Annotated in this window: 55 protein-coding genes (2 of these 55 cut by a window edge); 32 read left to right on the top strand and 23 right to left on the bottom strand. The window is 67.4% G+C overall.

Going from position 1 to position 55,254, the window contains the following annotated elements; translation table 11 throughout:
• Positions 1-1,715, bottom strand: partial view of a formate dehydrogenase subunit alpha gene (gene fdhF, locus NKJ07_RS12220; RefSeq protein WP_318567096.1) — the 5' portion only. 403 nt of this gene lie to the left of the window's left edge; the window shows 1,715 of its 2,118 coding nt (coding positions 1-1,715); the start codon lies at positions 1,713-1,715; its stop codon lies beyond the left edge, outside the window.
• Positions 1,716-1,899: 184 nt separating this feature from the next.
• Between fdhF and NKJ07_RS12215 the strand changes: the two genes are divergently transcribed.
• Together NKJ07_RS12215 and NKJ07_RS12210 are read left to right on the top strand one after the other, a co-directional pair.
• Positions 1,900-2,460 carry a hypothetical protein gene (locus tag NKJ07_RS12215; protein ID WP_318567095.1) on the top strand — a complete coding sequence of 187 codons (561 nt, stop codon included), beginning with the start codon at positions 1,900-1,902 and terminating at the stop codon, positions 2,458-2,460.
• A gap of 116 nt (positions 2,461-2,576) precedes the next feature.
• A complete protein-coding gene (locus NKJ07_RS12210; protein WP_318567094.1) occupies positions 2,577-3,893 on the top strand; it encodes a methyl-accepting chemotaxis protein in 1,317 nt (438 codons plus the stop codon).
• 65 nt (positions 3,894-3,958) lie between these two features.
• Here NKJ07_RS12210 and NKJ07_RS12205 read toward each other — a convergent pair whose 3' ends face one another.
• Entirely contained in the window at positions 3,959-4,798 is an 840-nt protein-coding gene (locus NKJ07_RS12205; protein WP_318567093.1) for a TrmB family transcriptional regulator, read from the bottom strand.
• Positions 4,799-5,091: 293 nt separating this feature from the next.
• The gene (locus NKJ07_RS12200) at positions 5,092-5,589 is read right to left on the bottom strand and encodes an Lrp/AsnC family transcriptional regulator (protein ID WP_318567092.1); all 498 of its coding nucleotides are present in this window, start codon (positions 5,587-5,589) and stop codon (positions 5,092-5,094) included.
• A gap of 600 nt (positions 5,590-6,189) precedes the next feature.
• On the opposite strand from NKJ07_RS12200, the gene NKJ07_RS12195 reads away from it, so the two are divergent.
• The 6 genes from NKJ07_RS12195 to NKJ07_RS12170 all read left to right on the top strand — a co-directional run bounded on the left by NKJ07_RS12195 (position 6,190) and on the right by NKJ07_RS12170 (position 9,847).
• On the top strand, positions 6,190-6,963 hold the full coding sequence (locus tag NKJ07_RS12195) for a nucleotide-binding protein (protein WP_318567091.1): 774 nt from the start codon (positions 6,190-6,192) through the stop codon (positions 6,961-6,963).
• Positions 6,960-7,556 carry a DUF8054 family protein gene (locus NKJ07_RS12190; RefSeq protein ID WP_318567090.1) on the top strand — a complete coding sequence of 199 codons (597 nt, stop codon included), beginning with the start codon at positions 6,960-6,962 and terminating at the stop codon, positions 7,554-7,556. Before NKJ07_RS12195 ends, NKJ07_RS12190 begins: the two co-directional genes overlap by 4 nt.
• Before the next feature lie 49 nt (positions 7,557-7,605).
• Positions 7,606-8,319 carry a DUF8116 family protein gene (locus NKJ07_RS12185; RefSeq protein WP_318567089.1) on the top strand — a complete coding sequence of 238 codons (714 nt, stop codon included), beginning with the start codon at positions 7,606-7,608 and terminating at the stop codon, positions 8,317-8,319.
• A gap of 102 nt (positions 8,320-8,421) precedes the next feature.
• A complete protein-coding gene (locus NKJ07_RS12180) occupies positions 8,422-8,997 on the top strand; it encodes a hypothetical protein (RefSeq protein WP_318567088.1) in 576 nt (191 codons plus the stop codon).
• A 133-nt stretch (positions 8,998-9,130) separates the two neighbouring features.
• Positions 9,131-9,676, top strand: coding sequence for a hypothetical protein (locus tag NKJ07_RS12175; RefSeq protein ID WP_318567087.1), 546 nt, complete (start codon positions 9,131-9,133; stop codon positions 9,674-9,676).
• A gap of 48 nt (positions 9,677-9,724) precedes the next feature.
• A complete protein-coding gene (locus NKJ07_RS12170; RefSeq protein WP_318567086.1) occupies positions 9,725-9,847 on the top strand; it encodes a hypothetical protein in 123 nt (40 codons plus the stop codon).
• A gap of 24 nt (positions 9,848-9,871) precedes the next feature.
• Here the strand turns inward: NKJ07_RS12170 and NKJ07_RS12165 are convergent, their stop codons facing one another.
• The 3 genes from NKJ07_RS12165 to NKJ07_RS12155 all read right to left on the bottom strand — a co-directional run bounded on the left by NKJ07_RS12165 (position 9,872) and on the right by NKJ07_RS12155 (position 11,719).
• The gene (locus tag NKJ07_RS12165) at positions 9,872-10,258 is read right to left on the bottom strand and encodes a CBS domain-containing protein (RefSeq protein WP_318567085.1); all 387 of its coding nucleotides are present in this window, start codon (positions 10,256-10,258) and stop codon (positions 9,872-9,874) included.
• Between the two features lie 99 nt (positions 10,259-10,357).
• Positions 10,358-10,534 carry a hypothetical protein gene (locus NKJ07_RS12160; RefSeq protein ID WP_318567084.1) on the bottom strand — a complete coding sequence of 59 codons (177 nt, stop codon included), beginning with the start codon at positions 10,532-10,534 and terminating at the stop codon, positions 10,358-10,360.
• A gap of 63 nt (positions 10,535-10,597) precedes the next feature.
• Positions 10,598-11,719: a site-2 protease family protein gene (locus tag NKJ07_RS12155; protein WP_318567083.1), complete on the bottom strand. Its 1,122-nt coding sequence runs from the start codon at positions 11,717-11,719 to the stop codon at positions 10,598-10,600.
• A 143-nt stretch (positions 11,720-11,862) separates the two neighbouring features.
• Here NKJ07_RS12155 and NKJ07_RS12150 point away from each other — a divergent pair, with 143 nt between their 5' ends.
• Positions 11,863-12,579: a sporulation protein gene (locus NKJ07_RS12150; protein ID WP_318567082.1), complete on the top strand. Its 717-nt coding sequence runs from the start codon at positions 11,863-11,865 to the stop codon at positions 12,577-12,579.
• Here the strand turns inward: NKJ07_RS12150 and NKJ07_RS12145 are convergent.
• Positions 12,572-13,273, bottom strand: a complete 702-nt coding sequence (locus tag NKJ07_RS12145; protein ID WP_318567081.1) for a universal stress protein — start codon at positions 13,271-13,273, stop codon at positions 12,572-12,574. The two genes, NKJ07_RS12150 and NKJ07_RS12145, sit on opposite strands and share 8 nt — an antisense overlap.
• The gene (locus NKJ07_RS12140; protein ID WP_318567080.1) at positions 13,273-14,697 is read right to left on the bottom strand and encodes an APC family permease; all 1,425 of its coding nucleotides are present in this window, start codon (positions 14,695-14,697) and stop codon (positions 13,273-13,275) included. Before NKJ07_RS12140 ends, NKJ07_RS12145 begins: the two co-directional genes overlap by 1 nt.
• A gap of 248 nt (positions 14,698-14,945) precedes the next feature.
• On the opposite strand from NKJ07_RS12140, the gene NKJ07_RS12135 reads away from it, so the two are divergent.
• The 5 genes from NKJ07_RS12135 to NKJ07_RS12115 all read left to right on the top strand — a co-directional run bounded on the left by NKJ07_RS12135 (position 14,946) and on the right by NKJ07_RS12115 (position 19,646).
• The gene (locus tag NKJ07_RS12135; RefSeq protein ID WP_318567079.1) at positions 14,946-15,320 is read left to right on the top strand and encodes an SHOCT domain-containing protein; all 375 of its coding nucleotides are present in this window, start codon (positions 14,946-14,948) and stop codon (positions 15,318-15,320) included.
• 64 nt (positions 15,321-15,384) lie between these two features.
• Positions 15,385-15,903: a DUF6789 family protein gene (locus tag NKJ07_RS12130; protein ID WP_318567078.1), complete on the top strand. Its 519-nt coding sequence runs from the start codon at positions 15,385-15,387 to the stop codon at positions 15,901-15,903.
• A gap of 196 nt (positions 15,904-16,099) precedes the next feature.
• Positions 16,100-16,801 (top strand): cytochrome c oxidase subunit II, encoded by a 702-nt coding sequence (gene coxB / locus NKJ07_RS12125; RefSeq protein ID WP_425504653.1) that lies wholly within the window; start codon positions 16,100-16,102, stop codon positions 16,799-16,801.
• Positions 16,798-19,374, top strand: a complete 2,577-nt coding sequence (locus tag NKJ07_RS12120) for a cbb3-type cytochrome c oxidase subunit I (RefSeq protein ID WP_318567076.1) — start codon at positions 16,798-16,800, stop codon at positions 19,372-19,374. Before coxB ends, NKJ07_RS12120 begins: the two co-directional genes overlap by 4 nt.
• Before the next feature lie 11 nt (positions 19,375-19,385).
• A complete protein-coding gene (locus tag NKJ07_RS12115) occupies positions 19,386-19,646 on the top strand; it encodes a cytochrome C oxidase subunit IV family protein (RefSeq protein ID WP_318567075.1) in 261 nt (86 codons plus the stop codon).
• Positions 19,647-19,714: 68 nt separating this feature from the next.
• On the opposite strand, the gene NKJ07_RS12110 is transcribed toward NKJ07_RS12115, so the two are convergent.
• Complete coding sequence (locus NKJ07_RS12110) at positions 19,715-19,912, bottom strand: HVO_2142 family zinc finger protein (RefSeq protein WP_318567074.1); 198 nt, start codon at positions 19,910-19,912, stop codon at positions 19,715-19,717.
• 79 nt (positions 19,913-19,991) lie between these two features.
• On the bottom strand, positions 19,992-20,141 hold the full coding sequence (locus tag NKJ07_RS12105) for an HVO_2142 family zinc finger protein (RefSeq protein ID WP_318567073.1): 150 nt from the start codon (positions 20,139-20,141) through the stop codon (positions 19,992-19,994).
• 176 nt (positions 20,142-20,317) lie between these two features.
• On the opposite strand from NKJ07_RS12105, the gene NKJ07_RS12100 reads away from it, so the two are divergent.
• Positions 20,318-20,578: a hypothetical protein gene (locus NKJ07_RS12100; RefSeq protein WP_318567072.1), complete on the top strand. Its 261-nt coding sequence runs from the start codon at positions 20,318-20,320 to the stop codon at positions 20,576-20,578.
• Between the two features lie 79 nt (positions 20,579-20,657).
• Here NKJ07_RS12100 and NKJ07_RS12095 read toward each other — a convergent pair whose 3' ends face one another.
• Positions 20,658-21,902, bottom strand: a complete 1,245-nt coding sequence (locus tag NKJ07_RS12095) for an RNA-guided endonuclease InsQ/TnpB family protein (RefSeq protein WP_318567071.1) — start codon at positions 21,900-21,902, stop codon at positions 20,658-20,660.
• A 320-nt stretch (positions 21,903-22,222) separates the two neighbouring features.
• On the opposite strand from NKJ07_RS12095, the gene NKJ07_RS12090 reads away from it, so the two are divergent.
• Positions 22,223-22,579, top strand: coding sequence for a four-helix bundle copper-binding protein (locus NKJ07_RS12090; protein WP_318567070.1), 357 nt, complete (start codon positions 22,223-22,225; stop codon positions 22,577-22,579).
• Positions 22,580-22,887: 308 nt separating this feature from the next.
• Here the strand turns inward: NKJ07_RS12090 and NKJ07_RS12085 are convergent, their stop codons facing one another.
• Entirely contained in the window at positions 22,888-23,136 is a 249-nt protein-coding gene (locus tag NKJ07_RS12085) for a PRC-barrel domain containing protein (protein ID WP_318567069.1), read from the bottom strand.
• Between the two features lie 142 nt (positions 23,137-23,278).
• Here NKJ07_RS12085 and NKJ07_RS12080 point away from each other — a divergent pair, with 142 nt between their 5' ends.
• Positions 23,279-23,944 carry a helix-turn-helix domain-containing protein gene (locus NKJ07_RS12080; protein WP_318567068.1) on the top strand — a complete coding sequence of 222 codons (666 nt, stop codon included), beginning with the start codon at positions 23,279-23,281 and terminating at the stop codon, positions 23,942-23,944.
• 52 nt (positions 23,945-23,996) lie between these two features.
• Entirely contained in the window at positions 23,997-24,302 is a 306-nt protein-coding gene (locus NKJ07_RS12075; protein WP_318567067.1) for a hypothetical protein, read from the top strand.
• Positions 24,303-24,325: 23 nt separating this feature from the next.
• Here NKJ07_RS12075 and NKJ07_RS12070 read toward each other — a convergent pair whose 3' ends face one another.
• From NKJ07_RS12070 to NKJ07_RS12055, 4 genes are read right to left on the bottom strand one after another with little or no spacing between them, the layout of a single operon-like run.
• Positions 24,326-24,631: a DUF7410 domain-containing protein gene (locus NKJ07_RS12070; protein ID WP_318567066.1), complete on the bottom strand. Its 306-nt coding sequence runs from the start codon at positions 24,629-24,631 to the stop codon at positions 24,326-24,328.
• Between the two features lie 2 nt (positions 24,632-24,633).
• Positions 24,634-26,220, bottom strand: a complete 1,587-nt coding sequence (locus NKJ07_RS12065; protein ID WP_318567065.1) for a hypothetical protein — start codon at positions 26,218-26,220, stop codon at positions 24,634-24,636.
• A gap of 18 nt (positions 26,221-26,238) precedes the next feature.
• Complete coding sequence (locus NKJ07_RS12060) at positions 26,239-26,937, bottom strand: DUF7546 family protein (RefSeq protein ID WP_318567064.1); 699 nt, start codon at positions 26,935-26,937, stop codon at positions 26,239-26,241.
• A gap of 10 nt (positions 26,938-26,947) precedes the next feature.
• Positions 26,948-27,394, bottom strand: coding sequence for a hypothetical protein (locus NKJ07_RS12055; protein WP_318567063.1), 447 nt, complete (start codon positions 27,392-27,394; stop codon positions 26,948-26,950).
• Positions 27,395-27,464: 70 nt separating this feature from the next.
• Here NKJ07_RS12055 and NKJ07_RS12050 point away from each other — a divergent pair, with 70 nt between their 5' ends.
• Positions 27,465-27,584 (top strand): hypothetical protein, encoded by a 120-nt coding sequence (locus NKJ07_RS12050; protein ID WP_318567062.1) that lies wholly within the window; start codon positions 27,465-27,467, stop codon positions 27,582-27,584.
• A gap of 41 nt (positions 27,585-27,625) precedes the next feature.
• Here NKJ07_RS12050 and NKJ07_RS12045 read toward each other — a convergent pair whose 3' ends face one another.
• Positions 27,626-29,872, bottom strand: a complete 2,247-nt coding sequence (locus NKJ07_RS12045) for an alkaline phosphatase D family protein (protein WP_318567061.1) — start codon at positions 29,870-29,872, stop codon at positions 27,626-27,628.
• A gap of 343 nt (positions 29,873-30,215) precedes the next feature.
• Here NKJ07_RS12045 and NKJ07_RS12040 point away from each other — a divergent pair, with 343 nt between their 5' ends.
• From NKJ07_RS12040 to NKJ07_RS12025, 4 genes are all read left to right on the top strand, one after another.
• Positions 30,216-31,043, top strand: coding sequence for a sulfite exporter TauE/SafE family protein (locus tag NKJ07_RS12040; protein WP_318567060.1), 828 nt, complete (start codon positions 30,216-30,218; stop codon positions 31,041-31,043).
• Between the two features lie 255 nt (positions 31,044-31,298).
• Positions 31,299-32,393 carry a metal ABC transporter substrate-binding protein gene (locus NKJ07_RS12035; RefSeq protein WP_318567059.1) on the top strand — a complete coding sequence of 365 codons (1,095 nt, stop codon included), beginning with the start codon at positions 31,299-31,301 and terminating at the stop codon, positions 32,391-32,393.
• The gene (locus NKJ07_RS12030) at positions 32,363-33,166 is read left to right on the top strand and encodes a metal ABC transporter ATP-binding protein (protein WP_425504651.1); all 804 of its coding nucleotides are present in this window, start codon (positions 32,363-32,365) and stop codon (positions 33,164-33,166) included. The genes NKJ07_RS12035 and NKJ07_RS12030 overlap by 31 nt, the downstream gene beginning before the upstream one ends.
• Positions 33,163-34,173 carry a metal ABC transporter permease gene (locus tag NKJ07_RS12025; RefSeq protein ID WP_318567058.1) on the top strand — a complete coding sequence of 337 codons (1,011 nt, stop codon included), beginning with the start codon at positions 33,163-33,165 and terminating at the stop codon, positions 34,171-34,173. The genes NKJ07_RS12030 and NKJ07_RS12025 overlap by 4 nt, the downstream gene beginning before the upstream one ends.
• A 15-nt stretch (positions 34,174-34,188) precedes the next feature.
• On the opposite strand, the gene NKJ07_RS12020 is transcribed toward NKJ07_RS12025, so the two are convergent.
• Positions 34,189-36,360 carry a PAS domain-containing protein gene (locus NKJ07_RS12020; RefSeq protein WP_318567057.1) on the bottom strand — a complete coding sequence of 724 codons (2,172 nt, stop codon included), beginning with the start codon at positions 36,358-36,360 and terminating at the stop codon, positions 34,189-34,191.
• A gap of 406 nt (positions 36,361-36,766) precedes the next feature.
• Between NKJ07_RS12020 and NKJ07_RS12015 the strand changes: the two genes are divergently transcribed.
• The 4 genes from NKJ07_RS12015 to tcuA all read left to right on the top strand — a co-directional run bounded on the left by NKJ07_RS12015 (position 36,767) and on the right by tcuA (position 41,127).
• Positions 36,767-37,384 (top strand): Era-like GTP-binding protein, encoded by a 618-nt coding sequence (locus NKJ07_RS12015; protein WP_318567056.1) that lies wholly within the window; start codon positions 36,767-36,769, stop codon positions 37,382-37,384.
• Positions 37,385-37,512: 128 nt separating this feature from the next.
• Positions 37,513-37,737: a hypothetical protein gene (locus NKJ07_RS12010; protein ID WP_318567055.1), complete on the top strand. Its 225-nt coding sequence runs from the start codon at positions 37,513-37,515 to the stop codon at positions 37,735-37,737.
• A gap of 813 nt (positions 37,738-38,550) precedes the next feature.
• Positions 38,551-39,567 (top strand): YeiH family protein, encoded by a 1,017-nt coding sequence (locus NKJ07_RS12005; protein ID WP_318570452.1) that lies wholly within the window; start codon positions 38,551-38,553, stop codon positions 39,565-39,567.
• A 150-nt stretch (positions 39,568-39,717) separates the two neighbouring features.
• Entirely contained in the window at positions 39,718-41,127 is a 1,410-nt protein-coding gene (gene tcuA, locus NKJ07_RS12000; RefSeq protein WP_318567054.1) for an FAD-dependent tricarballylate dehydrogenase TcuA, read from the top strand.
• Between the two features lie 14 nt (positions 41,128-41,141).
• Here tcuA and NKJ07_RS11995 read toward each other — a convergent pair whose 3' ends face one another.
• Both NKJ07_RS11995 and NKJ07_RS11990 read right to left on the bottom strand, forming a co-directional pair.
• Complete coding sequence (locus NKJ07_RS11995; protein ID WP_318567053.1) at positions 41,142-41,768, bottom strand: MBL fold metallo-hydrolase; 627 nt, start codon at positions 41,766-41,768, stop codon at positions 41,142-41,144.
• A gap of 132 nt (positions 41,769-41,900) precedes the next feature.
• Positions 41,901-43,553 (bottom strand): aldehyde ferredoxin oxidoreductase family protein, encoded by a 1,653-nt coding sequence (locus tag NKJ07_RS11990; RefSeq protein WP_318567052.1) that lies wholly within the window; start codon positions 43,551-43,553, stop codon positions 41,901-41,903.
• A gap of 965 nt (positions 43,554-44,518) precedes the next feature.
• On the opposite strand from NKJ07_RS11990, the gene NKJ07_RS11985 reads away from it, so the two are divergent.
• Together NKJ07_RS11985 and NKJ07_RS11980 are read left to right on the top strand one after the other, a co-directional pair.
• Positions 44,519-45,289 carry an IclR family transcriptional regulator gene (locus NKJ07_RS11985; protein ID WP_318567051.1) on the top strand — a complete coding sequence of 257 codons (771 nt, stop codon included), beginning with the start codon at positions 44,519-44,521 and terminating at the stop codon, positions 45,287-45,289.
• A gap of 116 nt (positions 45,290-45,405) precedes the next feature.
• Positions 45,406-46,944: an amidase gene (locus tag NKJ07_RS11980; RefSeq protein ID WP_318567050.1), complete on the top strand. Its 1,539-nt coding sequence runs from the start codon at positions 45,406-45,408 to the stop codon at positions 46,942-46,944.
• Between the two features lie 23 nt (positions 46,945-46,967).
• Here the strand turns inward: NKJ07_RS11980 and NKJ07_RS11975 are convergent, their stop codons facing one another.
• The gene (locus NKJ07_RS11975) at positions 46,968-48,317 is read right to left on the bottom strand and encodes an MmgE/PrpD family protein (protein WP_318567049.1); all 1,350 of its coding nucleotides are present in this window, start codon (positions 48,315-48,317) and stop codon (positions 46,968-46,970) included.
• A 143-nt stretch (positions 48,318-48,460) separates the two neighbouring features.
• Between NKJ07_RS11975 and NKJ07_RS11970 the strand changes: the two genes are divergently transcribed.
• Positions 48,461-49,849, top strand: coding sequence for an MmgE/PrpD family protein (locus tag NKJ07_RS11970; protein ID WP_318567048.1), 1,389 nt, complete (start codon positions 48,461-48,463; stop codon positions 49,847-49,849).
• Between the two features lie 148 nt (positions 49,850-49,997).
• Here NKJ07_RS11970 and NKJ07_RS11965 read toward each other — a convergent pair whose 3' ends face one another.
• The gene (locus tag NKJ07_RS11965) at positions 49,998-51,350 is read right to left on the bottom strand and encodes an MmgE/PrpD family protein (protein ID WP_318567047.1); all 1,353 of its coding nucleotides are present in this window, start codon (positions 51,348-51,350) and stop codon (positions 49,998-50,000) included.
• A 235-nt stretch (positions 51,351-51,585) separates the two neighbouring features.
• Between NKJ07_RS11965 and NKJ07_RS11960 the strand changes: the two genes are divergently transcribed.
• On the top strand, positions 51,586-52,968 hold the full coding sequence (locus NKJ07_RS11960) for an MmgE/PrpD family protein (protein ID WP_318567046.1): 1,383 nt from the start codon (positions 51,586-51,588) through the stop codon (positions 52,966-52,968).
• 160 nt (positions 52,969-53,128) lie between these two features.
• A complete protein-coding gene (locus NKJ07_RS11955) occupies positions 53,129-53,926 on the top strand; it encodes an SDR family oxidoreductase (protein WP_318567045.1) in 798 nt (265 codons plus the stop codon).
• A 107-nt stretch (positions 53,927-54,033) separates the two neighbouring features.
• Here the strand turns inward: NKJ07_RS11955 and NKJ07_RS11950 are convergent, their stop codons facing one another.
• Positions 54,034-55,254, bottom strand: the 3' portion of a protein-coding gene (locus tag NKJ07_RS11950; protein WP_318567044.1) for a type 2 periplasmic-binding domain-containing protein. The gene runs 42 nt beyond the window's last position; 1,221 of the gene's 1,263 nt are visible here — the last part of the coding sequence; its start codon lies beyond the right edge, outside the window; the stop codon is at positions 54,034-54,036.

Genomic DNA, 55,254 nt, shown 5'->3' with positions numbered 1-55,254 from the left:
TCCTTCGGCGGCTGGTGGCGCACACCCTCGATCTGTCCGCGGCCGCTCTCGGTGGTAAAGCCGTCCTCGTAGAGGTAGGAGTCTCCCTCGTCGCCGGGTTCGTAACAGGGCCAGTGGATGCCCTCCTCGCCCAGGCGGTCGTACGTCATGCCGTGGAAGATGGGCGCGACCTGTCGGAGTTCCTCGAACACCTCCTCGGGGTCGTCGAAGTCGAAGCTGCCGTCGCCGAACAGACGGGTCCCGACGTCACAGAGGATCTCGAGGTCGTCTTTCGTGTTCGGGTAGACCTTATCGACGCCGCGCATCCGCTGGGTTCGGCGGTCGGTGTTGACGACCGTCCCGTCGCGTTCAGCCCACGACGTGGCCGGCAGGACGACGTCCGCGAACTCCGTCGTCTCGGTCGGGAAGATGTCCTGGACCACCATGAACTCCAACTCCTCCATCCGCTTTTCGACCATGTTGGTGTCGGGTTCGCTCATCACGGGGTTCTCGCCCATGATGTACAGGCCGTGGATCGTGTTGCCGATCTCGTGGGAGACCTCGACGTTCGTCAGGCCGGGTTCGGACGGGATCTCGAAGCCCCACTCGCCCCCGACGTCCGCCCGGACCTCGGGGTCGTCGACCGAACGGTAGCCGGGGAGGACGTTCGGCATCGCGCCCACGTCGGAGGCACCCTGGACGTTGTTCTGTCCGCGGAGCGGGTTGACCCCCGTCCCCGGGCGGCCGAGGTTGCCCGTGACCAGCGCGAGGTTGATCTCGTTTTGGACGTTGTCGACGCCGCAGGTGTGCTGGCTCATCCCCATGCCGGTGAAGATGGCCGCGTTGTTCGCCATCGCGTACTTCTCGGCGGCGAGTTCGATGTCCTCCAGCGGGACGCCACACGTCTCGGCCGCCTCCTCCTTGTCGAAGTCCTCGAGCGTCTCCTTGAGGTGGTCGAACCCCTCCGTGCGCTCGGCGATGAACTCCTCGTCGACCCAGTCGTTCTCCAGGATGGTCTTGATGACGACGTTCAAGAGCGGGATGTCGGTGCCCGGCTCCAGCTGGAGGTGCATGTGGCGGTCGGTCTCGGTGATCTCGAACGACCGCGTCGTCTTGTTGGCGTGGGGGTCGACCTGGATGACGGTCGCCCCTTCCAACACTGCTTGCCGGAAGTACTGGCTGTTGGCGATTGGGTGTTGCTCGCCGGGGTTCGCTCCCTGGATCCAGAACACGTCCGCGGCCTCTTCGAGGTCCTCCATGCTGTTGGTCATCGCGCCCTCGCCGAGGCTGTTCTTGAGCGCGTACACCGTCGAGGCGTGACACATCCGTGTGCAGGTGTCGACGCTGTTGGTGCCGTAGTGTCGGGCGAGTTTCTGGATGAGGTAGTTCTCCTCGTTCATCGCCTTCGAACAGCCGTAAAAGCCCATGGCCTGAGGGCTGTACTCGTCGCGGATGCGCTCCATCTCCGAGACGATCAGGTCGTAGGCTTCGTCCCACGTGGCTTCGTGGAGTTCGCCGTCGTCGCCGCGGATCAGCGGCTCTGTCAGGCGCTCTTCGTGGTTGACTGATTGGGTGGCCGCGCCACCCTTGATGCAGATGCTCCCCTTGTTGACGGGGGCGTCGCCCCACGGCCGGAAGGAGACGTCGCCCTCGTCGTCCTGTGCGATCTGGATGCCACAGCCGACACCGCAGTACGGACAGATCGTTTTGACCGGTTCGTTATCATCAGTTGACATTTTCGGTCCCCTCCGTCTTGTGAGTCATAGCAAACACGTGAAAAATCCTCCTCCAGTCGCATGAATGTTTCTCACGGTTATTAGCGCGTTTTTAACAGGCCCGATATGTTTTATATGATATCTCGATCCGTTGCGTCCCACAGGAGGGAAACGTTCAGGCCGGACGGCGACGGACACACAGGTGATGGAACTCACCCGGTCGATCGTCACGGACGAGGCCGAGTCGTACCGCGAGTCCGAACCGCTCGTCACGGTCGAAGACCAACACCTCGACATCCTCCCCGGGATGTTCGCCGAGGGGGAGTTCGGCCGGCGCGACGCCGAGTGGGTCGTGCGGTGGTACTTCAGGCGGTTCCTCGGCTCGTACCCCGACGCCGACCGGCAACGCCACGAGGAGCGGTTCCGGGCGAACGACTTCGAGACGGTCCGCGACGTCCTCGTCGACCTCCGGTCGCTCGACGTGGACGAGGCGATCGACCGACTGACCGCGCTGGACGGCGTCGACGTCCCGGTCGCCTCCGCGTTCTTGCAGTTCGCCGACCCCGAGTCGTACCTCGTCGTCGGGGAACGCGAGTGGTCCGCGCTCGTCGGCGCGGGCGAACTCGCGGAACCGTACCCCGACCCCGTTACCCCCGCCGACTACGAGACGTACCTCGCGACGTGTCGCGACCTGGCCGACGAGTTCGACTGCGACCTCCAAACGCTGTACCGCGCGCTGTGGCGACTCACGAACGAGGACTGGTGAGTTCGCCTTCGCCGGGCGACGCGCCAGTTCTCGTCGGTGAGAGACGCCCGCCGCAGTCTGAGGTAGTCACCTGATGCCCTGATACCGCGTGTGGTGACAACGGAAGGAGCCTATCGATGTCACTCAGTTCACTGTTGTCGGTACTCGCGACCGGCGTCGGGCAGCGCACACCTACCGACACCGACGGGAGGGAGAGGGGCGAACGGACCGCGACGGAGACGGGAACCGACGCCGAAGCGGACGCGCGCACGGAGGCGCTCGACGCGTACCAGCGCGAGGTCCTAGACGACCTGCAGGGGAAGGTCGCCCGGCTCGCGGACGGCGACCTGACGATCAGCGCCGACGTGCCGCCGCCGCCGGCCGACTCCCCCGAACTCCGGGTCGCCTACGAGGAGTTCTCGACGCTGTCGGCGAACCTCGACCGGGCGACGAACAACATCCGCGCGGTCGTCGACGAGGCGACGGACCTCTCCGACGACCTCGTGGAGACGAGCCAGGAGGTCAGCGCCTCCACCGAGGAGGTGACCGCGGCGGTCGAGTCCATCGAGGCCTCGACGACGGAGGTGGCCGACGGCACCGAACGCCTCGCGGTGCAGACGCAGACGGCGAGCCAGAACGTCGACGACCTCTCGGCGTCGATCGAACAGATCACGGCCTCGACACAGGAGATCCGCGCCCGGTCGGCGGAGGCCACGTCGCTCGTCGAGGGGGGAACCGAGGACACCCGGCTCGCCCTCGACCGGATCCGCGCCGCGACCGACGCCTCTCGCGCGGTCGCCAGGGAGATGGACGAACTCGAAGCGCGGATGACCGAGGTCAACGACATCGTCGACCTCATCGCGTCGATCGCCGACCAGACGAACCTCCTGGCACTGAACGCCAACATCGAGGCCGCGCGCGCCGGGGCCGCAGGCGAGGGGTTCGGCGTCGTCGCCGACGAGGTGAAGTCGCTCGCGCGCGAGTCGCAGGACTCCGCGGACGACATCGCCGACATCATCACCGAACTCCAGAGCCAAAGCGAGGAGGTCGTCGAGAGCATCCGCGGGGCGAACACGGAGGTCGAAGAGGGGGTCGACGCGGTCGAGGAGGTCGTCTCGACGTTGGCGGGGACCCGCGAGCGGGTCGACCAGACCGACCAGGGCGTCGAGGAGATCTCCGACGCCGTCGAGACGCAGGCACACAACACCGAGCAGGTGTCGAGCGTCGTCGAGGAGTCCTCGGCGCTGGCCGAGGAGATGAGCGCCTCGGTCCAGCAGGTCTCCGCCAGCGTGGACGAGCAGTCGACCGCGATGGGACAGGTCTCGGGCACCGCGATGCGGCTCACGGAGCGCGGCGAATCGCTTCACCACCTGGTCGACGCGTTCAGAGTCGACGCCGACGAGTCGGCGGACCTCGACGATCTCACCGACGACCTCGACGATCTCTCGGCCTGAGCGGCGACGGCGTGACGGCCAACTCGTTCCCGGTGCGGCGTCGTCGACTCACCTTCGCGTCGGTGTTATTCTGCTTTTCCCGGGTCGTGTCCGATTTCCAGTCCGGTCGCCATCATCCGCCGGGCGATCACCACGATCCCGTTGCTGAACCCCCGTCCGAACACGGCCTTCTCGGTCACCCCGTCCGTCGGAGTCGTCTCCGAGGTGGAACTGACCAGAATCGTGTTCCGGTCGATCAACAGCAGCCGGGTGATCTCCGTCCCGTCGTCGGGGTCGGACAGCGCACTGCGGAGCCACTCGAGGCCGGACGTGAACACGCGAGTCTCCGGAAGGTAATCCCCGATCTCCGCCCGTAGCTCGTCCGTTACCGCTCCGACGGCGACGTCGACGCCCGCCTCCTGTGCCGCCTGCAACTGCGCGACCAGTCCCTCGGTAAACACCGACTTCCGACCGACGATCAACAGTATCTCCCGGTCCGCGGCGTCGACGAGTTCTTCGGTCCGATTCGCGATGATGGCCGATCCCGAGAGCGACCACACCTCGTGGGTGATTTCGGGGTCCCCGTCAGGAAGCACCGGTTCGAGGTTCTGGAGCACGTCGGCGAGGTCCTCCGCCCGAGACTCGTACTCCTGACGCAGTAGCGCAACCGCCTCCGAGATCGGAACGGCGCGAAACTGCTGTGGGCTCGAGTGCTGGACCTCGACGAGTCCTCTGGTCTCCAACACACGGATCGCGTCGTACACCCGCGTCCGCGGGACGTCGGACGTCTCGCTGATCTCCTTCGCGCTCCCTTTCGGGAGCCGAGACAGCGCTACGAAACATTTCGCCTCGTACTCTTTGAACCCGAGTTGCTGGAGTAGTTCGATCGCTTGCTGCTGATTAGATAGCTCTTTTATGGGTCCCAACCATCGTACCGGGTACCCCGGTACCGTCCACATCGTTGTGTGTCCCGCCACAAGTCAGTTCCTGTCCCGACCGTCTCCTGACGGGAACGAACCGGATGGGCGTTCGGTGCATGTGTGACTAGACGTTACCAGACACATATGAACGCTGTCTATAACTGAACCGACGTATTTCGCATTCCGCATTTGAGGATCCAAATACTGCGGATAGAGCACACATGGTGTGCAAAAAAAACAATGAGTGCAAGTAAACACCCGCTTCCCACAGAGTTCTCCCGTCGACGACACGACTGGTGCTACGAGGATTCGTCGGCCGCCGACCCGTCGTCGGACCCGGAGAAGTGGAAGTGATTGAACGGCTGTATCCGCCGCCGTTTGATGAGTTCGGAACTCTCGATCTGGAGGCCCAACTCGTGGATCGCGTCGGTGATGCGGGTGATGTCTCGCGTGTTGGTCCCGACGACTTCGATCTGGACGTTCCGCCGCCCCGTCATCATCTCCCGCATGTCGATCACTCCCTGTACCTCCATCACCTTCTCCGCCAGCTGGGACCGGTCGGTCGCCGGGGCGGTACAGACGAAGAGGATCCGGAGCGGGAGGTTCGCCTCCTCGTAGTTGATCTCGGGGTGGTAGCCCCTGATGACGCCGTCGGATTCGAGTCGATCGATACGGTTTCGGATCGTGCTGGCCGAGACGCCGACGGTGTCGGCGATCTCCTGTGCCGTCGTGTTTCTCGCGTCGCGCTGAAGCAGGTACAGGATCCCCCTGTCGACGTCGTCTAACTCCCGGGGCATGCGTCCGACTACAGCACCGACGATAATAAACTCGGAGCAGTCGGCTTCGTCTGATCCGGGCCGTGGGAGGCGGGTCGGTGTCCTGGCCGGGACTCTCTCCCCCCGACACGGGCGTCCACACCGCGGTGTCACAGCGGGCGTCTCTCGCTTTCGAACTGTTCACCCGGATCATCACAACAGTATTATGAGCGGGTGGGTAGTAGACGCACCTGGCGCGGAGTCCGGAAGGGTCCCAACCAACCGCCACTCCGCGTCATTGCTCGTCCTGACACCGTGCCGAGCGAGGCCTCGACTCTGTTACTCGTATCCTCAAACGCTTCTCGCCATGTAAAATGTCGACGTGTTAATCTCTAGGTGCCCGTCTGTTGGCTCGGGGGAGGGGGGATTTGAAGCTCAGCGGCCAGTTCGGTTTTGCTGGCCGCTCCCACGGGTGCGGCTACTACTCCCCCGAGATGCGGACCCGCTGTTCATCGGTCCTTCTCAGATCTCGGGTCGACTGGCGACGATCACACGACTGACTCGTCCGAACGGCCCGCTCGCGACTCTCGGATTCGAGAACGGCCCCCGAACGCTTATTCCGGGGGCCGGGCGACGAACTGTATGGTAGAGGCCTTCGCCGTCGCCAGCGGGAAGGGCGGGACGGGGAAGACGACGAGCACGCTTGCCCTCGGCATGGCGCTCGCCGAGCAGTACGACGTCACGGTCGTCGACGCCGACACGGGGATGGCGAACCTGCTGTTTCACGCCGGCCTCGACGACGTCGAGGTGACGCTTCACGACCTCCTGATCGAGGAGAGCGGGACCGACGTGTCGGAGGCGACGTACGACCGGTTCGGGATGCGCGTCGTCCCCTGTGGGACGAGCCTCGCGGCGTTCGAGCGGGCCGATCCCGCCCGGCTGAGGGAGGTCGTCGCGGAACTCGCCGCCGACGCGGACGTCCTCCTCCTCGATTCGCCCGCGGCGCTCGACTCGAAGTCGGCCATCCTCCCGATCGTGCTCGCCGACCGGATCGTCGTCGTCCTCCAGCCGACGATCCCCGCGCTGTCGGACGGGCTCAAGGCCCAGGAGTACGCGCGTTCGTACGGGGCCGAGACGGCCGGGGTGGTGTTCAACCGCGTCCGCGACGACGAGGAGACCGAGGCGATCGCGGCCCAGGCGAACCGGTACTTCGGCGGCGAGACGCTGGCGATGGTGCCCGAGAGCGACGTCGTCCGGGCCGCACGCCGCGCGGGCGAGCCACTGCTCGCGTACGGGCCCGAGTCGGCCGCGGCGGCGGCGTACCGCGAGGCCGCCGACCGCCTCGACGTCCGCCCCGGAGACAGCGAGGCGGTCGCCGACCGCTTCCGGAGCGCCGTCATCCCCGACCGCCCATGAACGTTCCGCGGGGGCGACTCGTCCGCTCGCGCGTCGTCGACGACCCCGGCGTCGTCCTCGACGCCGCGCTGGACCGCTCGCTGACGGGGTACGCCGTCCTCGAACCGCAGGACGCCCTGCTGTTCGACGACGGTGCCCGCGGCGTGATGACGTTCGAGTCGGGCGTGCCCGTGCTCGTGTACGACGCCACGACCGACCGCGGCGGTCCCGACGCGCTCGCGGATCTGGCCGGCCCCGGGCCGTACCGCGCCGAACTGTACGAACTCCCGCCGGCGGCGCTCGACGACGCCCACGACACCCCGGCGCTCCGGATCCCGCCGGCGATGCCCGCCGAGCGGCTGGTCGGCGACGCCGACCTCGCCGCCCGGACGCGCGAGGCCGCCCCCGAGTCGCGGCTCGCGGACGACCCGGCCGGGAGCGCCGTCGAGGCGTTTCTCGCCGACGAGTCGAAGATCGAGGCGATCCGTACGCAGGCGCGCGAGGAGGCCCAGCGCCGGGCCGCCGAGTGGGGGCTCACGGACGCGCTCGCCGACGACCAGGACCCGGACTCGGACGCCGACGCCGCCCCCGGCGTGACGCCGGACGTGGACTGACGGCGGGCGGACCGCTGTCGCTTTACCCGTGCGGTGACGACCGACCAGCGTGTCACTGCTGCGCCTCTTCGGGCTCTTCCGACCCGCGCACTTCGCAGACTGGTACCGCATCGGTGCCGAGTACGTCCAGCACGTCTCCGAGGGCATGGGCTTTCCGGTGGGTGACTTCCCGCTCCGTGCGGAGGAGGCGACCGCGGCGCTTCGTGCCGGCCGGACGGACGTCTCCCCGGAGGTGGCGCGATCGATCGCCGCGGACCTGCTCGCGGACGCGACCTTCTCGGCCCCCTACCTGGAGTGGATGCCGCTGTGGTACGAGCTCGCGCTCGTCGGACCGGTCTCGTACGCCGAGTTCCGCCTCCGGCGGGTCGCAGGACGGTACACGCGCGACCTCGACCACGTCACGGTTCCGCGGTTCTCACGACCCGGGGACGTCCTCGTCGGCGGCCGCCCCGCGATGGAGTACGTCTCGGGGTTCGCAAAGCGGTTCGTCCTCGCCGACGCCGTGTTGCATCTGGAGTGGTTCACGCACGTCGCCCGCGAGTCGGGAATCCGCGTCCCCGACCGACTCGTCGAGCGCACCCGCGAGGAGACGGTCGCGTACTACACGGGCAACGGCGACCTCTCGGACGACACGCGACACTTCCAGCGACTGCTGTTCGCCGACGACGAGTGGGTCCGCGACATCGACGCCGCCTACGACCTCGACAGCACGCTGTTCGGCGTCTGGGAGCGCATCCTCTCGCGCGAACGCGAGCGGCTCTGACCGAGGGGGAACGGCGTCGGTCTGCCCGACGCGACCAGCGAGGGTGCGTCGGCGCGAGCGCGAGAAAGCGTGATATCCTCCCGACGCCTCCCTAGAAGGGGTATGAACGACCGTATCGACGACCTCAGAGAGCTCTTCGCGCGCCTCGACGGGCCCGCGCAGTTCACCGAGCCACAACAACAGCCCCGGGGAACCGTCCGTGCCGACGTGGCGGTCGACCGCGACGTCCGGGCGCTCGTCTCGAGGCTCCGCGAGCGGAGCGGCTTCCGGACCTCGCTCTCGGACGACGACCTCGTCGGTGTCGTCCGTGGCTTCTTCGAGGGTCGTTCGGACCGCGACGTCGCCGCGGAACTCGATGTGTCCCCGGAGACGGTGTTTCGCGCCCGCACGAACCTCCACCTCTTCCGGCCCGAGGACGTCCCCGCCGGGCTCGACCCCGTCATCCGCCGCCTCCGTGCGGGGGAGTCCGCCGCGGACGTCGCGGCCGCGCTCGGGGTCTCCCGCCGGGCGGTCGACCGGGTCGCCCGGGTCCTGGCCGCCCGCGCGGCCGCCCGACGGGTGAACTATCGCTACACGACCGAGTTCGCCGACCTCCTCGACGGCGACGCCGCGAGCGTCGAACTCGACCGGCAGATCTGGGACGACCGTCGCGCGCTCGTCGACGCCCACGACGACTAGCCCTCTACGCCTCCGCGATGGACGGATCGCGTCCCTGTCACGCCGAGCCGACACTCACGACACGGTGAGTGTAAATAATATCCGAGTGACACGAACGTGTTTTGTAGCGGTCGGTCGAACCACCGGGTGGCGAATGAACGACCGGACCCTCGTTATCGGGTGTGCGCTCGGGCTGGCCGTCGCCGGTGCGTTCGTCCTGACGGTGTCGCTCGGCGCTCCCCTGTTCGACCGGGCCGACGGAGCGACGGCGGCGGAGACAGCCACCCCCGTCGCCACGACGACCGACCTGGCACCGGGTGGCGACGCCGACGCGGGGGACGGGACGCCGCGCCAGCCGCCGTTCGCGTTCGAGATCGTGCGGATCGACGCGTGCGGGTCGGCCTGTCGCGACGTGACGGTCGGCCTCACGAACAGCCGGGAGACGCGTGCGACGAACGTGACCGTCACGACCCGGCTGTTCGCGGGCGACGAGACGACCGAGCGCGCGCCGATCTGGGAGGGGGGAGCAACGATCGGCACGCTCGGTCCTGGAGAGACGGTCACCGATACGCGGCGGATCCGACTGGGGTTCGGTGACGTCCTCGCCGTTCAGGCCGCCGACGGCCGGGTCACGACCGTGACCACCGTGCGGTCGGACGGCGAGACCGTGACGTTCGAGCGAACGGAGCGGATCGACTGACCCGCGACGACCCGTGCACTTAGGTGGGTTCGGTCTCGACCCGTCGGTATGAGCGACGATTCCGTGCTCTGTCCCGACTGCGGCTGGACCGGATCGCCGACGAAACTCGACGACGGTGGCGACGACCGATCCTGTCCGCTCTGCTCGACGGACATCGAGATCATCGACTGACCTGGCGGCGCCCGACCCCCGGCGTCAGCGTCCGGAGACGTACGCCGTGAGGTCGGTCGTGGTGATGATGCCGACGACGCCTTCGGTGTCGTCGACGACGGGGACGTGGTGGAAGCGGTTGTCGATCATCGTGTCCGCCACGTCGGCGATGGGGTCGTTCGCCGTCGTCGTGATGACGTCGGTCGACATGTACTCCGCGACCGTCTCCTCGCTCGCCACCGCGTCGTCGGCCGCCAGCCGGACGAAGTCCGTCGCGGTCAGGATGCCTTCGAGGTGGCCGTCCCCGTCGACGACGACCACCGAGCCGATGTTGTGTTCGAGCAGCTGCGCGGCCGCCTCGTCGAGCGACGTGTGCGGTCTGACCGTTTCGACGGGCGCGGACATGAGTCGGCCGACGAAGATGTCCTCCATGCGCAGTCTCTCTCGGCCACGGCTGATAAGAATTGGCACGCCGGAAGCGAGCGTGGTCGCCGTCGCCGTGGACCGCACCGAGCGGCCGACCCGGGCGGTTCACGAACGCGACGACAGGAACAACAGCAGCGCGATCAGAACGAGCCCCGCGAGCGGGACGAGTGGGGCCGCGACCTCGAAGGGGACCAACAGTACCAGTACCAGTACCAGTACCAGCGTCATCCCGACGAACTCGAGCGCCACCAGGACGCTGATCGCTTCGGCTGGATCGGCCATTGTTCGGGCGAGGTTCGAGCCGCCGGGTGAACAGGCTGGCAGTCGCCCGGCTACGTCGGCGACTCACCCCCCGACGACGACGGGAACTGGGGTAAACGAGAGGACGCCGAGGACGAGCGTGAGGAGGCCGACGAGCCAGCGGCCGCGTCCGACGGGCGACTCGTCGAGCGGCGTGACGCCGCTCACCCGGCCGAAGACGAGCGTGATGAGCCCCCAGAGCACCCAGATGCCGACCGCGCGGCCGTCCTCGAAGAAGAAGAGGTAGCCCGCGAGCCCGAACAGCACGAGGGGGACGAACCGCTGGACGGCCGAGAGCGCGTCGCCGACGAGCGCCCGGACGACGTGTGCGCCGTCGAGCTGGCCGACCGGCAGGAGGTTGAGAAACGTCACGAACGCGCCGACCCAGCCGCCGACGACGACCGGGTTGACCATCAGCCCCGGCTCGCCGTACGTGAGCGGCCGACCGACCGTCCACGCCACGAGCTGGATGAGCGGCGGGTAGCCCAGCTCGACCTGCGACGCGGTGGTCGCGACTCCGCCGCCGACCATCGCGCCGGTCTCGATCGGCGGGAGCGAGACGCCGACCGCCGTGACGACGACGGTGGCGACGAGCCCTGCGAGTGGCCCGGCGACGCCGATGTCGAACAGCGCCCGACGGCTGGGGATGTGGTCGTTCATCCGGATCACGGCCCCCAGCGTCCCGAGGAGCGTGGGAACGGGGATGAAGTACGGCAACGACGCCTCGACGTCGTGGTACCGGCTGGTGACGTAGTGGCCGAGTTCGTGGACCGCGAGCACGCCGAGCACCGAGACCGCGAAGGGCCACGCCTCGACGGCCCGCAGGGGCGCTTCGGTGATCGGGATCCCGTACCAGCCGGCCCCCGCCAGGAGCGTCGTGGCCACGGTGGCGACGAACAGCGCGACGTTCGTCCACGGAACGCCGTCGACGCCGGGGGAGCGCTCGGTCGCGAGGAGGACGTGCTCGCCCAGCTGGCGCTCGACGCGGACGCGGTAGCCGCGCTCGCGGAACACGGGTGCGAGTCGCTTGACGACGGCCTCCTGCGGCGCGAGCGGTTCGCCGTAGTACCTGACTTCCCCGTCGTCGACGTCGACCTCGTAGACATGGAAGTAGTCGGCGAGCGTCTCCGGAGCGGGTACGTCCGCCGGGAGCGACGACATCTCCATCGGCCGAGTTACGGACCCAACGAATAAAGGGCTGTTCGTGGCGTGTGCGACCGATCCCGACCCAGGGTCGACCGCGCACGCGTCCGGCCGGCTCGGCCCCGTCCAGTCGAACGCTTTTATTTCCCGACTCACCTGTGTACCGTATGAAACGGCTGCTCTCGAGTATCGGTATCGGCGCGGCGACCGTCGACACGATCCTCCCGCAGGCGGACGTCCGCCCGGGCGAACGCGTCGATCTCGCCGTCGAACTGTCGGGCGGCGACGCCGTCCAGCGGATCGGCGGCCTCTACTTCACCCTCAAGGCCGAGTCCGAGGGGGACGAGTGGGTCGTTGACCGGTACGAGTTCGACGGCTCGTTCACCATCGAACCCGGCGAGGAGCGAACGGAGCAGGTGACGCTCAGGATCCCGGTGTGGACGCCGGTGACCCGCGGTGGGCCGCGCGTCTGGCTGGAGACGGGCGTCGACATCGACTGGGCGATCGATCCGACCGACAGCGATGAGGTCCGCGTCGAACCCGACGGCTTCGTCGCGGCGCTGTTCGACGCCGCGGAGTCGCTCGGCTTCGCGTTCCACTCCGCCGGCGTCGTGGAGACGCCGTGGCTCGACGACCGCCCGTTCGCACAGGAACTCGTCTTCACTCCCGACGAGCGGTTCGAGCGGGACGTCTCGAAGCTCGTCCTCACGACGATCCCGCGCGGGGACGACCTCCGGCTCTACATCCAGGTCGAACAGCGCGACGAGGTCGCCGAGGCGGTCGGCCAGGACTTCAACGAACAGGAGCTGTCGGTGACGGTCACCTACGCCAACCCCGAGATGATCGGCCGGCGGATCTCCTCGACGATCGACCAGTTCACGTAGTCGACGGCTCCGCGCGACGGACGACCAGCACCGGCCCGACGGACTCGGCGGCGACGCGCTCGGCTTCCTCGCCGAACAGCATCGACCGGAGCGACGGCGCTTTCTCCCCCATGACGACGGCGTCGTGGCCGGCCACGGCTTCGATGAGCCCCTCGAACGGGCCGGTGTCGGTGCGGCGGTCGGTCCGGACGTCGATCCCGCGCTCGCGGAGGACGGCGGCGGCCTCGGCGAGCAGTTCCCGCCCCCCGTCCGCCTCCGCCTCGCCCGCGAAGAACAGCGTGACGCCGATGTCGCGGCCGCCGACGAGGTCGGCGACGAACGACAGGATTCGGTCGGCATCGACGTCGCCCGTCAGCGGGACGAGCAGGCGGTCGACCGTGCCCGTCGCCCCGGTGACGACGTACGCCCGAGCGTCGATTTCGTCGGCCACGCGGTCGACGGTCTGGGCCCGGTCGGCGGTGAAGACGAGGCGGTAGTCGGCCGCGCCGCCGGCTTGTCTGAACTCCTCGGCGATGTCCTCGAGCGCCTCGGTGGCGCGGTCTTCGTACTGGAGTCGCGCCTGGTCGGGCGGCGTCTGCTCGGGGAGCACGTGGTAGCCGAGCACCGTCACGTCCATCGTCCCGAGGAGCTCCATCAGTCCGAGAGAGACGGACTGCCCTTCGAGCACCCGGACTGGTACGAGTACGTGTGTCATCACAGCGCTCCCTTCAGCTTCACGTCCCGGGCATAAAAACGGTACCACGCGGCCGAGACGAGCATGATCGCGACCCCGATGAGTTGCGACGCGGGCCGCATGAACCCGATGAGCCCGACGCTGGCGACCGCGCCTACCGCCGGCACGACGGGGTAACCGGGTGCCCGGAAGTCGGGGTCGTACCACTCCGGTTCGTCGCGACGGAGGGCGATGAGCGCCACGCAGATGAGGCCGTAGAGGACGAGGTGGAGAAAGGAGGCGATCTCGGCGAGCAGTTCGACCTGCCCGGTCGCGACCAACACGAGGATCGGCCCGCCGGCCAGCCCCAGCGCGACGTGTGGCGTGCCGTATCTGAGGTTGATCCGACTCGCCCACCGGGGGACGAGCGCGTCCTTCGAGACGGCGTAGATCGCCCGCGAGGTGCTGAGGATCGAGGCGTTGGCGCTGGACATCGTCGCGAGCAGTCCGCCGAGGACGATGGCGAACGCCCCCGCGGCCCCGAGGTAGTGTCGTCCGACCTCGACCATCGCGGTCTCGCCGAACGTCTCCAGCCGGGCGCTCTCGAACGCGCTCGTCGCCACGAAGACGGTCAGGACGTAGAGGACGCCGACGACGAGGACGGAGCCGATCATCGCCAGCGGGAGGTTCCGGCCGGGACGTTTCATCTCGCCGGCGACGGTCGCGACCTGTGCGAACCCCAGGTACGACGTGAAGACGAGCGCTGCGGTCGTCAACACGGGAAACGGGCCGAACGGCGCGAACGTCTCCGGGGTGCTCGGGTCGCCGACGAGCCCGACAGCGTCGAGCCCGCCGTACAGGAGGAACGCGCCGAGGATCGACAGCAACAGCGCGACGATGCCGTTCTGGAGCTTCGCGGCGTTCTCCGTCCCGGTGACGTTCAACACGGTGAAGCCCGCCCCGACCACGAGCGCCAGCGGGACGACCCACTCCTCGCCGACGACGATCCCGAGCTCGGTCAGGGTGTCGACCGCGTAGTAGCCGAAGCCGACGAGGTAGAAGGCGGTCGCGAACACCAGCCCGAACCACAGCGACAGTCCGACGACGGTGCCGGCCAGCGCGCCGAGGCCACGCGAGATGTAGTAGTAGCCGCCGCCGCTTTTCGGCATCGCCGTCGCCAGTTCGGAGGCCGGGAGCGCGACGAGCAGCGCGACGACGGCACCGATGGCGAAGGACGCGGCCGCGGCGGGTCCGGCGCGGCCCGCCGCCAGCCCCGGGAAGACGAAGATCCCCGCCCCGATCATCGTCCCGATGCCGATCGCGAGCCCGCCCGACAGCCCGAGCGTCCGTTCCAGCTCCGCCTCGTCCACGATCGAGGCCTCGTCCGTCTCGACCGTCGACTCGATGACCGGGGCCTCCCCCTCGATGTTGGTCCCTTCTCCTGTCGGCTGGGTCTCAGTTTCCATGTACGGTGTCACTCCGGCCACCGACAAAGGCCTTGGTCGTCATCCGCCCACCGAACGGGGTGGTTCGGGGGGCGGCCGTTGCAGTCGCGCTCGCGAGGCGATCGACCGAACCGGTGACCGTCCATCGCTTTCGATTCGAAGGTGTCGACCGCCACGGACTGACGATAACTGAACAGCAACCGCATTGAACGGCGAGCGCGTACAGCTCCCTGTGGTGCCGTGTCGACCGCACGACACAGGGGGAACTCATGACAACGACTTCGACCGACAGACGACTCGTAACGCTCGCCCTCGCCGCGCTCGGCGTGCTAGTGATCCTCCCGGTCCTCCTCGTCGGCGGCGGGATGATGGGCTACATGGGGTACGGTCCGATGATGGGCGGCGTCCAGGGCGGCATGTGGACCGACGGCGGCGCGGCCCCCGGCTGGCTGTTCCTCGTCGGCGCCGCGATGCGACTGCTGTTCCTCGCGGTCGTCGTCGGCGCGGGCTATCTGCTCTACCGCGTCGCGACCGGCCGTCCCGACGAGGACGACGCGCTCGCGGAGCTCCGACTCGCGTACGCGCGCGGTGACCTGGACGACGACGAGTACGAGCGGCGGCGCGAGGTGCTCGACCGCGACTGAGCGTCCCTCCCTTTCGTGAGTAATGTCACCATTTATCACGAAGGAGCGAGTACACCGGGGCAGGATGAGTGGAGAACCTGCGGAGGCCGACACCGTCGCGATCGAAAGCGGAACCATCTCCGAACTGGGCCTGCCGATCTCTGCCAAGGTCGTCCTCATGTCGATGGGGGGCGGCCTGCTCGGGACGGTGCTCATGCTGCCCGTCCTGGTCGGGATCCCGCAGGCACTGGGGCTGTTTCTGACCGAACCCATCACTCGGTTCGCCGGCTTCGCGGCCTTCTTCGGCATCGAACCGACGGCGATGCTCGGCATGGTCGTCTTCGGGATGGGTGGGACGTTCGTCCTCCCGCTCATCTTCCTCGTCGTCGGCTCGTTCCTCCCGCCGCGCGAACCGCGGTACCTGCGGGGAGTGACTTTCGCGACGTTCTTCTGGACGGGCTTTGCGCCCGCGTTCTGGCCTGGGACGGGCGCGCTCGCGGTCGGTATCTTCCTCGTCGTCTCGTTGCTCGGTCACTGCGTCTACGGGGCCACGCTCGGCTTCGTGCTCGACCGGACCACCGGCATCCCCCAGCACGAGGTCTGACCGGACGGCCCGGTCGGCGAGTCGGCCCTCATTTCGGTTCCTCCTGCCGTCCCGTGTTCGGCGCTCACCATGCTCCGTCAGCGATGCCCCTCCCGTCCACGAGCGACGCGCCGTCGGCGGCCGTTCCTGACCGGATCGGCCCCGAAACCGCTAAGTAGGGGTCATAATGATTATTAACGAAGGTAGTGTGTTACCAATGTCCATGACTCTGCCGCACGGTCTCCCGACGACTCTCGCCCAGTCGGGACTGATTCCGCGGGGGACACGCGTGTTCGTGTTCGACCGCATCTTCACGGTGTTTCTCCTCTTGGGGACGCTCGTCGGGATCGTGGTCGTTGCGTACATGCTGTACAACGCGTACAAGTACCGCGACACGGGTGAGGAGGACGACGTCGACCGACCCGTCCTGGGCGAACTCCCCGAGGGGGGCGGAAAAGGTAAGAAGCTGTTCACCTCCTTCGCGCTGAGTGCCGTCATCGTCATCTCGCTCGTCGCGTGGACGTACGGGACGCTCCTCTACGTCGAGGAGGGACCGTCGGCGGCCGATTCACTGGAGGTCGAGGTCGAGGGCTACCAGTTCGGCTGGCGCTTCACGTACCCGAACGGCCACACGACCGACGGCGTCCTCCGGGTGCCCGCCGACCAGGGCGTCCGGTTGCGGATCACCTCCGCGGACGTCTTCCACAACTTCGGGATACCCGAGTTGAAGGTGAAGTCCGACGCCATCCCGGGGCAAACCTCCGAAACGTGGTTCATCGCCGAAGAGACCGGGACGTACACCGCGAACTGCTACGAACTCTGCGGCGCCGGCCACTCGTACATGACCGCCGACGTGGTGGTGATGGAGCCTGACGAGTACCGCGCCTGGTACAACGACACCAACGCGAGTGCATCATGACCGAACCTGACGACGAACCCGAACACGACGTAGAGACGGACGGTGGACAGACCGACGGCGGCACCGTCAGTGGGGAACTCGCGGTGCCCGCCGCCGAGACGGATCACGCTGACGACCACGGCCACGATTTCCCGGGGACCAACAGCATCAAACGGTGGTTCATCACGACGAACCACAAGGACATCGGCATCCTCTACGTGGTGACGTCGCTGTTCTTCCTCGTCCTCGGTGGGGTGCTCGCGTGGCTGATGCGCATCCAGCTGTGGGCACCTCGGGAGGCGACAGAGGTCATCCTGAGCCCGGGTGCGTACAACCAGGCGGTCTCCGCGCACGGCCTGCTGATGGTCTTTTGGTTCCTCTCGCCGTTTGCCTTCGGCTTTGCGAACTACGTCGTCCCGCTGCAGATCGGGGCGAAAGACCTCGCCTTTCCCAGGTTAAACGCGCTCAGCTACTGGCTCTACCTCGCGTCGGGCCTGCTGTTCGGCATCTCCTTCTTCCAGGGCGGGACGTTCGCGGGCGGGTGGACGATGTACGCGCCGCTGAACGTGCCGACGTTCACCCCCGACGTGGGGGCCTCCACGGCGGTGCTGGCGCTCACTCTCTTCGTCGCCTCGGTGACCGTCTCCTCCGTGAACTTCCTGACGACGATGCATCGCATGCGCGCGAAGGGGTTGACACTGCGTAACTTACCGCTGTTCACGTGGTCGATCCTGCTGACGGTGTGGATGATGCTCTTCGCCTTCGCGGCGCTGCTCGCGGCACTCATCATCCTCTCGTCGGACCGCCTCCTGGGGACGACCTACTTCGCGATGGAGTCGCCCGCGGGGTCGCTCCTGTGGACCCACCTGTTCTGGTTCTTCGGCCACCCCGAGGTGTACATCGTCTTCTTCCCCGCGCTGGGCGTGATGGCCGAGTGCTTCCAGACCTTCACTGGGCGACGCATCGTCGGTCGCAAGTGGTTCATCGCCGCGATGGTTCTCGTCGCGCTCCAGTCGTTCGTGGTGTGGATGCACCACATGTTCCTCACGACGATCAACCTCCAGATCAAGACGCTCTTCATGGTGACCACCATCGGCATCTCTCTCCCGTTCGACCTGATGGTGTTCGCGCTCATCTACACCATGCTGAAGGGGAAGATCCGCTTTACCACGCCGTTCCTCTTCTCGTTCGGCGCGCTTCTCCTCTTTATCATCGGCGGGATCACGGGCGTGTTCCTCGGTGCCGTGGTGCTTGACTACGAGTTCCGCGGGACGTACTGGGTGGTCGCGCACTTCCACTACGTGATGGTCGGCGGTATTACTGCGCTCGTCGGCGGGCTGTACTACTGGTTCCCGAAGATGACCGGGCGGATGTACGACGAGTTCCTCGGTAAACTCCACTTCGGCGTCTACTTCGTCGGCTTCAACCTCCTGTACTTCCCGCTGTTCATCGCCTGGGAGACCCCCCGGCGGGTGTTCGACTACGCCCCCGGACTCGAACCGTGGCACAAGGTCGCGACGATCGGCGGGTTCGTCCTCGGGCTCTCGTTCCTCATCATGTTCTACAACCTGGGCAAGAGCGCCTTCTCGGGTGACCCCGCCCCCGACAACCCCTGGAAGTACGGCTCGACGGCCGAGTGGGCGGTGTCGTCCCCGCCGATCCTGGAGAACTTCCCGGGGACGCCGACGTACGAGAACGGGAACCTGGAGTTCCTCACCTCGTCGGCGGCGGCGCAGACGGACGGCGGCCTCGCGACGGCGGCCGACGCCGCGCGGTCGAAGGTCCAAGTCCGTGAGATCGAGACCGAAGACGACGACTTCCACGCCGACCACGCCAGCATCTGGCCGGCGGTGTTGAGTCTCGGCATGTTCCTCCTCTTCTTGGGCCTCTCAGGGGTCCAAGACGCCTCCTTCGGTGAGGGGACGATGGCGAACGTCTACATGGCCGCGACGGCGGTCGGCGGGGCCGTGACGGTGGGTTCGTTGCTCTCGTGGGGGCTCGAACCGTTCACGGCGTTCCCCGGCGGCGAGGGGGAGGCGTGGCCGTTCGACGGCATCGAGAACGGCAAGGTGGGGATGTGGATCTTCCTCGCCAGCGACGTGGTGCTGTTCGGCGGCTTCATCGGCGCGTACGTCTTCACCAGGGTGGCGTTCGGCTGGGCCGCCTGGGAGCCCGTCCCGTCGAACCCCGTCCCGGGGCTGATGAACACGTACCTCCTGCTCACGAGCAGTTTCACCGTCGTCCTCGCGCTCATCGCCGCGGAGAAGAAACACAAGTGGGGCGTCGTCGCCACGCTCACGACGACGTTCGTCCTCGGCGTAGGCTTCCTCGGCAACAAGGCGATCGAGTGGAACCACCTCTTCCACGAGGGCATGTGGCTGTCGACCAACGTGCGCACCTCGACGTTCTTCCTCACGACGGGGCTGCACGCCGCACACGTCATCGTCGGTCTGTTCATCACCCTCTTCTTGATCGCGCGCGCCTGGCGGGGTGCGTACCTCGAGGACAACCGGTCGCTGGAGTACTTCGGCCTCTACTGGCACTTCGTCGACATCGTCTGGCTGTTCCTCTTCCCGCTCTTTTACATCCTGTGAGGTGACCATCCATGACTTCAACCAAACTGTACACGGTGATTTACGTGGTACTGTTCGTCTCGGCGACGGTGCAGGTGCTCGTCGAGTTCGCCGGCCTCGCGTACTGGACGGCGTTCGGCCTCATCATGGTGCTCTCCGCGGTGAAGGCGCTGCTCGTCGTGGCGTACTTCCAGCACCTCCGATGGGAGCCGCGTTCGTTGACCTACCTCATGGGGATCGGTCTGGCGGCGGCGCTGGCGCTCACGCTCGCGGCGTCGTACTCGATCCTCTGAGGGGGTACCCGACTCCGGGTAATCCCTCCGAGAAGTGATCCGCGACGGATACCGAAACGTCGCTCCCGTCAGTCCGCGCCGGTCCGGCCGTGATCGTCGTAGGCCGTCGGTACCTCGCTGCCGACGAACCGGTCGTGGCGGTACTGGCACTCCTCGCAGAAGAACTGTGCGAGGCCGGCCGGTTGTGTGCCGCTGTACAGCATCTCGGTACCACAGGACGGACAGTGCTCCGTCGGGATCGCCGCCGGACGTTCAGGAACGACCATTATATATTCTACACCCAACGCGTTTGGCGGTGACGACTTAATCGTTTGGATCGGTGTAAGAGAACCCGCGGTGTGTCGCCTACCAGTCGATGAGGGTGTCGTGCCGGTAGTCACACACCTCACAGAAGAACTGCGCGAGGCCGGCCGGTTGCGTCCCGCTGTACAGCATTTCCGTGTTGCACGACGGGCAGTACTCGGGGGAAACCTCTGTCGGCCGTTCGATTTTCATGCGTGGTAACCTCTTCCGAACACCCCTATTAAATTCTATCCATCCGAGGTAGGATTATCTCCTGTAGATCTACATTTTTGCGGCGACACGGCTCGTCGAAACGGGAGGCCGTTCGGTCGGGGCCCAATGGGCGAAGCCGGCGTGAGATTCAAACCGACGGGTCACGAGTCGGGGGTATGGACGAGGCGGCCGAGTCGCGGTCGACGGAGACGCCGACGGGCGGTGCCGAGGGGACGGACCGTCGCGGGTTCGACCGGACGGCGCTCGGCTACGCCCTCCTGTTCTCGGTGCCCGTCTGGGTCGGGGTGACGGTGATGATGCTGAAAGTGACCGGCGGGCGGCCGCTGTTTTTGGTGTTGGCCCCCGGGCTCGTGCTCGGCGGGGCCGTCTTCGCGCTCATCGCCGCCGCGACACGCGGCGGCTACGACACGGCCTGAGCCTCGATCACCGTGTGGCGCGTCGCTGCTCGTGCGAGCGCTTTCAGCTGCAGGCCGAACGCTGGTGAACTACCCTACCCTACTCGCTCACGGCTGACGCCGTTCGCTCCTTGAGGGTAGGGCTTCCTGCTTCCACGACGCGCTTTGCAGACACAGGTGTATCCACAGGGAGCGCAGTCTCCACAGGCGTTGATTCGGAGTATCCCACTCCTACGTCTTTGAGCCCACGAGAAAGAATGTTCCACGCCGCGTTCGCGTCTCTGTCCGCCTCGAACCCGCACGAGGGACAGGAGTGTTCACGGACCCACAACGGTTTCTCTGTCGAGACACCACACGACGCGCACTCTTTGGTCGTCCCTCTCGGGTTGACCGCGACGAAGTGCGTTCCCTTCCGCTCACACTTGTATTCGAGCAACGAGAGGAACGTCCGCCACGCCGCCGACGCCGTGTTGCGGCTGTTCGACGGCGACTCCAGCATCCCCTTCACGTTCAGGTCTTCGACCGCTACGAGGTCGTACTCCCGAGCGTAGTAGTTCGAGAGCTTGTGCAAGAAGTCGCGGCGCTTCCGTCGAAGGTCGGCGTGACACCCCGCCACGCGCCGCCGTTGCTTCTCGTAGTTGTTCGACCCGTGTTGCTTCCGCGAGAGTTTCCGTTGCTCGCGCTCCAAGCGTTCGCGTTCGTCGGAGAGGTCGAGCGACCCGACCGCCGTGCCGTCGGTGTCGTGGGCGTACTTGAGAATCCCTACGTCGATGCCGACGCACTTCTCGGGATTCTCGGGTGTCTCAGGCGGTTCACGGTCCAGTTGGACGCCGAAGGTGGCAAACCACTCGCCCGTCGGCTCTTTCTTGAGCGTGACCTGCTTGAGCGTGGCGTCGTCGGGGATGGCGCGGTGAAGCCGAATCGGTATGTCCGCGAGTTTCGAGAGTGACAGCACAGTCTGACCACCCTTCTTGTCGAGCTTGAAGCCAGACTGACTGTACGTGAAACTGCGGAACTCCCGTGGTGGCTTCCACTTGAGTTGGCCGACGCCGTATCCGTTCTCCTTGAGTGCCGAGAGTCCTTTGACGTTCTGCTCGATTCGCATGACTGTGGTTTGCAGAACTGTTGAATACACGTCCGAGAGGCCATCCCACCAGTCTTTCAGGGACGGGATTTCGTCTCGGATGGACCGAACACGCTGATTGAGCGTGCCTGCGCCCTCGGAAATTTGGTCGAAGCGGTAGAGCGCGTGATTGTACAGTTGCCTACAAATGTCTCGGTGTCGGTCCAACTCCTCACGGTGGGCGTCGGACGGCTTGAGACGGTACTTGTAGGCGTAGTACATTCGCTACTCGTGTTCCTCGATATACTCGTCAAGCCGCTCGCGGATGAACGACGAGAGATTTAGGTGGTGTTCCTGAATCCACTCGTGTTGGTCCTCTCGGAGCGTGATTGTGGTCCGTTTCACCGTATGCATCGTATTCACTATATGCACAAAACAGTTGCGATTACGTGGGCCTGTGGGCCTGCAACCGTAGAGTGTATGAGAACCGTGCGGCGCTGTATCCCCTCCCTGCTCGCGCCTCCCGTTCGGTCGGCGCTCGCTGAGGAAGGGGGCTTAGCGCCTCAATTCAGCTAACCCGCGGTTCCCTGTGGTGACCTGTGATGTCATCGACCGACGTGCCGGCGAACGTGGAACACCTGACCGAGAGCGAACGCGACTGTCTCCGGCTGTGTGAACAGGCCGTCACGGTGTCCGAGTGGTGTGCCGACGAGTGCGCCGACATGGGTCCGGAGATGGGCGACTGCGTCCGCCTCTGTCGTGACGTGGCCGACGTGGCGTCGCTCCACGCGCGGGCGCTCGCCCGCGGCTCCGACCACCGCGAGGCGCTGGCCGGGCTGTGTGCGACCGTCTGCCGCGACTGCGCGGCCGAGTGTGAGACGCACGACCACGACCACTGTCGGGCCTGTGTCGACGTCCTCGGCGACTGTGCGGCGTCGTGCGAGGCGATGGTGAAATAACGGCGGCGCTCCCGAGCCCACGGTCGGGCGCCGACCCCCACACCGACGGCTCGTTCTCTCGTCACGCTGTCCTCCGGTCCCGTGCGCTCGGATGCCAGTCACTCGGCGAGCGTCTCCTTCGAAAAAAGTCGCCTCTCCCCTCTCCTTTCCGCTCGTCGTCCGTTCCTCACTTCCCCTCGTCCGTCACTCTACCGACACGCCGGCACGCCGACCCGCATCCGAACCCGGGTCGACGGCTGTCGGTCTCAACGCGCGGGCGACACACCACGGCCCGGGCGTCTCATAGGTCCGGACACGGCCCGGGCGTCTCACAGGTCCGAACGGAGGCGGATCTGGTCGTCCGTGATCGTCGCGATGGCCCGTTCCTGCAGCGGGTAGCCGTCTTCGTCGTCGATGTCGTCCCAGCCGAGTGCGGCGGTGAGCCTCGTCTTGATCCCCGGGTCGGGATCGACGTACGCCGTGCCGTATCTGACTGCGCTGACGATGCCGACGTTGTCGCCCTCCGCGTTGACGACCGCTTTGCCGATGTCGTCGTCCGTGATCTGAACAGTGCTCATCGCGGCTTCGACTACCGGTGCTCGCGACCTCAGCGTGCTGCTTGCGTGTGCGCCCCGGCTCCCGCGGTGGCGTGTCGATCGGCCCGACTGTCACGCAGTGTCGAAAACAATCTCTAACACCTTCGGGCGTGGTGTCACACTCATGCCAACTATCGTCTCCGGGACGGTCCCCGCGAGCGAGTTCGCGCTCGACCACTCGCTCGAGACGCTCCCGGACCTGATGTTCGAGGTCGAACGGATCGTCAGTACGGGCGACGAGGTCGTGATGCCCCTGTTGTGGATCCGTGGCGCCTCCAGAGAGGCGGTCGAGGAGACGCTCGAAGCCGACCCGACTGTCGACAACGTCACGCTCGTCGGCGACTTCGACGACGAGTGGCTCTTCCAGATGGAGTGGATCGGCCACGTCGACCTCATCGTGCAGATGCTCACCAACTCCGAGGCGACGATCATCGACGCCGTCGGCCGGGAGGACCACTGGAAGCTCCGGGTGTTGTACCCCCGGCGGTCGCTGTTCTCGATGACACACGACTTCTGCGACGAACACGGGCTGAACTTCGAGGTGGCGTCGATCCGCGACCTCGACAGCGAACCCGCCGGCCGGTACGGGCTGACCACCCAGCAGTACGAGGTGCTCGCGACCGCGGCCTCGCACGGTTACTTCGAGGTGCCGCGCGCCGTGACGCTCGAAGAACTCGCCGAGGAGTTCGACGTCTCCCATCAGGCGGTGTCGGAGCGGCTCCGTCGTGCGGTGAACGCGCTCGTCGAGGACACGCTGTTCGTCGGTCTGAACGACCGCGAGTTCGAGTGATCGCACCCGCCGCGCCGAACGTTTAATACTGGTGGATGGTATCAGTGCACACATGGCCGAGAGCGTACTCGTTCCGTTCGTCGCCGCGTCGGTGGGTGCCGTGGGGGTGGCGACCGCCCTGTTCGCGCTGTACAGCCGGAGTCGCCCGGGGCTGTTGCAGGGCCCGATGGTCGTCGCCGTCTCGCTGTTGGCGACCGTCGCCGGGGTCGTCGTCCTCCTCGTCGGCGAGGCGGCCCACGGCGCCGGGTCGCTCGTCTACGTCGGCGGATTCGTCGCGCTCGTCGGGGTCGGTGCGCTCACCGGCATCGTCGCGACTGTCTCGTATCCCGAGGGCGCGAACGCGGACGCGGGCCACTGACTGGCCACCGACTTCGCTCGGACTCACCCGGCGACGCTGAACGCGATCACCGCCGAGATGACGAACGCCGCGTACAGCGCGCCGAGCGCGAACATCACCTTCAGGTGGTAGACGAACAGGTCGTTTGACTCCTCCTCGTGCGCGTCGTCGTACGCCGCCCGTTCGGCCTCGCTCGCGCGGTCGGGATGCGCCTCGACCACGTGGAGGACGCCGTGTCGACGCCGGGCGAAGGGCCGGTCGCAGTACGGGCAGGTCGTCACGGGCGTCTCGCCGTCCGGAACGAGGGTCTCGGGAACGACGCGGCGTGGCTGTGGCGTGGACGTGGACATGGTTAGGTGAGGGGTGCAGTGAACGGTTGGGCGACGACCCAGAGGCTCGTCATCGTGTAGACGATCATGACGACGACGAACGGGTACTGGCTGCGGATGGGCTGGAGCCGTCCGGGGAAGAGTTCGAACGCCCGGGCGTGTGCCACCCAGACCGCGAGGAGGTGGCCGGCGACAACGAACCCCAACTGGAGGCTCCCGAACCACCCGGGGAGAGTCACGAGGGTGACGGTCGTGGGGGGAGCGAGCGGCGAGGCGAGGAGCGCCGCGAGCGCGGGCGCGAGCGAGAGGAAGTACCCGAGGAAGTGCGCGACGTGGTAGCCCGCGGCGATGGGGACGAGCGCCGGGGCGAACCAGCCCGCGACGAACGGGGTCGTGACGTACGTCTCGGCGGTCTCCCTGACGAACCGGGTCGACACCCGGTAGACGAGGAAAAAGAGCCCGAAGCCGCCGACGACGGTGACGAGGTGGGTGACGAGCGGCGGGACGATCGTGGCGAGGCCGCCGACGACGCCGTTCCACGTCGGCGTCGACACCAGCCCGTCGTACGTCGTCACCCACAGGAGCGCGACGACGAACGCGACGTCGTCGCTCCCCATCGCGCCCCGGTAGCGCGCGAGCGCCGTCCCCGGCACCGACAGCGTCGGACCCGTGTCGCCCGTGACCTCCCCCGCGGTCGCCGTGGCCTCCCGGACCGCGTCCCGACCGCGGTCGCCCGCGTCCGCGTCGTCGGTCGCGGCGTCGTCCCGTCTGGGCGGGAGTTCGACGCCACCGTCGCCCGCGGCGTCGCGGTGCTGGTCGCTCCCGTCGGGATGGGTGTCTCCCGCGACGCCGGTGGCCGTCGGATCGTTCCGCTGGATCGGAGCCATGCGGCCGTACAGCCGGAACACGCGCGCCACGGGGTCGACGTACTCGAACCACGCGTTCCCGTACAGCGCCGCTCCGGCGAGGGTGACCGCGGTGTAGACGCAGACGACGACCGCGAGCGTGGTCGGGCTCTCGCCGACCGGACTGACGACTTCGAGCCAGACCAGGCCGAGGAGGCCGACGACGCTCGGCCACGCGCCGACCCGCTCGGGGAGTGAGCGGTTTCCTCGAGGCAGCAGCGAGGAGAGGGTCCGCCAGGGGCTCACGAGCGGCCAGCTGTCGGCGACGAGATACGCGGACATGGTGTAGCCGGCCCACCAGCCGACCCAGACGGTGAGCACGCCCAGGTTCACGAGCGGGTCGCGCGGGCCGACGAGGCCGACGACGACGACGGCCACCAGCCCGAGGACGCCGAGCCCCCGGACGACGGGAACGAGCCGGCGCAGCGCGTCCACCGGGAGGACGACGCGACGGTCGTTGACCTCGCGGATGGTGTCGTGGTCGGTGACGAGCGTCGCGAAGAGGAAGGAGGCGGCGACGATCCCGCCGCCGGTGACGACGACCAGCCAGAACGGGGCCTGGACGGAGCCGAGCGAACCGCTGAGCGAACCGGCGTGTGCGGCCGCGGGCTGGACGAACCACGCGAGGGCGGCCAGCGCGCCCGCACCGGCGGCGACGAGGCGACGGCGAACGCGGGTATCGAGAGGGTGTCGCGTCGGTGTCATTCGTGTGGGGTGTGGTCGTCAGGACGCATCGCGGGTGGGTCGGATCGCGAGCACGAGGACGCTCGTGACGAAGACGGCGGTCGAGACGTCGACCGAGAGCGCCGAAAGCGCGGTGACGACGCCCGTCCCGCCCGCGAGGCCGGCGGCGAACGAGCCGAAGACGGGGAGACAGCTCAGACAGGAACCGAAGCCGAGGACCCCCGACAGGGCGGTTCCGGCGAGGTCGCAGAGGGCGGCGTAGACGAGATACGAGAGCGCGAGGTAGCCGATGACGCGGAAGGGGACGAGGTTGACCGTGAGCACGGAGCCGGCGTAGCCGACGCGCGGCCCCCAGCCGGGTGCGGTCATCGCCACCTGAACGCCGTGGACGTGCGCGTGCGAGTGGCCGTGTCCGCCGCCGAGAAGCGCCGCGGTGTCGACGCTGACCAGCCCCGCGAGCAGTCCGAGGACGACGAAGTAGCCGGCCGCGACGGCGGTGGCACCGAGCCGTACCCGGCGGCTCGTCGCCCGTGGGGTGACGTGGACGACGGCTAAGACGCCAACGTTGATCCAGACGAACGGGTAGAGCACGTATCTGACGGCCTGAACCTCGGCGTTCGTGAGCGCGAAGTAGCCGACGAGCCCGACCGTCTCGACGACGAGCAAGCACGCGAGCCACCACGCCTCCGGCCGGTGGAGCCAGTCGGACCCGCCGACCGATCGCGTCCCGTAGCTCATCGACGGCGGCTCAGATCATCCCCATGAGCTTCACCACGAGGACGAGGATGAACAAGAGGCCGAGCGCCCACGACCCGAGCGCGGCGGCGGCGGCGTTGCTGACGCCGCGACCGCGCGCCGCCATGAACGTCCCGAAAAAGAGGTAGCTGACGGCGATGACCGCGGCGCCGACCACGAGGACGACGCCCGCGCTCTGGACCACCGATTCGGGGACGCTTCCCCCGCTGACGAACGCCACGGTCGCACCGCCGAAGGCGAGGATGGCCCCGAGGAAGGCGACGACCCAGACGGTCGGGTTCCCGGCCAGTTCCGTCACTGGCGACCGGTCGGCCTGCCCCGGGCGAAGCCCGAGCGTGGCCGGTGTGTACTGCCGCCACCCGCGAGCGTTCAAGAACGCGACGAGCGCGACGAGCACCGTTCCCGTCAGGACGCTGAGGAGGAACATCGATTGAGCCATGTGAACAACTCTCTATGACGATTGATTGTTTTACATCGTGTATAAATGGTTCGCTCGGAAGCCGGTTCGCGTGGAGTATTCGCTCACGCCCGCGGGCGACTCACTCGGCATCGTCGTCAACGCGAGCGAGGAGTGGCGCGAAGTATACCTCGAACAGCGTGACGGTGCCGACGCCGAGGACGTCGACTGAGCGCCGCCCATGCCGCCCACGCTGTCCCGCCTGACCCCCGCTCAGTTCACTCGCTCGTAGAGGTCGACGACATCGTCGTAGTCGAGTTTGCCGTTCTCGTTGAAGTCGTAGGCGGCCTCGTTCAGCCGGACGCTGTCGGCGTCGAACTCGTCGAACAGCGTGGTGACGTCGTCGTAGTCGAGACGGCCGTTGCCGTTGAGGTCCTCGAACCGTCTGTCGCCGTCGAGGTCGGACGGCGCGGCCGTGTTGTCGCCGACTGGCGGCGGTCCGACGACCACCACTCCCGGGTACGTTCGGGTCTCGACCGTCTCGCCGGCGTCGGAGTCGAGTCGGTCGGCGGTGACCATGACGTCGGTCGTTCCCGCCGTCCCGCCTGCGACGGTGAGTGACGCGAGTTCGACGTCGGTCCCGCCGGGCACCGGCGGCACTGCGTCCTCGATATCGACGAGCCTGATCGTCGCGGTGGTGTCGTCGTCGCTGACGTTCGTCTCCGCGAGACCGAACGGGTCGGCAACCTCGACGCCGCGGAGCGTGGCCACCTCGGGCTCGGTGACCGTGACGGTGATCTCTCCGCCGGCGAAACCGTCCGGGAGCCACCGTCCCGACAGCGTCGCGGTCCCCGCCTTCCCGTTGCGCACCGCCAGCGAGTCGGCCGTGATCGTCGTCGGTGGTTGCTGGAGCCCCGGGGTGCCCTCACGGACCGTGAACCGGGCGTCCGTCCGGACCGGTGACTCGGGTTTCGTCACGTGCTCGACGACCCGGTAGTCGGTCTGCCACTCGTCGGGCCTGACGGTACATCGGACGTACCCTCGCTTGCCGCTGTAGTACCGCACGTTGTCGTTCTCGGCGATCATCTCCTCGCCGAACGCGTCCATATCGGTGCCGTCGCCACCCGAGGTGATCGACGTGCCGACGAACTCCGCGCCGATCGGCTCGCCCGTGTCGGGGCTGACGAGGTCGTTCGCGAAGTGTCGGTGGATGTCGCCGGTGACGACGATTGGGTTCCGGACGTGATCTTCGAACGTCCGGAAGACAGTGTTCTGGTCGGCGACGTAGCCATCCCACTGGTCAGTCCGGAACCCCTCACCCTCAGAGCTCCCGGTGAATAACCCGATCTTGTAGTCCATCTTCGCCATCGGCAGCTGGTTGGCGAGGACATCCCACGTCGCCTCGGACGTTTCGAGGTTGTCCACCAGCCACTCTTCTTGGGCGTCGCCGAGGATCGTGCGGTCCTCGGCGAACCGCTCCGCGCAGTCGACGGCGACGAACGAGTCGCCACACGCTTGGTCGTCGCGGTACAGCCGCGTGTCGAGGACGTTGAACTCGATCAGGTCGCCGAACGCGTAGTTCCGGTAGAGCTTCTGGTTCGACCCATCCGGCTTCTGGGCCAGTCGGAACGGCATGTGCTCGTAGTAGACTTTGAACGCGACGGCGCGCCGCTTCAAGAACGCCTCCATGGTCTGTTTGTCCGGATCCTGCGGGACGTCGCCGGCCCAGTTATTATCGACCTCGTGGTCGTCGCGGGTAACGAGCCACGGCGCGCTAGCGTGGGCGGCCTTCAGGTCGGGGTCCGACTTGTAGAGGGCGTACTGCTGGCGGTACCGCTCCAGCGTCTCCGTCTCAGCCCGGAAATCCTGCGGGAGTGACGTGTCCCGGGCGCTGTCGTTCCCGATGCCGTACTCGTAAATGTAGTCGCCGAGGTGGACGATCAGGTCGAGGTCGTCCGCGGCCATGTGCGCGAACGGCGTGAAGTAGCCGTCGGGCCACTGCTGGCAGGAGGCGAAGGCGAACCGGAACTCGTCGATGCTCGTTCCCGGCCCAGGGGCCGTCTTCGTCCGGCCGATCGGACTCTCGGTGCCGCCGGCGGCAAACTGGTAGTAGTACTCCGTGTTCGGCTCCAGTCCCGATACGTCGACGTGGACCGTGTGGGCGTGGGCAGGTTCGGCAGTCGCGGTTCCGCTCGCCACGATGTCGGTTACGGAGTCATCGGTCGCGACCTTCCACGCGACGTCCACTGGTTCGTCCGGCATCCCGCCCGCCACGGCGAGCGGGTCGGGAGCAAGTCGCGTCCAGACGATAACCGAGCCGGGCAGCGGGTCGCCGGAAGCGACGCCGAGCGTGAACGGGTCGCGCTCAAACTCGCCGTTCTCGTCGACCGCCGCGCTCGCCGTCGTCGCCTGCCCGGACAGGCCGAGAGCCGCAACGACCGACGCGGCTCCGGTTCGCTGCATGAACTGCCGACGGTTCTGTGCCGTCGGATCGGGTGTGTCCGGATCGGTTAGATCCATGAGCGGGAGAGAGGAATGTACGTTATTTTAATTTTATAATTCTGATACATATGGTAAGGCACCATCAGTTACTCGTCTGATCATCACCGATAGGTACGTCCAGTACGTGGCGCTGTGGAGCGGTGTCTCCGATGGAGGTCACTCCGTACGACTGCGGTACAATACCTGTACGGTGTGGGTGACAGACTGGATCTGGCGAATATTTCGGGAGAGGCTCCGCTCCCCTCCGCTCGCGAGTACGTGTCTCGTCGGCCACGTCCCGCGTTCCCAGCCAGGGAGCACCGGGGTGAACATATTAGTGTCGTCACGCCCGACTCGGATCAAGATCGTCTGTGTGACTCCCATGGTAGGCTCCTCGCTCACGGCGGACGTGCTCTTGACAGTCGGCCTTCATCTCGGATTCTCCACGGCCGAACAGCTCGAACTCTCGGCGTTCCTCCTGATCGGACTGCTCGGCGGTGCGCACTGTCTGGGCATGTGCGGCCCGCTGGTCACGATGTACGCGAGCCGGTTCAGCTCCGACTCCGGCCCCGCCCTCTCGGTCCGTGAGCTCCGCCAACACCTCCTGTTCAACCTCGGCCGAACCGCGAGCTACGCCCTGCTGGGCGGGCTGTTCGGGCTCGTCGGGGCGTTCGTCTTCGACGCCGCGTCAGTCGTCCTCGTCGTCGGCGACGCGGTTCGCGCGACCGTCGGGCTGGTCGTCGGCGTCGGGATCGTCGCCACCGGCGTCCGGTACACGACGGGAGGCGGGAGCGGACACGGCGGCGGGACGGGACTCCCACTGGTCGGGCGCGTCGCCGGGCTGTTCGGGACGCTCCAGGCGCGGTTCGACGGGCTGGCGAACGGGCCCGGTATCGTCGGCCTGGGGCTCATTCACGGGCTGTTGCCGTGTCCGATCCTCTACCCGGCGTATCTGTACGCGTTCGCCCGCGGCTCCCCGCTCGTCGGCGTCGTGTCGCTCGGCGTCTTAGGGCTCGGAACGATTCCGACGCTGTTGCTCTACGGGACGGTCGTGCAGTCGGTCGACGCCACCTCCCGCGACCGACTCCACCGCGCGCTCGGCGTGGCGTTCGTGATCCTGGGACTGATGCCGATCGCACACGGCCTCGCGCTGTTCGGCGTCCCGGTCCCGCACGTCGAACTCCCGATCTACCAGCCGCTCAGCGGCTGACGGGGCAGCGGTCCCGGGGAACGAAGCCCGGCCACGGCCCCATCGACCGACCCTCCTGACGGGCAGGTCTCCTTCGCCCGGCCGAGTCACGACGCTTCCTCACGGCTCGTACCGAACAGTCGGCGCTCTCCTCGGCCCGACACGGCGTGACGAGACCCCGTGTCGACTCCCGACTCCACCGTTGATTTAGACAACTCTAATTCAGAGATTAGAGCAACAGTATTATTGTGTTTGGCATCCATCGTCGTGGTAGGTATGAACGACGCGGTTCCTTCGCGGACACGACGAACTTTCTCCCGGCGACGGGCGCTCGCCGCCGGGACGACGCTGGTGGCTGCGGGTCTCGCTGGCTGTACTGCGGGCGGACGATCGGACCAGGGCGATAGCACTGCCGACGGAACCGGTGGCAGTGCCGCCGACGGCGACGGCCCGGTCGTCGTCGCCTCCTTCTTCAGCTTCTACGACTTCGCCCGCAAGATCGCACGCGACACCCCGCTGCAGGTGCGGAACCTGGTCCCGACCGGCCTCCACGGTCACGGCTGGGAGCCGAACGCGAGCATCACGCGGGACATCATCGAGGCGGACGCGTTCGTCCACGTCGGGGCGGAGTTCCAGCCGTGGGCCGACCGCGCGATCCAGACCCTGAAAGACGACAACGTCGACACACAGCTCATCAACGTCCGCGAGGGCGTCGAACTGGTCGACCTCGCCGCGAGCCTAGACCCCGAGGAGGAGGGCGTCGGCGAGGGCAGGGCGAAAGACCCTCACTTCTGGCTCGACCCCCAGCGCGCCAAGCAGTCGGTCGACAACATCACCGAGGGGTTCGTCGACCTCGCCCCCGATCACGAGGAGACGTTCCGCGCCAATTCCGAGGCGTACAAGACGGAGGTCCTGGACCGGATCGACCGTGACTACCGGGCGATCTTCGACAGTGCCGACCGGGACGTCGTCCAACTGGCGGCCCACAACGCCTTCCAGTACATCGGCGTCCGGTACGGCGTCGAGATGCGCCCGCTCGTGGTGAACCTCGCCGCCAGCGGCGACGTCAAGCCGTCGGATGTCACCGCGGCCAAGCGAGTGATCGAGGACAACGACATCAGGTACATCGGTGCCGCGGTGTTCGAGACGCGCCGACCCGCCCAGCAACTGCTCGCCGAGACCCCCGTCGAGGCGTACTACCCGGTCACTCCCTACGCGGGGGTTCGGGAGGACTGGGTCGAGATGGGCTGGGGCTACGAGGAGATCGCGGACAACATCAACATGCCCACCTTCGAAGTCGTCCTCGGGAACAAACCGCCCGAGGAGGTCGCAATCGAGGGATGGAACGACCAGTGGAGGAACTTCGAGTGAGCCGTCGGGACGGCGCAGCGACGCGAGCGGCACACGAGGGCCCGCTCGTCGAACTCTCCGCCGTCGACTTCGGCTACACAGCCACGCCGGTCGTCGAGGGGATCTCCCTCCGGATAGAGCCCGGCGAGTACGTCGCGATCGTCGGGCCGAACGGCTCGGGGAAGTCGACGCTGATGAAGCTCATGCTGGGGCTCCTCCGGCCCGACGAGGGGACCGCACGGCTGTTCGGCGAACCCTCCCACCGGTTCGACGACGGCTCACGCATCGGCTACGTCGCCCAGCAGGCCAGCGCGTCGAAGGAGATGCCGATCACCGTCCGCGAGGTCGTCCGAATGGGCCGGTTCCCCCACGTCGGCTTCGGTCGGCTCGGGCGACGGGATCGAGAGATCGTCGACCGAGCGCTCGAGACGGTCGGCATGACGGCGTTCGCCGACCGCCGCGTGACACAGCTGTCGGGCGGCCAGCGCCAGCGGGCGTTCATCGCCCGGGCGCTCGCCGGCGAAGCGGACCTGCTCGTCCTCGACGAGCCCACCGTCGGCGTGGACGTCGAGTCGGTCGAGGCGTTCTACGACCTGCTCGAATCGCTGAACGGGGAGGGGATCACGATCCTGCTCATCGAGCACGACCTGAGCGCCGTCACCGAACACGCCGAGCGCGTCGTCTGTCTCAACCGCGAGATCTACTTCGACGGCCCCACCGCGGAGTTCGTCGAGAGCGACGCGCTCGCGCGGGCGTTCGGGACGGCCGCCGCCGTCTTAGGTGGTTCTTCGTGACTCCTTTCGCCGTGCTCCAGTCGGGTGGGAGCCCGCTCGACCCCTTCTTCGCGCCGCTGTACTGGTTCCTCTCTTGGTGGTCAGACGTCATGTTCTGGGTCGCACGGGGGACGGGACTCGAACTCCTCCAGTACCAGTTCATGCATCGGGCGATCCTCGTCGGGCTCTGCATCGGGGTGATGGCTCCGCTCATCGGGACCTTTCTGGTGCACCGACAGCTCGCGCTCATCGGCGACGCGTTGGCGCACACCGCCTTCGCGGGCGTCGCCGTCGGGCTGTTCCTCAACGCCGTGATCGACCTGGGCGTCTCACCGTACCTGACGGCGGTCGTCGTCGCCATGCTCGCGGCGCTGTTGATCGAACTCATCTCCGAGGCGACCGACGCGTACAACGACGTCTCGATGGCGATCGTCCTCTCGACGGGCTTCGCCCTGGGGACGACGCTCATCAGCATCAACGCCGGCGGGCTCGCCGTGGGCGTCAACCAGTTCCTCTTCGGCAACCTCTCGACCGTCTCGGCGGAGAACGCGGCGATCCTCCTCGTGCTGTTCGGGATCATCGTCGCGACGGTCGGGGTCACGCGCAACCAGTTGCTCTACGTGACGTTCGACGAGACCGCCGCGGCGGTGTCGGGCATCTCGGTGTCGTGGTACAACCGCGTCGTGGTGATGCTGACCGCCCTCGTGGTGGTCGGCGCGATGCAGATCATGGGCGTCATCCTCGTCGCCGCGATGCTCGTGGTTCCCGTGGCCGGTGCGGCGCAGGTGTCGCGCAGCTTCGGCGAGTCGCTCGTCGTCTCTGTCGTGCTCGCCGAACTCGCCGTCCTGCTCGGGATCGGCGTCTCGTACTACGGCGAGGCGACCGCGGGGGGCGTCATCGTCCTCGTCGCGGTCGCGATCTACGTCGTCGCCGTCCTCGTGGGCAAGGTGCAGACCGCGACCGGCGAGGACGCCGCGCTGGAGGTCGGCCGGATGGGTACCGACGAGACCGAGTCCCCCTCGGACTGACTGCGACGACGGGGGCTAGTCGACGAACTCGATCCCGCCGAACTCGAACCGGGCCCCGCCCTCGGAGCCGTCAGTGATCACGACCGTCCAGTCGTGGGCCTCGGCGATCCGTCGAACGATCGTCAGCCCGAACCCTGTCCCCCCCGCCGTGGACTTGTGTCCGGGCTCGAACACCCACTCGCGCCTGTCCGGATGAACCCCGGGGCCGTCGTCCTCGACGTACAGGCCGTCCGCGCCGACCCGGCCGACGCGAACCGTGACGTGATCGGCCGGCTGCGGCCCGTTCGCGGACCCGTGTTCCACGGCGTTCCGGAACAGGTTCTCGAAGACGTGTCTCAGTCGGTCGCGATCGCCGCGGACGGTGACGTCGTCCTCGACGACGAGCGCCGCCTCCCCCGTCTCGACCGTCGTCCAGCACTGTCGGACGAGGGCCGCAACCGCGACCGGGTCGGTCGTCGAGATGCTGTCGCCCTGTCTGGCGAGCATCAGCGTGTCCTCGATGATCGTCTCCATGCGGTCGAGCGCCGCGACGAGCGGTTCGTAGTGCGCGTCCCCGTCGATCCGTGCGAGCCTCGCACGACCCTGGGCGACGTTGAGCGGGTTCCGGAGGTCGTGGGCGACGACGCTCGCGAACTCGTCGAGGCGGTCGTTCTTCCGCTGGAGTTCGCGCTCGCGCTCGACGCGACGCGTGATGTCACGTGCGATCCCGACGATCCGGGTCACCTCCCCGTCGACGGTCACCGGTGCGAGCCTCGTCTGCCAGGTTCGCGTCCCGCCCGGCAGCGCGAGCTCCTCCTCGTAGGTGATCGGCTCGCCCGCCTCGACGCACCGGCGGTAGTTCGCCTCGACCTCCGCGCCGAGTTCGTCCCCGAGGACCGCCCGCGGGGTCCGTCGCCGTACCGTCTCGGTCGCGAGTCCGGTCGCTGCCTCCTGCGACGGGTTGAGCCGAACGAACCGGAACGTCGGTTCGACCGTCGGGGCGTCCTCGCCGCCGTCGCCGTCGCTGTCGACCTCGACGAGGAAGACCGCGTCCCCGGCGTTCTCGAAGACGGCCTCGTACTCCTCGGCCAGTTCGTGGCGCTCGCGCTCGCGCTCCCGGCGGCTCGTGACGTTCCGACCGATGACGATGACCCCTCCCACGTCGTCGTCGTCGAGGCGGTTGACGCTGGTCGACTCCGCCCACACCCACGAGCTGTCGGCGTGCCGGATCCGGCCCTCCCAGCTGCTCGTCGCCCCCGGCTTGACGAGCGACGTCGCGAGGCTCGCGGCGGTCCGGTCCCGGTCGTCCGGGTGGACGTGATCGAGCGCCGCGGTCCCGACCATCTCCGCCGGCCCGCGGCCCGTGATCCGCTCGATCGCGGGACTCGCGTACGTGATCGTCCCGTCGGCGTCGACGACGGTGACGGCGTCGGAGCCGTTCTCGACGAAGGCGCGATATCGCTTGAGTTCCCGCTCGCGGTGTGTCCGCTCCGTGACGTCGCGGCTGACGCCGACCACGCCGACGATCCGACCGTCCTCGTCGCGGTAGGGGTGTTTCTCGTCGTCGAAGACGTGCCGCGTCCCGTCGATGTATCGGACCGCCTCGCGCGTGTCCGTCTCTCCGGTCGCGAAGATCCGCTCGTCGACCCCGCGGATCGCGGCCGCGCTCTCGGCGTCGAACAGGGCCGGGTCACACACCCCGACGACGGACTCGGGGTCGCGTCCGAACAGCGCGGCGGCGGCCTCGTTCATGAGTTCGTACCGGCCCTCGCGGTCCTTGATGTAGATCGCGTCCGACGTGTTCTCGACGAGCGCCGTCAGCTGTCGGTTCCGCCGCTCGAGTTCCCGCGCGGCATCGCGCTGTTCGGTCACGTCGGTGAAGTAGATCGAGAGCCCGGAGTCGTCGGGGTAGACCTGGACGTCGAACCACTGCTCCAGTTCGGCGTTGTACCGCTCGAACGACGTCTGACGGCCCGTCGCCATCGCCTCCGTGATCGCCTGCTGGGCGACCGTCCCGGTCGTCTCGGGGAACGCCTCCCAGATCTTACACCCGTGCAGCACTTGCCGGTTCGTTCCGAGGATCTCCTCGGCACGCGAGTTGACGTACGTGTACCGGAAGCCGGCGTCGACGGCGACGACTCCGTCCGTGACGCGCTCGAGCGCGTCGCTCCGTACGCGGGCCGGACGTCGATCACCGCTTGGAGTCATGCATTGAGTTTACGGCAGTGTTACAAAACGATTCCGTCGATAACGCGACACGACGGTCCCAGCGGTCCCGAACGGCTCTGAGAGACGTCCTGGACGCGAAAGCGCGTGTACGACGAAGGCGACTGTGTCACAACCGTGTACACTTGTGTACTAGTAATGCACGACTATGTCGACTCGACGGGACCGTCCACGGCCTCTCGCACGACGATCCTCCTCCGCCGGTCGGCACTGCTGGGCCCGGCGCGCCTCCCGACGGGCCGCTCGCTTCCGTCGGCGAGGCAGGCGACGACGGTCTCGGACTCTCGCTGTAGCGGTCCAACCCGTCCACATCGAGCGTCGTTCGTCCGTCTGACGGAGCTTCAAGTAGCGGTGTGAGCTACTCCCGGTACGCGACCGGAGACACACGATGGGCATCCTCGCACGACTCAGAGCCGTCCTCTTCTCGAACCAGGCTCCCGCCACGGTCGGACTGTACGGCCCGCCGAACGCGGGCAAGACCACGCTCGCGAACCGCATCGCCGCGGACTGGGCCGACGTCACCGTCGGCGACGCGAGCGACGTCCCGCACGAGACCCAGCGCGCCCAGCGCGCCGACGGCGTCGAGATCGAGGGCGACGACGGCACGGTCACGGTCGACGTGGTCGACACGCCCGGCGTCGCGACCGAGGTCGACCACGCCGCCTTCCGCGAGCACGGACTGAGCGAGGCGGACGCACAGGAGCGCGCCCGCGGCGCGACCCGCGGCATCGGCGAGTCGATGCGCGTCCTGAGAGAGGTCGGTGGCGTGATCTACGTCCTCGACGCGACGATCGACCCACGCGCACAGGTCAACGACATGCTGCTGGGCATCGCCGACGACCAGGGACTCCCGCTGGTCCTCGTCGCCAACAAGATCGACCACGCGGACGCCGACGTGGAGGCGGTCGTCGACGCCTTCTCGGATCGCGAGGTCGTCCCGGTGTCGGGGCTCACGGGCGAGAACGCCGACGCGCTCTACTCGGCCATCGCCGAACGGTTCGGGTAGCTCTCGGCGGTGCTGTCGTCCTCGCCGCTATTTTCGGTTCCACCGGACTGGTAAGTGGGGGCCCGGCCGTGGCCGTCGGCGGCGCGTCGGCGTCGCACTTATGTATGCTGTGTGTTGTCTAGTACCACATGGCCCGAACGGACACGTCCACGGGGGTCGAACTGGGGGAGCACGGCGCGCCGCTGTGCGACTGCGGGGCCGAGATGGAGCCGTTCATCGCGGGCACCCGACGCACGGGCGGACTGTTCAGCCCGCGCGTCGACTACCGACTGTTCACCTGTCCGCAGTGCGGCGACGGCTGTCGGCTCGAGCGCGCTCGTGACGAGAGCGAGTGGCACCGACTGACGCAGTAAGTCTGGGGCTCACGGTGTGCGGACGCGGTCGCGTTCCCGACAGTAGTGAGTCCGCCGGCGGACGGGTCACCGACGCCGACACCGACGACAGTGCCACACCCGTATTCGACTTCGAGTGACTCCCGTCGCCGTCGTCGACGCAGACCGGGACGATCGGAACGGCCTCGTCAATAAACGAGAACTTATTTTTGATTAATTCCGGTCGGCGGCAACCACCGGTACGTCGATCTACTCGTCGTATAATACCACGAAAGCGGCGGTGAACCGACCGAAATCGCTCTTTCCGGGCGAGTTGAGCCGTGATCGGGGCTGGTCCATCACTCGCCCCGTCGGCCCGGCTCTCTGAGCGGAGTCTCCTGGTTGGGAACGGACCGATCCATTATACAGTGGTGCGGTTTTTGTGATCATCCACCCGATGAGGCGGACTGATGGACTGTTTCCCAGAGATGAGGCGCGAGTGTCACGCCGACCACAACATAGAATAATTTACTCATCAACTTCGAACAGGAGGTCCCGCTATTCGTCGCTCGTCTCCGGGCCACGCGTCGGTCGTGTGGCGTCGAGCACTACCGCGTTCCGCGTGCGGTTCGGCGCAGATGTGGGAGAGATCGAAGCGGGTGCTCCCGCAGTTACCAGCTTCTTCTGCCGCTATCTCTGACGCGACCAGCAAGTGTTAAGTCCGGGGCGTTGGAGCGGCCCAACGAGTGATAGATCAGCGTCGGCGTGCACACGATCGCATCGGTCGAAGCACACGAGTCGTCGATCCCGGCCCGGGGAGAGACAGCGACCCGCGCGGTGTCGCTTTCGGGGGAGATGACGACAGGTAGCGTGGGGACGCGAGTCGGGTCGCTCGTCCCCGGCCTCCTGCTCCTCGCTGGCGGTGCCGCCGGCGCACACGTCCTCGGGTCGGTCGTCGGTGTCAACCGACTGCTGGTCGCCATCGCGGTGGGATTCGTCCTGTCCAACACCGTCGGTGTCCCGACCGCCGCGGACGCGGGCGTGGCGACGCACGACCGCTGGCTGAGCGCGGGCATCGTCCTCATGGGTGCGTCGGTGACGGTCGGGACGTTCCTGGACGCCGGGTCCACCGTTCTCCTCGTCGTGCTCGCGGTGACGGGTTTTACGCTCTTGTTCGTCGAACTGCTCGCCCGCAACCTCTTCGGGCTGGTCGACCGGTTCGGCTCGCTGCTCGCCGCCGGCGCGAGCATCTGCGGCGTCTCGGCGGTCGTCGGGGTCGCCGGGGCGGTGCGCGCACAGCGGGAGCAGATCGCCTACGCCGCGGCGACGATCCTGCTGCTTGATGCGGTCACGATCGTCGCCTATCCGATCGTCGGGGAGTTTCTGGGCCTCTCGTCGACCGTCTTCGGGATCTGGGCCGGCGTCAGCATGTTCTCGACGGGGCCGGTCGTCGCGGTCGGCTTCGCCCACTCGGAGGTCGCGGGGCAGTGGGCGACGGTGACGAAACTCGCGCGAAACGCCCTGATCGGTGTGGTCGTCCTCGGCTACGCGAGCTACTACGCGCGGGTCGACGGAGACGGTGACGGCGACGGGGGCGTCTCCGTGCGGACGCTCTGGGAGCAGTTTCCGACGTTCGTGCTCGGCTTCCTCGGGGTCGCACTGCTCGCCAGCGTCGGCCTGATCCCGCCGGCCCAACGGGCCCTCCTCGGGGACGCGAGCGACTGGCTGTTCCTGCTCGCGTTCGTCGGCCTCGGGACGGAGATCCGCGTCGGCGAACTCCGTCGGGCGGGTGTCAAGCCCGCGCTGATCGTCTTCGTGGCACTGCTGGCTGCGAGTTCCCTCTCGCTGGCCGTGCTGACGGCGCTGTTCTGACGGGTCATCGCAAGGGGTCGACCCCTCGTCGACGCCGTGCTCGCCGCCTTTCTCGACGGCGCGGTCGGCGGGACCTGTGGGGCGAACCACGGCGGTCCACGCCCGGGAGAACGGTTAAGCGAACGGCCGTGGATTAGACTGCCACTGACCATGGAGCACTTACGTTACGATGTCGTCGTCGTCGGCTGTGGCATCGCCGGCCTCGCTGCGGGGTTACGACTCGCCGAGCGGAACCGATCGGTCGCAATCCTGGAGAAAGCGCCGAAAGAACGGCGGGGCGGACACACGCGGTTCACCGAGTCGTTCCGCATCCCGACGGCCGACATCGACCTCGACGTCGAGTTCAACGTCGACGACTACACCGCCTCGAACTTCTACTCGGACATCATGAAGGTGACCGACCTCCGGGCCGACCCGGACCTCGTGTCGGTCGTGACCGGCGAGGCGGCGGCGACGTTCGAGTGGCTCACCGAGAAGGGCGTGTCGTGGGAGTTCCAGGCACCCCACCCGGGGTACACGGCCGGGCGCGTCTGGCTCGACGGTGCGGAGATGATCGACGAGCTCGTCGAGGCCATCGCGGCGGAGCCCGCCACGGTAGACATACACTACCGGGCGGAGGCCCGCGATTTCGTGCGATCCGACGACGGCTCGGTAACCGGTGTCATCGGCTTCGTCGACGGCACGCGGACCCGGTTCGACGCCGACGCGGTCGTCCTCGCCGCGGGCGACTACGGCTCAAGCAAGGAGAAGCGGACGCGCTACTACGGCCCCGGCTACGGGAACATGAAGGTGCGCGGGAGCCGGTACAACACCGGCGAGACGCTCGAGGCGGCGATGGCCGTCGGGGCGAAGTCCGAGGGCGAGTGGGGCGACGCCCACATGGCGATCATCGACGCCGGCTCACCCGACGTCGAGGGCGGCATCACCCGGATCGACGGCTACCAGTACGGGGTCATCCTGAATCACGACGGCGAACGGTTCGTCGACGAGGGGGAGGACGCCCGCGCGCACACCTACGCCAAGTTCGGCCGCCGCATCTTCGAACAGCCCTACCACGAGGCGTTCATCGTCGTCGACTCGACGGTCGTGGACGACGTCGCGCATATGGGTCCGACCCGGCCGATCACGGCCGACTCGATCGAGGCGCTCGCGCGTCGGCTCGACATCGAGAACGTCGACCGCGCCGTCGAGACCGTCGCGGCGTACAACGAGGCCTGCGACCCCGCGGCTCCGGAGCGGTACGATCCGAACCGCCTGGACGGCAACGCGGCCGAGATGGTCGACCCGCCGAAGTCGAACTGGGCGCTCGCGCTCGACGAGCCGCCCTTCACCGGCTACCCGGTCACCGGCGGCATGACGTTCGCCTTCGGCGGCGTCGCGATCACGCCCGACGCGGAGGTGCTCGACACGACCGACACCGTCATCCCGGGGCTGTACGCCGCCGGCAACAGTACCGGCGGCATCTTCTACCGCAACTATCCCGGCGGAACCGGGCTGACGGCCGCGGCGGTGTTCGGGCGGGTCGCCGGCGACCGCGCGGCCGACGACGCCGCGGAGTGACCCAGTCGGGGCGACTACTTCCCGGGGAAGTTGACGAACCGGTCGATCTTCGTCCGGGCGTCTTCGAGTACGGACGAACCGTGGTAGACGAGGCCGACGTCGAACTCGTACGCCAGGAGGCGTTCGAGGCTCTCCTCGGCGAGGTTGAGGTCCTGCGAGTAGACGGCCGGTGGTAGGAGGAAGTAGCCGGCCGGGAGACCCCGCTGGTCGGCCCCCGAGAGGGCGTCGCCGAGCACCGCGATCCCCGCGTCCTCGTCGATCAGCGCGTGGTTCTCGGGCTCGTGTCCCGGCGTGTGCACGGCCGTGAACCGCCCGATCCGGTCGCCGTCGCCGTACCGGTGGTCGGGGTCGTGGTCGGTCTCCACGTCGAGCTGTTCGGGCACCCACGTCTCCGGGCCGTACGTCTCGACGACGTGGTCGAACCCGCCGATGTGGTCGCCGTCGCCGTGGGTGATGACCACCCGCTCCGGCTCGACGCCGACGGCCGAGATCCCCTCGTCGAGCGCGTCCGTGCTGTGCTCCAGTCCGGTGTCGAAGAGCGTCGGCGTCCCGTCGGTGAACAGGAACGCGCGGAATCGCTTTCCCTCGGGTTCGTCCAGGCACGTGATGTCGTACACGTCGGTGGCTATCTCGACTGGCATGTCGTCTCCTCTCTACCCCTCCCGTGAAAATAGTGCTACCGGTTCTCACTCTCCCCTCTGTCGAACACGTCGCCCGCGGCCGTGGCGGTCGGGGATCGGGGGTCGACGGCTCCTTCGGAGCGAGCCCCGGCGTCAGGCCACGTTCCCGTCGGGAACGACCCCGTCGGCTGTCCACCCGCGGTAGGTGTAGTACTCGTCGAGGGCGTCGTCCATCCCCTCGATCTCGTACGGGAGGGTGTCGTCGGCGCGGTCGAACCCCCGCTGGTTGTTGAAGTGCCGCTCGAGGTCGACGATCCGCCGCCCGACCTGGAGCAGTTGCTCGTACTCCTCGCCGAACAGTCGTTCGTAGCGCTCGTCGCTCATCGCCGAGCGGGAGAACTTACAGATCACCGCAGAGTCGTTCACCGCTTTCAGGTCCTCGAGATCCGCGACGATCGATGCCTTCCCGTCGAGCCCCTCTGGGTGGACCCGCCCCTCGTACTCCAGGTTGTGGATCTTCGAGTACATGTGGTCCGCACCCCGGTTCGCGGTGGCGTAGCCGAGCCCGCGACCGTGTAGCACCCGGCCGTCGTGGCCGGGGAACTCCATCCCCTTCGAGGTCCAGTTCGCCACGCCGAGGTCGTCGTGCACGCGGTCGACTCCTTCGGCGAGGCTGTCGCCGACGCCCTCACGCCGGGCGATCTTTTCGATCAGGTCGTGGATCAGCGCCGAGTCGCCGAACCGGTCTTCGGCCTGGAGGTACGCCCCGATCGTGACGCCCGCGCTGATCGTGTCGAGGCCGAGTTCGTCACACCGCTCGTTCGACTTCATCACCGAGACGATGTCGCCGACCTCCAGGTTGCTCCCGAACGAGAACACCGTCTCGTACTCCGGCCCCTCGGTTTCGAGCCCCGTCTCGTCGTCCCGCGTCGGGAGCTTACACGCGAACGCACACATCGAGCACGTCCCGCGCTTGTGCTTTTTCGACTCGACGGCCGCCCCGTTGATCCCCTCGACGCCCTCGTCGAACGACATCCGCTCGAAGTACCGCGTCGGCAGGGAGAACATCTCGTTCTTCAGGTCGACGCCGCTCGTCGTTCCCTGGCGCTTCATGATGTGGTCTTCGGTCGCGGCCTGGCGGTGGATCTCGCTCGCGACCGCGTCGTCCGGGAGCGAGACGTCGAGGTCGGCGTCCCCGGTGAACGACACCGTCTTCACGTTCTTCGACCCGAGCACGGCACCGATCCCACCGCGGCCGAACGCCCGGGTGTCGGACGTCATCAGCGAGGCGTAGCGAACCTCGTTCTCGCCCGCTGGGCCGACGGTCACCAGGTGCTCGCTTTCGAGGCCGTGGCGATCGGTCATCGCCCGGGTGGTCTCGCTGACGGTCGCCCCCGCGAGTTCCGGCACCGCCTCGAAGCGCACGCCCTCGTCCGTGACGTGGATCGCGAGCAGGTCGTCGCTCGCGCCGACGAGTTCGACGCACGGGTAGCCGGCGCTCGCGAAGTTCCGCGAGAGGTAGCCGCCGGCGTTCGACGACGCGAGCCCGTTCGTCAGCGGGGAGAGCGCGGTCGCGTTCATGCGCCCGGTGAAGCTCATCCGCGACGCTTGGAGCGGCCCCGTCGAGAGGTACGCCCGGTTCTCCGGCCCCAGCGGGTCCGCGTCGAACGGCAGCCGCTCGTGTGCGAGTTTCGTCGCGATCCCACGCCCGCCGATGAACGACCGGAGTTCGTCGTCGATCGGTGTCGTCTCCCAGGTCCGCTCGCCGATGTCGAGGGTGAGCAGGTCACCCGTTGTACGGAGCATTGGGAACATCCACGGCCGTCCGTCGTATAAGCGTTTCTCGCACGTCTGGACACCGACCACGCGTAGCCGAACGAGTAGCCTGCTACTCGCTATTACCGTGCCGTTCGTATATAAAATACACGAATAATGAAAAAGACACGGTCGACCCTGGCGTTCTGTTTCACGCACGGCACCGGGGAGAACCGGCTCACGGAATCGAACTGCGGACAGCCGTCGGATGGGTCGTCGCTCTCGGCGGAAACGGGCGACGTCCAGTGCCGACAAAATTACACTTGCATGGCTGTAACGACACTCGACTCACACGAGCGGTGTCTGTCTTATTACAGTTGTATATGTGTAACGTGACTCCGATCTGCCTCGGGTGCGCACGACGCTCCTCGCGGGAGCGTCCACGAACCGTTCACGGAGCGTCGACGCCGGTACCGGCGTCCAGCAGGACTGACAGTACCCTGGTTCGGAGTATTCCTTCGCGAGTACCTTTCGAAGACGTGAAGGAAAAACCGTGTTGTTTCCGCCCGACACTCCGACTGACCCGGCGTCTGCGGCCCTGTCCGCGGGGTTCTACGCGACGACAGAGCATGTCCGTATCGTGAACATCGTGTCTCACTGACAAACGGGAGACTTATTGAGTAGTCACACCGAGTCGTATTCGAACGCGTGACTGACTCGGGAGCGGACAGTGTCCGTCCGATCCGCCGAACGCGAGCGTCCTCACGGGGCACACACGCCCGTTCGGCCTCACGGTTCCCGACGGACGGCTCCACGGACCCGCCGGGATCGGCGGCACCCGACAGTCGGAGTCGCCTCCCCCTGTCGACGCGAAGAGGGCCGAGCCACGGCACCCCGGAACGGTCTCCTCTCTCTATAGTGAACTATAATTATGAATATCCGTGTCGGGCGCCCGGTCGGCTCGCGCTCCTCCGACCATAGTGAATGTTAAGTGCGTGGGTCTCGAACGATCGTGTATGAACCGCCGAGGCCCAAGCGAAACGCTCTCCACCATCGAACGGGGGTTCGAGGTCGTCCGGACGTTACGACAGATGAGCGGGGCTCGCGTGACCGAACTGGCCGAGGAACTGGATATGGCTCCGAGCACCGCACACAAGTACCTCGCGACGCTCGCCCAGGAACGGTTCGTGGTCAAAGAGGGCGACGAGTACCACGTCGGCTTGGAGTTTCTGGACCTCGGCACCTACGCCAAGAACCGCAAGAAGGGCTACCGACTCAGCGTCCCGAAGGTCAGAGAGATCGCCGAGGAGACCGGCGAACGCGCGCAGTTCGTCGTCGAGGAGTACGGACGCGGCATCTACCTGCACACGGAGGCGTCGGAGGCGAGGGCCGTGCTGATCGACCGTCGGGCGGGGATCCGTCGGTACCTCCACTCCAGTGCGGCCGGGAAGGCGATTCTGGCGAACCTGCCGGAGCACCGCGTCGACGAGATCATCGACGAGCACGGCCTCCCCGCCGAGACCGAGCACACGATCACCGACCGCGAGGAACTCCGCGAGGAACTGGCCCGGATCCGCGAGACGAACGTCTCGTTCAACAACGAGGAGTCGGTCGACGGCCTCCGTGCGGTCGGGGTTCCCGTCCACGGCGCGGACGGGCTCGTCCTCGGCTCGCTGAGCGTCTCGGGGCCGAGCAACCGGCTGAAAGGCTCGCTGTACCGCGAGGAGATCCCCGATCTGCTGCTCGGGCACGCCAACGAGATCGAACTCAACATCCGATACTCCTGAGCGTCGGTTCGAGGTGGCCCCGCGGCGGGCCGTGTTTTCGCGGTGTGCGTTCCGATCGGTGACCGGCCCCGCCGGCCGGTCGCAAAGCTATAGACCCACCACGCCGATGACGAACCATGCGAGACGTACTCAGGGACGTGTCCGAGCGGGAGATACGACGGCTCGCCGACGCGTACGGGCTCGACGTCGGACCGAACGAGGAAGCGGCGCTCGCGTCGGCGGTGAACGACCGGCTGGACGACGGCCTCGACGACCTCTACGAGATCCCCGTCGCGGACGCCCCCGACGCGCCCGGCGAGCGGACGTGGTCCGAACCGACCGACCCGTACAACGCGCTCAGCGTGGCGTGTCACGTCCCCCCGACGCCGACCCACGGCGATCTCCTCGCCGGCACCACGGTCGGGCTGAAGGATCTCATCGCCGTCGCCGGCGTCCCGATGCAGTGCGCGTCGGGCGTGATGCACGGCTTCGTTCCGAGCGGCGACGCGACCGTGACGACGCGGCTCAGAGCGGCCGGCGGGACGATCACCGCGAAGACGAACCTCGACGAGTTCGCCGGCGGCGGGCGTGGGCAGTCGTTCCGCGGGCTCGTTCTCAACCCCCACGACGAAGACCGGATCGCGGGCGGCTCCTCGGGCGGAAGCGCGGCGGCGGTCGCCGCCGGCATCGTCGACGTCGCGCTGGGGACCGACACGGGGGGGTCGGTCCGGAAGCCAGCGGCCTTCTGCGGACTGGTCGGGCTGAAGCCCACCTACGGGCTCGTCCCGCTCACCGGCGTCGTGGAGAACACGTACACGCTCGATCACGTGGGGCCGATCGCCCGGACGGTCGAAGACGTCGCGTCGGTCCTGGCGGCGATCGCCGGCACGGACGAACGCGACCCCGCCAGCATGGCCGCCGCGGGAGCCGACGACTACCGCGTCGGCGACTACGTCGACGCGGTCCAGTCGCCACCGCCGCTCTCGACGCTCCGGATCGGCGTCGCGACGCAGGGACTCACCGACGAGATCGACCCGGCGATCGCCGCGCGACACGGGCGCGCGATCGACGAGCTCGAAGCCGCGGGTGCCCACGTCGAGGAGTGCGAGCTCCCGTATCTCGATCAGGTCAAACACGTCAAGAACGTCATCAGCTACGTCGAACTCGCCGCGTACTGGCGCGACGGCGGTGCACCGGTCCGCCGCGGCGGCGTCCCGAACACGTTCGACCAGGTCGGCTTCGCCCGCCGCGCCCGCGCCGCCAACGGGGAGCTGAACGACTTCTACCGGAGCCGGCTCCTCGCCGGTGCGCGGCTCATGACGGCTCACGACGGCCGCCACTACACCCGCGCGCAGGCCGCCCGGGCGACCATCCGCGAGGCGCTGGCGGAGACGCTCTCGTCGTTCGACGCGGTCGTGACCCCGACCGTCCCCCGGCTGGCCCCGCTCGTCGCGGCGGCGCAGGGATCGACGTTCGACTACGACGGCCTCGACGCGTCGAGCCCGTACGGCTACGGGCGGTACACGAAGCTCGCCAACGTGACCGGCGTGCCGGCGATCACGGTCCCGAACGAGGTCGACGACGGCCCGGCGGTCGGACTCCAGCTCCTCGGCTCGCGGTTCGACGAGGAGACGCTCCTCGGGGCCGCCCGGCGCGTCGCCGAGACGGTCGGGTGAAGCCGGAGCCCGACTACGACAGTCTACAACAGCGCCGTCAGATCGCTCGTCTCGTGGTCTTCGAGCGTCTTGACGGTCTCGATGATCTCGGTGCGGTGAGCCTCGGGGTAGACGTCCTTCGCGATTCCGTGGAACTTCTCCTCTAACTGCTCCCACGACATCGGGTTCGTCGGGTGACCCTCGAACGCTGTCTTCTCGATCCGGTGTTCGCTGCCGTCCGCCGTCGTGACGGTGATGTTGTACGGCTGCTCGCCGGCCTCGAACCGCTCTGTGAGTTCGGGGCTCCCCTCGACGGTCATCGTCCCCATCAACTCGCGGACGTCGTCGCGCGTGATCCGTTCTTTCGTGTACTGTTCTTTCATCAACTGGCCGTCGAGCGCCGCCGCCGCGAGCGTGTACGGGATGCTGTGGTCGGCCTGCTCGCGGTTCTTCGGCACGTGCCGGTCGCCCTCGCCGCCGCCCATGACGTGTTTCGCGCTCTCGTACGTCTCTAAGTGGATCCCCTCGATGTCGTGGGGGTCGATCCCGTCGCGGTCGAGCAACTCCAGCAGGCCCTCGATCGCCGTCTGGGCGTGCGTGCCCGCCATGTACTTCTTCGTCATCACTTCGAGGATGCGCTCACACGGGGTGAACTCGACCTGGAAGTCCCGCTCTTGGACGATCTCCTTCCAGCCCTTCTGCCCCTCGAAGGCGTCGACGGGGCCTTCCATCCCGTTCTTCGCGAGCATCGCCGTGTACACCGCGTTGCGCGCGAGGTTCGCCGACGCGATCCCCTTCCACATCGAGATCTCGCCCGTCCGCGTCACCCGGAGCGGGTTGTACGCGGCCGTCGCGATGCCGACGGCGTTGCGGGTCTGCTCGTAGTCGAGCCCCATGAGCTTGCTCGCGGCGGCGACCGATCCGAACGTCACGTGGATGTGGTCCCACCCGATGTCCCGGCCGGGCGCTTTCGCTGCCATCTCGCCGTGTGCCTCGTAGGCGATCCCGACGCCGGTGATCAGCTCCTTGCCCGATGCGCCGGCGTACTGCGCGCTGGCGACCGCGGCACCGACGTTGTCGCTCGGATGTGGGGTCTCCCCGGGCAGCAACAGCGCGTCCATGTAGTCGAGATAGCGGATCAACGCCGTGTTCATCATCGCCGCCTCCGGCGGTGAGGCCGTCTCGTCGGCACCCCAGATGTCGCAGGCACCGCCTTCGGGGTCGAGTTCGCGGACGGTCTCCCTGACGATCTCGACCGGCTCGTCGCCGATCGAGCCGAGCGCGATCCCGATCGAGTCGAGGATCCGTTTCTTGATGCCGTCGACGACCTCCTCTGAGAGGTCTTCGTACTCGGTCGAGCCGATGAACTCCGCGAAGTCCGCTGTTGTGGTCATGCGTCTATCTACCCTTCTTGGCTCTCCGATTTATAGCTTCACATGCGTCGCCGTCTCGCGGCTCCCGGTGATCCCCGCTTTTCCCGTGACGAGCGGAACGCTCAAGCCCTCCGTCGGTGAGTGCCGACCATGCAGGTGGTTCGATGACGATCGCACGTGAGTTCGCGGAGTACTGCGCCGACCTGTCGCTCGATGCGGTCGACGACGATTCGGTCGAGTACACCAAGACGCTCCTGTTGGACACGCTCGGCACCGCCGTCGGCGGCTACCACTGGTCTGACTCCGCCGAGGTGATGGTCGGCGCGGGGAGCGATCTCCACGGCGCCCGACGAGGGACCGACGGGACCGCGACGGTGCTCGCGACGGGCGATCGACTGTCGCCCGCGGACGCGGCGCTCGTCAACGGCGCGCTCTCGCACAGCCTCGACTACGACAACCGCCACTCGCCGGGGAGCCTCCACATCGGTTCCTCGGTCGTGATCGCGGCGCTGGCGGCCGCCGAGACCGTCGACGCGAGCGGCGAGACGCTCCTCGAAGCGCTCGTCGCCGGCTACGACGTGACGGCCCGGCTCGGGATGGCCTGCAACCCCCGCTCCTCGCACGAGCGGGGCTTTCACCCCACCGGGACGTGCGGAACCTTCGGCGCAACGGCCGCCGTCGGCGTCGTCTACGGCCTCGACGCCGACGAGCTGGTCGCCGCCTTCGGCGTCAACGGAAGCCAGGCGAGCGGGTCGTACCAGTGCAGCGTGACCGGCGGCTGGAACAAGCGGATCCACCCGGGCTTCGCCGCCCGGAACGCGTTCGTCGCCGTCGCCTTCGCCACCAACGGCTTCGAGGGGCCGCCGGACCCGATCGAGGGCGAACTCGGCTTCCTCCAGGCGTACGCCGACCGGCCGGCCCCCGAGCGCGCGACCGAGGGGCTCGGCGAGGTGTACGAGGCGGCACGAACGAAGATCAAGCCCTACCCCGTCGGGACGTTCGCCCACGTCCCCATCGCCCTGCTGATCGACCTCGCCGAGGAGGAGGAGATCGCTCCCGACGATGTCGAGGCCATCACGGTCGAACTGCCGACCTCCGGCGCGCGGATGTTCGCCCGGGGGGACGGCGACAGCCACCCCACCTCGTCGGCGGAAGCCCAGTTCGACATGCCGTTTTCGGCAGCCCTCGCGGTGGCGTACTGCGACGCCAGCCTCGGCTCGTTCGACGACGCGCTGTCGGCCGACCGCCCCGACTCGTTCGATCGGTTGATGGACGTCACCACGACGGTCGCGAGCGACGAACTCGAAGCGTTCCTCCCCGAACTCTACCCCGCCCGCGTCACCGTCCGAACGTCGGACGGGACGTACGAACTGTTCCGCGAGTGGGTCCAGGGCGAACCCGAACACCCGCTCTCGTGGGCCGACCTCGAACGCAAGTTCGCCGATCTCACCCCGACGTTCGACGCCGACGCCCGCCGACGGATCGTCGAGTGCGTCCGCGACATCGAGTCGCGAACCGGCCGGGAGCTGGTCGCCCCGTTCGGCGACGCCTAACGAGCGCGCAGCTCACGCCGTCCACCCTGGGCTCGTCGCTGTTCCCTCGGACCGACGTGTCGTCTCGTCGCCACCGCTCCCGTCGACCAGCCGTCTCCGCGAGTGTCTGGACTGAAACATAAAAACGTGAAAACAGTCCCGAGCCGAGTTACGCGCTGACTGCCTCGACGAACCGTTCGAGCGCCCCCTCGGATTCGAGGTCAGCGATGGCCTCGTACGCCGCGTCGGCGTCGTCGGCCGACAGCACGTCCCGCGCACACTCGTCGAACTTCGCGCGCAGGCGCTCCTCCGACAGGGGATTGTTCGGCGACCCCGGCGCGTAGGTGATCTCGTTCGACAGCTCCTCGCCGCCGACCGTGGTCACGTCGACGCGCGCGGCGTAGTTCGCGTAGTTCCCCCCGAAGAGGTTCTCCTCGAACGCCCGCGTCACCTTCTTGGTCTGCTCGCGCGTCGCCGGCGCGGTGACGTACTCGTCGGTGAACTCGTGGATGCCCGGGTCGCGCTCGCGGAGGACGGACGCGAGACAGAACTCGATCGAGAACTTCGCCTCCAGCCCCGTCTGGGGGTTCTCGTGGTGGAGCATCTCCGAGGCGGCATCGTCCAGCGCGACCGTGACGGCCTCGACGTCGTCGGGCGCGAGGTCGTTGTCGACCACGATCTCGCGGAGCGCGTCCATCGCGGCGTGGGTGATCACGCCCGAGGGGTACGGCTTGTAACCGATGTCCATGACGGCCCACGTCTCGCCGAGCTCTCGGGTGAGTTCGTCGGGGTCGTACGTCCCGCCGGGCGTCATCGCGGTCCCGTAGCCGATCTTGCCCTCGAAGACGCTGGGGTCGGCGGTAAAGCCCTCCGCGGCGAGCGTCGCCGCCCGGACGCCCATCTGAGCCGCGTGGCCGGAGTGCAGCGGCTTCGTCATCGTCCCGAAGTTCTTCTTCAGCGCGGACGACCCCGACGCGGCGATGCCGAACGCGTGCCGGATCCGCTCTGCGGACAGCCCCATCACGGAGGCGGCCGCGGCGGCCGCCCCGAACGTACCGACCGTGCCGGTGCTGTGCCAGCCGTTCTCGTAATGTTCCGGGTAGGTGCTGTGGCCGGTCCGGTAGGCGACGTCCACCCCGACCACGTACGCCGTCAGTACCGCCGCACCGCTCGCCCCGGCCCGTTCGCCGGCCGCGAGCGCGGCCGAGAACACCGGCGAGGTCGGGTGGATGACGATCGACTCGAACGTGTCGTCGTAGTCGACGGCGTGGCCGAACGAGGCGTTCGCCAGCGCCGCCCCGGGTGAACTGGCGTTTCCACGGGCGAGCACGGTCGCCTCCCCGCTCGAAAAGGTCGCGTCCACGTACGACGCGACCCGCTCGCCGACGTCGTGGTGTGAGCCGTACACCGCGACGCCGACGAGGTCCGTGATCGCTTCCTTCGCCTTCTGCTGGACGTCCTCCGGAACGTCCGACAGCGACGTCTCTTCGACGAACGTTGCTAACGCTTCAGTTTCACTCACACCCTACGGTCAGATTACTACTGAATAAACATACCGACTGCTCACGTCCCGAACGCGCGTCTGATCCACCGACGGCGTCCCGATCGGCCGAGGCGAGACCAGCAGTCAGCCGCACCGCGCCCGGCTGTCAGTCACCGTCCTCGACAGCCAGTCACGCCGCGCCCGGCGATCTGTCACGGGTCTCGCCGCCCGGACGGGATCAACGGTTATACGTCTCCCCCGTGAGCCACTGACGATGGAGTTCACCAGTGACGTGATCACCGAGTACGCGCACGGGCTGTCGATCGACGACATCTCCGCGGAGGCGATCGATGCGGCGAAACGGCTCGTTCTCGATTCTGTCGGCTGCTGTCTGGGGGCGTACACGAGTCCGCCCAGCAAACACCTCCGGGGGACGTACGGCCGACTCGACGGGCCGGACGGACGGACGGCGACGGTGTTCGGCGCGGGGACGGAGACGCTGGTCGAGTACGCCGGACTGATCAACGCGACCCAGGTCCGGTATCTCGACTACAACGACACCTACATCAGCGAGGGCCGCGCCTGCCACCCGAGCGACCACATCCCGGCGCTGATATCGGTCGCCGAGGCCGAGGGGCGGACCGGCGCGGAGCTCGTCGAGGCGATCGTCCTCGCGTACGAGATCGAGGGCGCGGGCGTCGACACCGGCGTCCTCTGGGGCAACGACTACGACTACGTGACGTGGGGGGCGTTCTCCGGCGCCGTCGCCGTGGGGAAACTCATGGGGCTCGACTACGAGCAGATCCGCAACGCCGTCGGCATCGCCGGCGCGTCGAACCTGACGCTCATGATCTCCCGTAAGGGCGACGTCTCGATGTGGAAGGGGGCGGCCCACCCGTACGTCACGCACAACGCGATCCAGGCGTGTCAGATGGCCCGGGCCGGCCTCACCGGCCCCGAACGCGTCTTCGAGGGGCCTGGCGGCTTCTTCGAGGTGGTCGCCGACCGTCGCCTCGAGATCGACCGGCTGGGCGGCCGTGACGGTGCCGCGTATCGGATCACCGACGCCCACGTCAAACCGTTCCCGTGCGGCTACTACATGCAGCCGATGGTCGCCGGCGTCCGCGACCTCGTCGCCGACCACGACGTCGCCCACGACGCGATCGAGGAGATCCGGATCGAGACGTTCGACGAGGCGGCGTCGATCCTCGGCGGTGCCGAGAAGTGGTCGGCGGACCTGACCCGCGAGAGTGCCGACCACAGCATCCCGTACACGGCCGCCATCGCGGCCATCTACGGCGACGTGGAGCCGAAACACTACGGACAGGCGTACCGCTCGGACCCGACCGTCCATCGTCTGATGCAACTCGTCTCTGTCACCGAGACCGATGCGATGAACGCCGAAGCGGTTCGGAACCCCGACTCGACGCCCTCCATCGTCCGCCTCGTCGCCGACGGCGCGACGTACGAGACGCACGTCGACTACGCGCCCGGTCACGCACAGAACCCGATGTCGCAGGCGGACCTGGAAGCGAAGATGCGGTCGATGGCCGAGCCGCTGCTGACCGACGAACAGGTGGAGACACTCGTCGACTCCTGTGGTCGCCTCGAAACCCTCTCGACCGTCGATTCGCTCGTCGACGCGCTCACCATCTGACTCGGTCGTTCTCTGACTCGGTCACTGCTGTGCGAACACGGGACGTCGTCCCGTCGCGTTCTCCGGCTGACTCGGGTGTGAACCGCTCGTTCCGCCACTGGCATGTGACAGTGTGACACAAGAACAGAAGACGTTAGTACGCGGTGTGCGGACGCGTCGTATGGACCTCGAACTCTCGGACAAGACTGCACTGGTCGCCGCGTCGAGCAGCGGTCTCGGCCGGGCGATTGCCCACCGACTCCTCGACGAGGGCGCGGCCGTGATCATCACCTCGCGGAGCGAATCCAACCTCGAAACCGCGCGCGAGTCCCTGCTTGAGGCGACGGGCGTCGACCCGTCTCGACTGCTCACGCAGCGGTGTGACGTGACCAGTCGTGAGGACATCCAGACGGCGGTCGACGAGGCGGTCGAGAGGTTCGGGAGCCTCGACGTCCTCGTCAACAACCACGGTGGACCGCCGGCAGTGACGTTCGACGCAGCCACCGACGAGCAGTGGGACGACGCGTACGAACTCGTCATCAAGAGCAACGTCTGGCTGAGCGAGGCGGCGCTGCCGCATCTCGTCGCGAGCGAGGACGGCTCGCTCGTGACCGTCACCAGCGCCTCGGCGCGCGAACCGCCGGAGAACCACGCGCTCTCGAACGTCTTTCGGCTGGGGCTGTACGGGCTGACGAAAACCATCGCACGGGAGTACGCCCCCGACGTGCGTGCGAACTGCGTCGCGCCCCGGTACGTGATGACTGAGCGTATCGAGTACAAAATCGAACGCCGGGCGGAGTACGAAGAGGTCACCATCGAGGAGGCGATGCAGTCGCGCAACGACGAGGTCCTCCTCGACCGTCCCGGTCGTCCCGAGGAGTTCGCCACCGCTGTTGCCTTCTTGGCGTCTCCGCAGGCGAGCTACGTCACGGGCGACGTCCTCAGAGTCGACGGCGGCTGGACACGGGGCGCGCTGTAGAGTCGGGTTCGAGCGTCGCTCTTTCGGCTTCGTCTCTCTCCGCCTGACTGCGTCGCCACTGTGTGGTGTGGCGTCTGTGAGAAAATGGGTGGAGATGGGTCGGACGCTTAGAAGAGGTTCTCTTCGATGAGCGTGCGAATCTCGTCGTCCTGGTACAGCGTCTCGAACTTGTTGGCCGCGATGTCCTGGACGGGTTGTCCGACGAGCGGGTTGTGGTCCGGTTCGCTGAACGTGCTGGCGACGCTCTCTGCCACCTCTTCCGACTCGCCGGCCTGATTGAACGCCTCGACGTGGATGTCGTAGATCTCGTCGGACGTTCCCGGCGGGAGCCACGCCATGTGGTGGTCGTTGACGATTTCGCTCACCTTCGCCGCGGCTTCCTGCGGGTACGAGGTGTTCATAATGATGGCGTCTTCGTTGTTCGCCAGCGTCTTCTCCTCGCGGGAGGCCGTCGGAGACGTCTCGGGAAGCACTTGGCTGATTGCCTCGTAGAAGTCGGGCGTCGCCTCGGGGTTGACCATACAGAACTGCGTGTAGTACGCGTCGTTTCGCGTCGAGATGTTCGACACGTACGACCCGAAGTAGCCGTCCAGGTCACCGCGCTGGATGGCCGCGCGGGCTTCGCTCCCGCCGGACACGCCGACGAACTGCCAGTTGTCCTCGTTCAGCACCGGGTCGTTCGCCCGGAGGTACGTCGCGAACACCAGCTGCGCGGCGTTCGAGTAGGGGAACCGGAGGGTCTGCTCCTCGGCGAGGTTCTGGAAGTCCTCCCACGTCATCTCGAAGTGGTCCTCGACCGGCGTCGTCCGCGGGTTGAACTGCAGCGCCCGCGTGTCTGCGGAGAACCGGACGACCGCACGCAGCGTGCTGAGGTCGTAGTTCGCCTGGCTGGCACCGATCTGGTTCACGATGGCGGAGTTGATCCGCATCCCGCCGAGCCCACCGCCGTCTGTCGGGGTGTTGTTGGCCAGCTCGTTCATCAGGATGACGCCCTGCGCCCCGGGACGGTTCGTGACCGTCGTCGTGATGTCGCCGGGGTAGGCGTCGTTGTCGTCCATGTAGTTGAACCAGATCCGAGCCAGCAGGTCGATCAGCCCACCCGGGTCGGTGTCGACCATCATGTCGACGATGCTTCGAGCCGGTGGCCACTCGGACTGGCTCTCGGAGCCACCGTCGCCCGACCCGCCGTCGCCGCCCGAGCCACCATCGCCGCTGCCACCCGAGCCACCCGAGCCACCCGAGCCACCGTCGCCCGACCCGCCGTCGCCACCCGAGCCACCATCACCGGATCCCGACTGTCCCGAACAGCCAGCGATCCCGATCGTCCC

Origin of the sequence: Salinigranum marinum, assembly GCF_024228675.1 — an archaeon.
GTDB classification, from domain to species: domain Archaea; phylum Halobacteriota; class Halobacteria; order Halobacteriales; family Haloferacaceae; genus Salinigranum; species Salinigranum marinum.
Note: the sequence above shows the minus strand (reverse complement) of the source record. Positions and strands in the feature narration are given on the sequence as shown.

Coding starts and splice junctions, on each gene's coding strand:
- NKJ07_RS12040 (WP_318567060.1), top strand. CDS start 30,216: ATGGTAGGCTCCTCGCTCACGGCGGACGTGCTCTTGACAGTCGGCCTT.
- NKJ07_RS12015 (WP_318567056.1), top strand. CDS start 36,767: ATGGGCATCCTCGCACGACTCAGAGCCGTCCTCTTCTCGAACCAGGCT.
- NKJ07_RS12095 (WP_318567071.1), bottom strand. CDS start 21,902: ATGTACTACGCCTACAAGTACCGTCTCAAGCCGTCCGACGCCCACCGT.
- NKJ07_RS12215 (WP_318567095.1), top strand. CDS start 1,900: ATGGAACTCACCCGGTCGATCGTCACGGACGAGGCCGAGTCGTACCGC.
- NKJ07_RS12105 (WP_318567073.1), bottom strand. CDS start 20,141: ATGAAAATCGAACGGCCGACAGAGGTTTCCCCCGAGTACTGCCCGTCG.
- NKJ07_RS12165 (WP_318567085.1), bottom strand. CDS start 10,258: ATGGAGGACATCTTCGTCGGCCGACTCATGTCCGCGCCCGTCGAAACG.
- NKJ07_RS12115 (WP_318567075.1), top strand. CDS start 19,386: ATGACTTCAACCAAACTGTACACGGTGATTTACGTGGTACTGTTCGTC.
- NKJ07_RS12145 (WP_318567081.1), bottom strand. CDS start 13,273: ATGACACACGTACTCGTACCAGTCCGGGTGCTCGAAGGGCAGTCCGTC.
- NKJ07_RS12195 (WP_318567091.1), top strand. CDS start 6,190: ATGGTAGAGGCCTTCGCCGTCGCCAGCGGGAAGGGCGGGACGGGGAAG.
- NKJ07_RS12070 (WP_318567066.1), bottom strand. CDS start 24,631: ATGTCCACGTCCACGCCACAGCCACGCCGCGTCGTTCCCGAGACCCTC.
- NKJ07_RS12030 (WP_425504651.1), top strand. CDS start 32,363: ATGGAACGACCAGTGGAGGAACTTCGAGTGAGCCGTCGGGACGGCGCA.
- NKJ07_RS12120 (WP_318567076.1), top strand. CDS start 16,798: ATGACCGAACCTGACGACGAACCCGAACACGACGTAGAGACGGACGGT.
- NKJ07_RS12060 (WP_318567064.1), bottom strand. CDS start 26,937: ATGAGCTACGGGACGCGATCGGTCGGCGGGTCCGACTGGCTCCACCGG.
- NKJ07_RS12045 (WP_318567061.1), bottom strand. CDS start 29,872: ATGGATCTAACCGATCCGGACACACCCGATCCGACGGCACAGAACCGT.
- NKJ07_RS12110 (WP_318567074.1), bottom strand. CDS start 19,912: ATGGTCGTTCCTGAACGTCCGGCGGCGATCCCGACGGAGCACTGTCCG.
- NKJ07_RS11980 (WP_318567050.1), top strand. CDS start 45,406: ATGCGAGACGTACTCAGGGACGTGTCCGAGCGGGAGATACGACGGCTC.
- NKJ07_RS12010 (WP_318567055.1), top strand. CDS start 37,513: ATGGCCCGAACGGACACGTCCACGGGGGTCGAACTGGGGGAGCACGGC.
- NKJ07_RS12130 (WP_318567078.1), top strand. CDS start 15,385: ATGAGTGGAGAACCTGCGGAGGCCGACACCGTCGCGATCGAAAGCGGA.
- NKJ07_RS12155 (WP_318567083.1), bottom strand. CDS start 11,719: ATGGAGATGTCGTCGCTCCCGGCGGACGTACCCGCTCCGGAGACGCTC.
- NKJ07_RS12035 (WP_318567059.1), top strand. CDS start 31,299: ATGAACGACGCGGTTCCTTCGCGGACACGACGAACTTTCTCCCGGCGA.
- NKJ07_RS12170 (WP_318567086.1), top strand. CDS start 9,725: ATGAGCGACGATTCCGTGCTCTGTCCCGACTGCGGCTGGACCGGATCG.
- NKJ07_RS12150 (WP_318567082.1), top strand. CDS start 11,863: ATGAAACGGCTGCTCTCGAGTATCGGTATCGGCGCGGCGACCGTCGAC.
- NKJ07_RS12135 (WP_318567079.1), top strand. CDS start 14,946: ATGACAACGACTTCGACCGACAGACGACTCGTAACGCTCGCCCTCGCC.
- NKJ07_RS12090 (WP_318567070.1), top strand. CDS start 22,223: ATGTCATCGACCGACGTGCCGGCGAACGTGGAACACCTGACCGAGAGC.
- NKJ07_RS12160 (WP_318567084.1), bottom strand. CDS start 10,534: ATGGCCGATCCAGCCGAAGCGATCAGCGTCCTGGTGGCGCTCGAGTTC.
- NKJ07_RS12100 (WP_318567072.1), top strand. CDS start 20,318: ATGGACGAGGCGGCCGAGTCGCGGTCGACGGAGACGCCGACGGGCGGT.
- NKJ07_RS12180 (WP_318567088.1), top strand. CDS start 8,422: ATGAACGACCGTATCGACGACCTCAGAGAGCTCTTCGCGCGCCTCGAC.
- NKJ07_RS11960 (WP_318567046.1), top strand. CDS start 51,586: ATGGAGTTCACCAGTGACGTGATCACCGAGTACGCGCACGGGCTGTCG.
- coxB (WP_425504653.1), top strand. CDS start 16,100: ATGTCCATGACTCTGCCGCACGGTCTCCCGACGACTCTCGCCCAGTCG.
- NKJ07_RS12020 (WP_318567057.1), bottom strand. CDS start 36,360: ATGACTCCAAGCGGTGATCGACGTCCGGCCCGCGTACGGAGCGACGCG.
- NKJ07_RS11955 (WP_318567045.1), top strand. CDS start 53,129: ATGGACCTCGAACTCTCGGACAAGACTGCACTGGTCGCCGCGTCGAGC.
- NKJ07_RS11990 (WP_318567052.1), bottom strand. CDS start 43,553: ATGCTCCGTACAACGGGTGACCTGCTCACCCTCGACATCGGCGAGCGG.
- NKJ07_RS12055 (WP_318567063.1), bottom strand. CDS start 27,394: ATGGCTCAATCGATGTTCCTCCTCAGCGTCCTGACGGGAACGGTGCTC.
- NKJ07_RS12140 (WP_318567080.1), bottom strand. CDS start 14,697: ATGGAAACTGAGACCCAGCCGACAGGAGAAGGGACCAACATCGAGGGG.
- NKJ07_RS12190 (WP_318567090.1), top strand. CDS start 6,960: ATGAACGTTCCGCGGGGGCGACTCGTCCGCTCGCGCGTCGTCGACGAC.
- NKJ07_RS12080 (WP_318567068.1), top strand. CDS start 23,279: ATGCCAACTATCGTCTCCGGGACGGTCCCCGCGAGCGAGTTCGCGCTC.
- NKJ07_RS12005 (WP_318570452.1), top strand. CDS start 38,551: ATGACGACAGGTAGCGTGGGGACGCGAGTCGGGTCGCTCGTCCCCGGC.
- NKJ07_RS12200 (WP_318567092.1), bottom strand. CDS start 5,589: ATGCCCCGGGAGTTAGACGACGTCGACAGGGGGATCCTGTACCTGCTT.
- NKJ07_RS11975 (WP_318567049.1), bottom strand. CDS start 48,317: ATGACCACAACAGCGGACTTCGCGGAGTTCATCGGCTCGACCGAGTAC.
- NKJ07_RS11995 (WP_318567053.1), bottom strand. CDS start 41,768: ATGCCAGTCGAGATAGCCACCGACGTGTACGACATCACGTGCCTGGAC.
- NKJ07_RS12065 (WP_318567065.1), bottom strand. CDS start 26,220: ATGACACCGACGCGACACCCTCTCGATACCCGCGTTCGCCGTCGCCTC.
- NKJ07_RS12175 (WP_318567087.1), top strand. CDS start 9,131: ATGAACGACCGGACCCTCGTTATCGGGTGTGCGCTCGGGCTGGCCGTC.
- NKJ07_RS12075 (WP_318567067.1), top strand. CDS start 23,997: ATGGCCGAGAGCGTACTCGTTCCGTTCGTCGCCGCGTCGGTGGGTGCC.
- NKJ07_RS12210 (WP_318567094.1), top strand. CDS start 2,577: ATGTCACTCAGTTCACTGTTGTCGGTACTCGCGACCGGCGTCGGGCAG.
- NKJ07_RS11970 (WP_318567048.1), top strand. CDS start 48,461: ATGACGATCGCACGTGAGTTCGCGGAGTACTGCGCCGACCTGTCGCTC.
- tcuA (WP_318567054.1), top strand. CDS start 39,718: ATGGAGCACTTACGTTACGATGTCGTCGTCGTCGGCTGTGGCATCGCC.
- NKJ07_RS12085 (WP_318567069.1), bottom strand. CDS start 23,136: ATGAGCACTGTTCAGATCACGGACGACGACATCGGCAAAGCGGTCGTC.
- NKJ07_RS11985 (WP_318567051.1), top strand. CDS start 44,519: ATGAACCGCCGAGGCCCAAGCGAAACGCTCTCCACCATCGAACGGGGG.